The following is a 57,671-nucleotide window of genomic DNA, read 5'->3' as shown; positions in this document are numbered from 1 at the left end:
GCTTTTTGATAACACCTCAACGTGTTCCTCCGTATGGTTCCCTTCTCAATTAGATCGTCTTACCCGTCAGATTCCAGGTCAAATATATTCCTCAGATGAATTAATTCAAAAACATACGCTGATCCCTTACTTTACCCCTTTTATCCCTCCTAAGAGAGCTGAAAGATTAGAGGAGACTATGAAATTCAGCACTTGCTCGCCTGCAAATATGATACTTGGTCGTGCTGCGTTCTCAGTTAAACCTAAACAAAAGTTGATGTATTGTACTGGATGTGTCAGGGAAGATAGGTCCAAATACGGCGAGGCATACTGGCATCGTGGCCACCAACTAGAAGGGGTCTATCTTTGTCCCATGCATGGAGAACCGCTTTGGAAATCATATATTTCTCATCAAATGCAGAAGAATCGGTTTCAATATATTACGTTGGAGAAGGCACTCGTTGATATCGGCGAGTTAATTTCTACTGAAATATTGCCCGGTGAATTCTCTCAAAATATTGCTATTCAATCCCTATTATTATTAGAAAAAGAATTTCCCTCAATGGGTCTTCAAAGTATAAACCAATACTATATATCTCGATTACGTAGTGAAGGCTATGTGTGTAAAACAAGTAACAGAATTAGATGGGATAAATTAATCCCTGGTTTTAGTTCTTACTATGGTAATAAATTGTTGGCAAATATTAATGGAGGGATAAGTGAAAGTGATAGTTGGCTACATAAGTTGCTACGGAAGCCAAGAGTATCGTGCCACCCACTTCGTCATATTTTATTACTTGGTTTCATGGGAGATACCATTGAGAGGATGATGGATAGCTTATCTAGAGGGACAATGACAACATTTGAACCTTTCGGACATGGCCCCTGGCCATGTCTTAATAAAGCAGCAAACCACTACAAACAACCAATGATTGGGTCAGTAAAGATCACCAGGGGTTCAAAAACAGGCAAACCGGTTGGTACATTTACCTGTAGTTGCGGTTTTGTTTACTCACGGACTGGACCGGATGATAGGGAGAGTGACCGATACCAGATTGGGAGGGTTAAAGAATTTGGTGTTGTGTGGAAAAACAGACTTGTTGAGCTCTCTGGTAAGCAGCTATCTTTGAGGAAAAAGGCGGAGATATTAGGGTGTGATCCGCAAACTGTATTAAATCACCAGAAGTGAATGGGTTCTAGGGATTTGTTACTAAATTAAAAAGTGACATAAAGAACCGAAAATACAAAAGTAGTAGTGTGGATGCATAGATTAAATTGCAGATGTATTTAATAAGTTATCATGAATGAGCCAAACAGTGGTCTGAAATTTTGTTTCTGAAAAGAGTTGCTCTTTAATATTATTGGCCATTTACACTTTACTCCTTTGTGAAAATTTATATTGCACCATAATCTATTCTCTGAAATAGTAAATAGTGAGATTTTATACTAACAAAGGAGATGAAAATTGAGCGATTTATTGTTTCGACGATAACTGTATAGACTATCATATTGGAGGAATTGAAATTAATATTTATCAGTCAATAGCAGATGGTTTAATAAAAGCTATTGTTGGGATTATTGGACTCGCCATTCTTAGTGCCGTTGCTTCTTCGCTAAAAGTATTTTCTGAAGAAGAAAAGCAGTACTTACCCAGCTTTAATCGGGGATTTAGAAATGTAGTATTATGGTTTTTGTTTACTACAGCGGCGCTTTCTTATTTTCTATTGGGTTTCAGTGTCACTATAGAGGGGACATCCTCAAGAATAACAAAAGTAATAATCTTCCTGTTTATAAACAAAGTTTCACCTTGGATTGCTTTGGTATTAATTATTGGATTAACAGTAACAGTCTGTTGGCAACGCGCAAAGTTTTTTATTAGGTCTCTAATTCATAGAGATAGAGAAGGCGGTAGACAAAGACTCGCATATATCTTGTTTACCATAAGCATGCTTTATGCTGTCTTAATTTCAGGGTATGCGATGCTTCTTATTCAGATAGTAATGGCAGAAATAAACAAGAATTTTTCTTTCGGGTTGCATGAATCCAGAGAGGTCATATTTCATCTATATAAAGTCAATAAACCAATATATCATGTAATTTTATTTGTTATCAGTGTAGGATATTCTTTATTGTTACTACTCATGAGGACTTTTTACCGAGCAATTTACTTTGAAAAAGTTTCAATTAATATCACCTTGAAAAGTGGCCTGATGTTAGAGGGAAAGTATATTATTAATCATAATTTGGACAATAGCATATTAATTGCCGACTCATTTAAAAGAAGTGATCGAAGCAAGATGCTTATTCCAAAGGCAAACATTGAAACAATTACATTTAATCGTGTGGACTATTCATTTGGGGAAAAAAGAATAAAATCCAAGCTCGAATATAAAGAAATTGAAATGAAGAACGAATTTGATCAATTAGTAAAACAGTGGCGAAAAGATCAAATTCATAAACACTCTAATTTTTAGGGTGTTTTTTATTTGGATGTATTACCGTGTTTTAGCAAGAAGTTAGAAAATAATCAGACCGATCAAGGTATCGGTGAATCTTAAGAGGTGAAGAAGATCAAACTTCACTAACCAATCCCAATCTCTATGTCTAATGGTAATTTGGTTTAAAGGGTAATTTAATATAAATTTACCATAAAACCAAGCTGAATAAAGACAGCGCAATAAAACAGCTCAATAAAATAGAGACAGTCTAGGACTTTATTTCTGCAGATAGATGCTAAATTTTAGGTCTTTTGGCAGGCATTCTAGTTCCTATGTAGAATTATAATAACGTTGGTTAATATACAAAATATGAGGATTTTTAATATTTTTCCAGAAAATTAGGGAGGAAGGATACTGGAATACATAGCGAATATATTTAAAGCAAACTGGGAATGCAAAATATTTTAATTTTGTTTTATATATAAATTGGAATAGCATAGGTTTACTGATTTTGTTAGGAAGAGTGCTGATAGAATCCTATTAAACAAATTAAGGGTGAGTCCAATATATACTTCGAGAATTGAAATGTTTCCGGCTAAAAATGGTGATACATTTCTGGTTAGTTGCTTTGGGGAGTCAAATGTAAACATTCTTATAGATTTGGCTTATCTACATACGTATAAGAATTATGTAAAACCTGTTCTTTTAGATAAGAATACAACGGGGGAATCCCTTGATTTAATGGTTGTTACACATATCGATCAGGATCATATTGCCGGTGCAATATCCTTTTTAAAAGATAATGGGTCTTGTGAATCTCCCAATATAATTGAAGTAAAGGAAATTTGGCACAATAGTTATCGGCACTTATCTATTAGCCAGCATGAGCATCAACTGAATAAGACGGAGAAAGAAATGATTGAAAAAAAAGTTGGTTACGTTGAAAGAGACTATGATGATTGTAGGACTCCGATAAGTGGAAAACAAGGATCTAGACTTGCCGGATATCTATATTTGAACGGGTATAACTGGAATGGGTCTTATAATGATAATGCCGTTTCATACAATGAAATCCCGGTTTTTATCGGTAACGGATCCGTTAAACTTACTGTACTTTCCCCTACTAATATTGAACTAAATAACTTGGAAAAAGTGTGGAGAAAAGAACTACGTCGAACTTTTCCAAGGATGTCACTGACATCAGACCCATGTTTTGATGATGCCGTAGAATATGTTTCTGAATATCTGGAACCTAAAGGCGTGGGTGTAGGTAGAACGAATGTCTCCGCGACAGGTTCTATAAAGAAATTGTCAATGTCGCCCTTTGCTGAAGACAGGGATGAGATTAATGCTAGTTCAATTACTTTTATCTTAGAACATAGAGATAAAAAAATGCTATTTTTAGGAGATTGTCCACCCTCAATAACGATTCGACAACTTGAGGCTCTTTTTTCTACTACAGAGGTACCACTTTATTTTGATTTAATTAAAGTTTCTCATCATGGGAGTCAATTTAATACGAATATGGATCTCCTCAATATGATTGATTCAAAAAATTACTTAATATCTACTAACGGTTCAGGTCACGGGCATCCCGATATGGAGACCTTATCTAGAATAGTTGATAGAAAATCTACTTTTACAAGAAATTTATTTTTTTCTTATCCAACTCCTTCGGCAATCTCAATGAATAAGGAAGATTTGAAGAAGGAATTTAATTATGAAGTATTTTACCCAAGTACTGAAGAGAGTGTAATAGTACACCTATAACTAGGGGGAGCATCAGTGAATCAAAATGATTTTAAATCAATTGCTAAAGTACGCTGTGGGAGTAGGAATGGAACGGGATTTCTAGTAAATAATACTACGTTGATTACAGCTAGACATGTTATTGATGAGAACTTAGACCCAGACGAGTTAGAACCTGTGTTTATTATGTTTGATAATAATATTGAAATTCAGGTAAGCGTTATTTTTCCAAATGAACCTTATGTAGGGGTGGATTTTTCAGTTTTATTATTACCTGAAGAGGTAGAATATTCTCCTACACTACCATTAAGTATACAAGATATTGAGCTGAATGATCAGTGGCACGCCTTTGGATTCCCGGATACTCAGAAAGACAGGGGACAACGTTTTAAAGGAACCATACAGCAATTTTTTGATGTGAGTTGCACAAAGGATAGTGAGGGTGATTTGGATTTAGCTTGTGAATTTCCTACTATAACGGATCCAAAATTTAATACTCGTGGAGCATCTGGATCACCTATAGTGGTAAACCGTGCCATAGTTGGAATTATGAAGGATAAACCACCTGGTGGAGGAATTATCGGTGCTACTTCGATTAAACGCTGCCTGCCAATACTAAGGTCAATGAATATATCCTTTACCATTCAAGATATAATTTACAGCAAAATGGAGAGTTCAAGTGCCCTTAGTATAGAGGGCGTAACCATCATTGAGAGTCAATATGATTCGGAAAAAGAAATCGTTATGGGATTAATTGAGGACTTTCCACCAGAAACACATCCTATTTTAATGGAGAGTTTAGTTCAATCTATAGAAAGTATTATGAATACAGATGCAGAGAAACTTCGGACATTCTTTCAACGCTATAGACATCCCTTTAATGAATTGAGTACTGTTTCAGGTATAGAGCAATTACTGGAGTTAATAACCATCTTGAGATGTGAATATAAAGAGTTAGGTTTTATCCATAATGATATAAATGCAAATTTGAGTCTAGACGAAAATGAAGAGTTATTTGCATATCTTATCTTCTCAACAAAAAGGCATGCGAAAATGCCTGAACTTGTATTAGACCTTTTTCGAGAAAAGGCAGCAACAGCAACAGGAAAAAAAGAACTTCGTCGTGGCGAAGCCCTATTCCCGTTTCCTTTAATATTGGACAATTGTAGTAAAAACAAGAAAACTAATTTATGCAGGAGATGCCAAAATGGGTTTTCTTTTGAGGATATCTTGATTGATTTTACTAAAGTTAACGAGCAAGGATATTTTCAGGGATTAGAAGAAAACAACTACAAAAGTTTAGACGGAACAAAGGTGCTGTGCGGTGACTGTATTAGAACTTTGTATAATCACGTAACTAACTTAGAAGAATTAGAGTTTCATGTTAGGGAGATGAACAATTTTGATTGAAGAAATTATGAGAATTTTTGAAGAAAATGAATATATAAAACTAGATCAGCTTAAATTTAATTATCTTAATGAAGTGCGTGTTTCGCCTGAGCAGATTTACGGTCTTGTTCAGTATGAAACCGAAGCTGAGTTGAGAGGAAATTGGGAAAAAGCTGCTGATGAATTAGCAGTTAAATTACAGAGTCGTTTAAGTAAAGAACTCCATATGCTTAAATGGGATGTTTATCTGATAGTTATCATCACGCAAAATCAAATTGACACATCATATCGTAAATTGATAGAGAATGACCGGCACTATTTCAGGAAAATTGTTATTACAAAAAGTGATGCTCCATACATAAACAGAATTCCCTTTGTTCTCGATTTAACCAGTGATAAGGAACTACTTATTTTTAATGATAATGAGTTTTTTGAAGAATTCCGTAAGTGTCTGAAACAATCAACATTGAGTAAGTTGCCGGGCGACTTTTTTAATCCTAAGTTAACAACGGATCAATTAACTGATTTTTTTAGTTCAATCAAAAAGGATAAAAAGGATGATTTAAAGTGAAGATAAGATCATTAAAAATATGTGGATTCCGAGGATTTTCTGATGAAACTATATTCCATTTTAATGATGCGAAGGTAATATTACTGTATGGACCCAATGGGCATGGAAAAACCTCAGTTTTTGATGCTATTGAATGGGGACTATCAGGAGAAATTCACAGATTTGATCAAGCTACTGACGAAAGAAAAAGAACCCGATTCATTAGGAACATGCATGCGAATCCGTTAAAAGAGACGTACGTAGAAATTGATCTTATTGCCTCTAATGGGTTGATTTTCAAAGTGAAGAGAACATGTACCGCAAGACCTCAGGATATGACGGATTATGGAAAACATGAATTAGAGCTTCACTTGCCAGTTCCTATTAACGATAGATTAAAGTTTATGGATGCCGATGCGGAGTCTCTGTTAAAAACACTATTGGTAAAACAAGCTTGGACTGAGAAAGTCGAAGTTTCCCGTGGACTACATCTTACTCATATTTTGGGGCAAGAGAAGTTAAATGAATTTCTTCGAGGAATGAAAGACGGAGATAGGTACGATTCTCTTTCGTTGTTGTTTGGAACCGAGCACTTTTTGAAATATAAAGAATTATATAATGAACTAATCAAAGAAATAAACAATCGAGTTCATCAAATAGAGGGTCAAATTACTGAAGGTGCTCGGAAGAAGGCAGAATTAAAAGTGTTCATTGATGAGCTGAGTAAAAAAGTTTTTGATCCAAACCAGAAGCTTTTAAGCGTTGCCCTTAGCGAATATAAGGACAATTTCTCAGTTCCTGAAAACCTTTTTGAAAGAGAGGATTGGAACGCTCTAATACCATTAATTGAGAAAGAAACCGAAACGCTTAAACAGAGAAGGTATGATTTAGAAAATAAAGAACGGCGTATTCAGGATTTAGAAGATATTAAATCAAAGTGGCTAACCGTTTTGGATGAATTAAACATGGAAGTAGGCAGATTGGGGAAATTAAAAAATCACCGTAATGATTACAATATGCATAATTTGGTTTCTAGCCTGACCAATCGCAACAACCAATATGAGGAGTCTCTTGTTTTCATTAAAGATAAAAATATTGAAATTGACAGTACTAAACAGGCAATTGAGGCAATTAAAGGTTCGGTGCACATCTCTGACAACTTCATTAAAGTAGTTACAGAGAGCCTAGAGAATTTAAGGAACAATAAATATGATTTAATCAAAGATGTCCAAATTACACATGAGAATTTTATTTGGGAATCTAAAATATCGGAGCTTTTGAATATTATTAGCGTAAATCAATCTTCTATTGTAGATGTATCTGGTATCCATGCTAGTACGAGTAGCTCAATGAAACTTTTAGAAGAATCCGTTTTAGCGTTACATGGTATAGATAAGAAATATAAAAATTTTCTTAGCAGCTTATCAGATTATCTATCCGTAGAAGAGGAGATAAATAGTTGCCCTGCTTGTGGAACAGAAGGAGTTAATAAGCCACAATTACAACTACGAATTCAATTTGAACAAGCCCAAATTCATAATGAACTGCCTTTATTGGAACAGCAAATTAAAGAAATGAAGGATAAATTTGAGAAAGAGAAAACTAAATTAAATGAATTGAGTTTGGAGATTGAAAAATCCTATTTAGATATCAAGACAATCCTAAAAAGCGCCGAAGAAGAATGTCAGAATAAGAAAGACCATATGTTAAAAATGGAAAAAGAAATACAGAATTTGAGTGCTCAAATAGAATTGAGAAATAAATTTATTCATGAATACAATGAGGGTTTACTGAGACTTGGATTAAATGAAACTATAGAAAATAAAATGGGGGAATTACTGCAACTAGAGCAGCAGTTCGCAGCAAATTTAATGGTATTAACAGCAGAGGAAAAAGCAGATCTCCCTCGAAAAATTAAGATAGCAGAAGATATTATTCTGGAAAATCAAACTTTTGTTGAATCCTTTATAAGTAAACTGTTACTTGCTGGTGCGCCTTCAGAAGCTAAGCAGTGGAGCGTTGAGGAAATAAAGGTTTTTATTCAAGATGCTTTGAAAAATGTACAAAGTGAAAAAGAGATGGTGGTTCATTTAGAATCGGTAATTATTAAGTCGATAACTGCAATAGAAAATGCTAAAGAAGAATTGCTATTAAAGACACGTCAAGAAGAAATGCGGGTGCAACAGAGTCACTTAGAGCATTTAGACCAACTTAAAAAAACAGCCAATGAAGACCAAGAAGCTATCAAAGATCTAATTAACAATGTTAAACCAGCCGTTGATCAATTAAATGAAAAAATGATTTCCGAATTATTAGATACCATTCAGAGAATCTTCTCCCGGATTAATTCTCATCCAGTTTATAACCATATTGATTTTAATAAAGAATACAGGCATAAATCTTACAGATTACTGATTTTAGTCTTAACTGGACTTGAAAATCAAACACAGGCAAATGCAACCTACATATTTAGTTCAGCACAAATTAACTCGATAGCACTATCTTTTTTTATGGCTATGGGCTTACACCAACAGTGGTCCAGTCTACAACTTATGGGTATGGATGATCCAATCCAAAGCATGGATGAGGTTAATGTTTTATCACTGATTGATTTAATTCGTTTATTTATGGAGAAATATGATAAGCAGTTCATTATCTCAACTCATGATTATAGTTTTTATCAAATGATGTTGAAAAAATTTAGAAATCAAGATATTGCGGTAATTGAGTATGAAGGGTATAGCGAAAAAGGTCCGCTTATAAAGCAGCAAGTTAGTGAAAACGCAGAAATAGAGAATGTATTGATTATACCTGCTGCAGACCCAATTTCAAGAGACAAGTTATTAGAACTTAATGATGCATCATTATAACAAGGTTTCATTTTAAGAGGAGGTACTAATGGCGGTAAGTTTAGTTTCTAATGATTTATTGGATCGTTTCAAAGGACTATTAGATGAAACTGAGATTGAATTAAATATTATTTCTCCATTCATTGGAACGCAAACCGCTACTCTATTGGCAGATTGGCTAATATTGAATCCAACCATTAATTGCAATATTATTACCAGATTTTATAGGGAGGATTTTGTAGAGCGTGTTAGCAGCATTTACGGATTAGAACGCTTGCTCCGTGCAAAAGCGAAAATTTATGCTTTAATCGATTTACATTCCAAGCTTTACTCTTTTGATGCCCACTCTGTTATCATAGGTTCAGCTAATTTTACACAAGGTGGCTTTATATCTAACCACGAGGTCTGTGTCATAATGGATGACGAGCCTGAAATATCAGAAAAGGCAAATGAATACTTCTACGATCTGTTAGATCAGATTCTATTGGATGGTAATGGGGTTGTCACCCAAGAATGGATTGATGAGGAAAAAAAGCATGTCCCTCATCTAGCCGCTAATCAACGGAATAGAAAGGTCACCTACTCTAATATTTCTAAAAAAGGTGCAGTTTTAAAGAAAATGGTACATCCGGAATTGTTTGAATCGATCTTTGAGAATTCAAATGATTTTGATGAGGTGACTGGTTATTGGTTAAAGTTTGAAGGTACTGGTGAAGAGCGTATTCCTAATGATTATAATTATAAGCAAATGAAAGGTGAACGTAGACGTACTCTAGATCTCACGTATTTCCCGCGGAAACCAGGCAGCATTCAAAGTGAGGATACGCTTTTCTTAACTATTGTGAGTTACGATGAACAGAATAGGCCGACCCCTATGATTGTTGGATATGCTAAGACAAACGGATTTAAGAAAGAGAACGTAGTAGACGATAGTGACCTTAAAGATTTCCCCTGGAAATATCGGTTTCCGTACTATGTAGAGTTTACAAGCGGCAAGGTAATTAATGCACCTATCAAGTTCGGTATTCGATTAATTGATGTTTATAATAATTTGGGTAAGGCAACATTCCCCTCATTAAGAAAACGTAGAAATGTCAGTCAACGGACTTTGCAAAGTATGCATTTTAGGCGCTCGCACATTAGGATTACTCAAGAGGCGTATGACTACTTAATGAATGAATTAAATGAACTATTTAGTACTTATGGAGAAATCATTTTGTAATTCCTTCTTAGTGTAAATAATAGATCTGATAATAAGATGTAAATAAGTTCTAGATACCAACTTAAATGTGCATATCAGACACCAACTTTAATGTCACTGAACACCTAATCTTAATTGCATTATAGGTGGAAGAGGAGCGGGCAAATCTTCTATATTAGAATTACCATAATATTAAATATATAATGAGGTGCTTATGTTTATAAAAGAATTATCAATAAATTCATACAAGAATATTAATAATTTAAAACTGAACTTTAATAAACCTGTAATTAATTATTTTGATGAGATGAACCTATCTGTTCTTGTAGGTGAAAATGGAACCGGGAAAAGTTCAATACTTCAATTTATGACTCAGGTATTTTGCCCAAGGGCGAGATATCAATACAGGCAAACAGTAGAAAACTCGAAATTTTCCATAGAGTACGAATTAATGGGAGAGCTGATCGAATTTAATAGTAATACGGATTATCCCTTGGAGCATCCCGAAAAATTAATTGTTTCTTCATATGCTGTTTTTGATCAATTTGCAAGTCGATATCCTTCAGCAAGTCCTGGCAACATATATTTTGATGCTCCTCCAGAAACTACTTATATATATTCAGGACCGGCAATTGCTAGAACTTCAACACTTGAGCCGCTTATTTATGCAATTTTACAAGCAATCTATTTGCCTGAAGCGATGGTTAAAAATAAAGGTTCCTACAGGAGATTATTAGATAGAATCGGATTTAAAAAGGTTGCATTCATTGAAATTGCGCAAGAAAATAAAGTTGTTAGATCAGAGTACAATAGGATGCATGGTTTGGCTAAGGAAGATTCAGTACCAGAACTCGATCTGTTAATAGATAGCTTAAAGACAATGAAAATTGATGCTAGAACTTTAAACAAAGACATGAAACTAGACTCATTAAAGGCCAGTTTAAATTATATAGTTACGCCTGAGATGTTAAAATTTCATCTTGAAGATATCCTTCGGAAAATTATATATCAAGTGATGCATATAGGAATTAAAAATATTTGGTTAGAAAGCAATGATGGAAAATATGTACGGTTAACAGATCTAAGTTCAGGAGAACTAACGATGTTATATAGATTTTTACCATTAATCACTAATATTGATGACAACTCCGTTGTATTTATTGATGAGCCTGAAACGCATCTACATCCAGTTTGGATTCAAAAGTTTGTTGAATACTTAGCAGAACTCTTTAGTGAATATAAAACTCATTTTATATTAGCAACACACTCTCCATTAATTGTATCGGATGTTCCAATGGAATGTATTGTGGGTTTGCAGAAAAATAAAAATCATATTTTTCAATATGAACCTAAAGATCGAACCTTAGGTGGCTCGTCTAATGATATTTTGCGGGATGTCTTTGGTTTAGAAAAAAATTCTGGAGAGTTCTCTTTAAATCAAATATTAGCGATAAAAAAATTGCTTGAAAGTAATGATTTTGAAAAAATAGAATCTGCGCGTATTATGTTTGATGATTTAAGTACAACAGCAAAAAAGTTTGAAATATATAAAAAATTCAGGGACATTTTAGGGGGTTAGAATGAATCAAGTAATGCTCTCGAAGGAGTTTAAAACATATGAATTTACCCATTCTTTTATAATTGATGTTCTTACGTGGGCTAAAGACAATCCGGGCACTACTATATATACAGATATTAACAAGTCCACTATGACAATTAATTTTAAAAAAATGATAAACACTAATAGATTTAGAGGTAAACTACAGGCTTATGTGCTCTCATTATGCAATTGCAATGAAATTAAACTAGTTTATGAATATTATTTATTATTTACGCATAACTATTTTAAAATTCTTTCAGGACAAATTGCAGTAACCATTAATTTGACTGAGAAAACAATTAGTGAGATAAAACCTTTTTTTGATTATGTTTATGACAATCTTTTGGACTGTAAATCATTATGGGCTGTCTATAATTCTAATGCAAAGTTTGTAAAAAGAAATGAACTTAGAAAATTATTAAGTAAAAGCTACAAGGTTTGTCCTTATTGTGATCTAGTTGATATGAATGATCCAACTTCAAGCAACATGGATCATTTTCTTCCATTGTCTGAGTTCCCTTTCTTAAGCGTTTTTTGGGGGAACATTGTCTGTGCTTGTTCCATATGTAATGGACATCAGATTAAAAACAATAATTGGGCAATCCCAATTCTACATCCATATATTAACAGTATACATAATAATACTAGATTTGTTTTTAACAAAACAGATAAAAGTATACAAGTAGAGCCAATACATTCTTCATTGTATGACAACTCACCTGAAGTAAACTTTATAAAAGTACTTAAACAAAATATTAGGTATAATAATTTATGGGATTATGTGCAAAACGAAGAGAACGAAATTGTCGAGGAAGTATGTGAACTTTACAATACATTAAAAGGGAAGAATTGGAAGGAGATACACGTAATTCGTTCAGTTGAATGTAGAAGAAAAGAACATTTATCTAACATTGGAAAGATAACTCATTCGAGATTAAGAATGGGTTATTGTGATTATTTTGTATTAAAAGAAGCAGATTTATCGATGGAATTTTTAGAAAGTGAAAATAAAAAGAGACAAATGAGGATTAAAGAACGGCAGCAATTGATCTTTGAAGAGTGTAGACAATAGCTTATTCAGGTTTTGGAGAAATGCTATTTAGTGAATTTACCAAGCATTCATGTATTCCCTAGGATGTTGTTCAAAAGGCGTAAGAATGAATGAATTATAAATAAACGAATTCTTACTCTAAGGTATATAATTTTGTAGTTCTTTTCGTAAGTTCAAGTATATAGGTCTGGAGAATAGCAGGAAAGTTTCAAACACAAACTTAAATGTAACATTCAGACACAAACTTTAATGGCATCGTATGTTTCATACCCTTTTTCTAGATACCAACTATATTGTAAATTTAGCAAGGGAATGAAAACTCGAAATCCCTTGATTTTACTGAGTTTTTCAGATACTAACTATAATGTCACTGAACAATCGTAACATTATAAAAAGTTGCACCCTAACACCCCGTTAGATATGATTATCTAACGGGATGTTTTTTTGTAGCTGCGCCTGAACAAAAGGCGATTCTGAGGTTAGGAGTGATCGACATGGAGGTTTTTGCAGACTATTTAGCGCAAATTGATAACCCGCAGCATCGGGAGCGAATGGAAGAGGTGTTGGCTTGGGTAACTAAGAAATTCACAGATTTAAAACCAAAAATTGCGTGGAATCAGCCTATGTTCACCGATCACGACACCTATATTATTGGCTTTAGCGTATCCAAACAACATATGGCTGTTGCGCCTGAAATCGCAGGGATTAATCATTTCTCTGATGAAATTGTACAGGCAGGCTATGATCACACCAAGCAGTTGTTACGGATCCGGTGGGATAGCCCGGTTGATTTCTCATTACTTGAGAAAATGATCGAGTTCAACATTATGGACAAGGCAGATTGTTCAACTTTTTGGCGAAAATAAAATATAAAAAAAGTAGTTAGCCTCGATGATGAATACATCATCGGGATTTTTTTAATTAGGAGTAAGACATTCTTATATAAAGGGTTACTGGAAATGGGATTAATATGCTCGCTAGTCGTTATTGGGTGCGAAAATATCAGTTCTTTTTGTCGAATCCATAATTCTTTCTTAGCGGATCATTAGCAAACATGCTAATATAATGACTGAAAAGGTTGAAAGCCCTTACTTTTAGCGGTTAGGGGCGATCATCTCATGCTCACATGACAAAGAGGGGAAGAAATTGCATGCGGCGGATACTGTCGATGTTAAAGTTAAATACGCTGCGAAATCAAATGTTGCTCGGTTTCCTCGCCGTCATGCTCATCATTCTGACGTTCGTTGGAGGGATTACGTTCCATTCAGTCTCGACGCTACTCAAGAACAATGCGGAGAAGCATATTCAGCAGACTGCGATTCAAGCTAACGGACGTTTAGAAAGCGTTCTCGAACAGATCAATTCTTTGACGACACTGGTATCTACTAACGATTATATCCAGCAACTCCTTTTACGCGATATAGAGGGTCATCCCGCTACCTTTACGGAACGGCAAGCCCTGCCATCTATTATCAATCTGGTCCAAATCTACACGGACGGCATCAAATCTGTTGAGCTTTATAATAAAGACGGAGTGAGGCTGTATCCTCTTGACGGCAGCACCCTTAGAGATAAGGTACCCGAGGATTGGATTGAAATGGCGACGAGAAAGGATGGCAGTCTCGTTTGGTTCGGTATTGATCCGCTCGATTCTACATCGCTTGTAGCGATTCGACAGATCAGTCTTATTGATCGGCATTTCACAACTGGAGGGTATTTACTCATTCGTTCAGACCGTGACAAGTTTGCGCTTAAAGACTCCCTATCCGGGGAGGGGGACGGGGAAACGGTGTTGCTCCTCGCTCCAGATGGCCAGTTCATCACGTCCAACGATGACACGATTTCACAAAAGACAGCAGCAAAGCTGGTAGAAGAATCCGACGAACAAATTGCTTCCATCGGCAAGCAGTCCTTTATCGTTGTCAAACAGCGGTCTTCCGTGACAGGATGGACGCTGCTCATCTTAACCCCGGTTAACGTCATCACCAAGGGGATATCGGTCTTGCGGACGACCATTGTTGTATCGGCTTTGATGGGTACCTTACTGTTCACCTTGCTTTCGTTTTTCCTATCTATACTTATTACCAGACCTGTGTTCAGGTTGATCAAAGCTATGAGAAGTACCCGTCTAGGCATTCTGAAGCCTATCGAAAACGTATCGTCCACTATGGAAATTCAGGAACTAAATTATTCCTATAACAAAATGGTTGATAATATCAACGAGCTGATCCAGTTGGTTTATGAGAAGGAGTTATCCCGGAGTCATACGGAGTTGAAGGCACTTCAAGCGCAAATTAATCCGCATTTTTTGTTTAATACCCTAGATGTTCTGTACTGGTCGCTGCTGGATAGGGATGAAGATCAACTGGCGGAGTATGTTGTCGCCATGTCTGATTTATTCCGCTATACGATCACCGGCTCGAGTAAAGGGGGATGGGTGAAGTTACAGGATGAGCTGGAGCATGTAAAGCGATATTTGCTTATTATGAAGATGCGATTTGAAGATCGCTTGGAGTGGGAAATTGAGGTTCCTTCTGAATTTTCGAATGTGGAGTTACCCCGACTATTGCTGCAGCCCCTTGTAGAGAATGCCGTATTGCATGGGGTCGAGAGCAAGATTGAACCGGGATGGATAAAGCTAACGGTTGCTGGAGATGAAGAATGGGTCACCATTACGGTGGAAGATGACGGGATGGGAATGGACGAGGAGATGCTGCGCTCTCTTGTGGAAGGGCTGGATAGCGGAAAGGTATCTTCTTCAAAAGATTCCGGCGTCGGAATCGCTAATGTGCATAGAAGGCTTCAACTATTTTTTTCGAGAGAGAATGAGCAGGGTGCGGCTATGACCATCGATAGCCAAAAGGGGCAAGGCACCCGTATAAACATCAAAATTCCTGTTCGAGGAGACAAAATGCCATGAGAAGCCGAACAATTCTTATTGTCGACGATGAACCGAGATCTAGAGAAGGAATGAAGAAAATACTAGAGGTGTGGGCAGCCGGTCATTATGAAATCCTTACGGCAAGCAATGGGATCTCGGCGATGGAAATTCTGGAGGAAATATCGGTCGAGCTCATGATATCGGATATCCGCATGCCTGGAATCAGTGGTCTTTCTTTAGTTAGCCAAATAAGGGATAAAAAAATACAGCGTCAGCCATCTGTTATTCTCATCTCCGGTCATGCCGAGTTCGAGTATGCTCAGCAAGCGATTCAGTTGTCCGTAGTTGAATATTTACTCAAGCCAGCCAGCCGGGAAAAGCTAATCACATCTGTGGAGAATGCCCTGAAGGCAGGGGAAGAGCAGGAACATATCGGCTTCATGCGAAAGATGGCCGATCCACAATTAATGGCCATAAGAGATGAAGATGCCGCATTAAGCGATCCGGTCCGTCAGGCGATTGACTATGTGGAAATGCATATAGAAGAGGCGATCAGCCTGCAGGAAGTAGCCGGACTTGTTCATCTGAACGGGAGCTATTTTAGTTCTCTTTTCAAGGAACAATGCCAGATGAATTTCAGCGAATACGTCGCCCGCAGAAAATTGCAGAAAGCGAAGGAATTACTGCTGAAAACCAATCTGCCTATAGCGGAAATTGCCAGCCTTACAGGTTACCAGACGGTTAAATATTTCAACAAGCTGTTCAAGGAATACGAAAGAATGAGTCCAGGGCAGTATCGATCTTCCATGAGGAATGGTATAGAAGCGAATATCCAATAGCGGCTCGGCAAGGGGGGATATCTACGAAGAGGATCGGATTATCCATTACCCTTTTCTTAACATTGTTGTTGATAACAACAGCTTGCAATGGGGCTAAGGGGAATAGCAGCAAGAGCGACGGCGAGAAAATCACTTTGAAAATGATGCATCTGTGGCCGGATAGCAATAACTCCGCGCAAAACAAAATGGTAAAAGAAATCATCAGAGAATTTGAAGAAGCTAATCCGAATATCACCATCAAGACGGAAGTGCTTGAAAATGAGCAGTATAAAAGCAAACTGAAGGTACTTGCCGCTTCCAACGATCTACCGGATATCGGATTCACCTGGGCAGCAGGCTTTATGGATCCTTATGTTAGGGGAGATAAGTTTGCAGCCGTGGACGATCTTTTACAGAATGAGTTGAAAGGGAAATTTGTAGCTGGTACGACGGAGGGGTACTCCTTTGATGGGAAGACGTATGCCCTTCCTGTCGAACTAAACATAGTCCCGGTCTATTATAATAAAGAAATATTTTCAGAATTCAATCTGCAGCCTCCCCAAACCTTGGATGATCTCAAAGCGATCATTCGAACACTGAATAACAATGGCATAACACCTGTTACTCTTGGCGGTAAGGACGGTTGGCCGGCTTCCTTCTGGTACATGTATCTAGCTGATCGTATTGGGGGACCTAACCTGATGGATAAAGCTGTTGCGGATCAGGACTTCACAGATCCGTCCTTGCTAGAGGCTGCAAGACAAGTGCAAGAGCTGGTAGATCTGAATACATTCATCAAAGGCTACAACGGATTATCCAATGATGAAGCCAAGGTACAGTTCATGAACGGAAAGTCAGCCATGTTCGTTACAGGGACTTGGGAGCTGCCAGATTTCACGACCACTACGAATATAGCCCAAGAATTTAAAGTCAACATCGGTTATTTCAAGTTCCCGACAGTTGAAGGCGGCAAAGGCAATGTGGATGATTGGGTCGGTGGTCCGGGCACTGGATTGTTCGTTTCCAAAAATTCGAAGCATGCTCTGGAGGCCAAAGAATTCGTGAGCTTTTTCGTTCAAAAGTGGGGAGAGCATTCTGTTGTCAATGCAGGTGTAATCCCGGCTACCAAAGTAGATACTGCAGCCATCAAGCTACCGCAAATGTTCATTGATCTATTAAACGAGTTAAATAAGGCTAATAAAGTAACTCTTTATCTGGATACACAAATGAAGCCAGTCGCATCTGCTATACACATGAATCAGATTCAGGCATTGTTCGGTGAAGCCGTCACGCCAGAAGAATTTATCAAGAAACAGGATGATGCGCTAAAAGCGGATAAGTAATGTTCAGAAATATCAACAGATCATGGAGACGTCAAGGGATAGATCCTTTGATGTCTCTTTTTTTGCGCTCTATAGAACTGAATCTAAAAATAGTGGAAGTTTTCCTAAAGAGGGTGTCCTTATGCTTAAGGATTGCAGGATCTATAATTATGTATGCGGTTACAAAAAACCGAAGTAATAATACAAAAGGGGAGGCAAAGATATGAAAAGTATGAAACGTAGTTTAGTGGGGATCTCTACATTGCTTGTGATGTCATCTGCTCTCGCAGCATGTGGTGGGAACTCAAATTCTAACTCATCTAGCCCAAGTCAAACGACTGCACCAGCAGCAAACGCTACCGAAGCTCCATCAAAAGGAACAGGTGAGAAAGTCACTATCAATCTCTGGAGCTTTACGGACGAGATTCCTAACATGACCAAGAAGTATATGGAAACCCATCCTGATGCGAATGTAGAGTTCAAAACTACAGTTATCGCTACCACTGACGGCGCTTATCAGCCTGCTCTTGATCAGGCTCTGTCAGCGGGAGGTAAAGATGCCCCTGACATTTATGCAGCAGAATCAGCATTCGTGCTTAAGTATACCCAAGGCGATGCATCCAGCTATGCAGCCAACTATTCTGATATGGGTCTTGATGACCAAATGGTTAAGGACGCTGGCATCGCGCAATACTCGGTTGATATCGGCAGTTTAGATGGAAAATTAAAAGCCCTCGGCTATCAAGCAACTGGCGGTGCCTTTATCTATCGCCGCTCTATTGCGAAGGATGTTTTTGGAACAGACGATCCAGCCACCATCAAAAATGAAATTGGACCAGGCTGGGATAAATTCTACGATGCAGCCGCGAAGCTGAAAGCTAAAGGATATGGCATCGTTTCTGGCGACGGCGATATCTGGCACCCGATCGAGAACAGTTCTGACAAGGGCTGGATTGTTGATGGCAAGCTTCATATCGATCCAAAGCGTGAAGAGTTCCTGGATCTTTCTAAAAAGCTGAAAGACAATGGTTATCACAATGATACGACAGACTGGACGGAAGCATGGTATGCGGATATGTCCGGTGCCGGCGCTCAACCGATCTTCGGATTCTTCGGTCCTGCTTGGCTCATCAACTATGTGATGAACGGTCAAGTAAAAGACACGAATGGCGACTGGGCTGTATCTGAACCAACAACAGGTTTCTTCTGGGGCGGTACTTGGCTGCTTGCCAACAAAGACGTCACCAAGGACGATGCTAAGAAACAGGCTGTTGCGGACTTTGTGAAGTGGGTTACACTCGATACCTCTGAAACGGGCCTTCAATATTACTGGGCTAACGGTACTATGAAGGAAGGCGAGCAAGGAACGAAGGATAGCGTTGCATCCTCCGTTGTCATGTCCAAATCAAATGGCGAAGTTCCGCTGCTCGGCGGCCAGAACATGTTCGACGTGTTTGTACCGGCCAATGCTAACGCTTCAGGTAAGAACTTGACCCAGTACGACGAAACAATTAACAAGCTCTGGCGTGATCAAGTACGCGAATACACCGCAGGCAACAAGGACCGTGCCAAAGCGATCGAAACCTTTAAGCAACAAGTCAAAGACCAACTTGGCATTGAAAGCGAATAAGAAGGATTCGGAGGGGCGGGGGAGTAATCCCGCCCCTTCATATCAACTAAAGAGGTGAGAGCATGCGCCGCAAAAATGTGAACTATGCGAAATACGGTTATATTTTTACCTTTCCATTTGTTCTTGCATTTCTGATTTTTTCACTGTATCCCATTTTATATACCGCAGTTATTGGATTCACCGATATGAAAGGAATCATACCCAAACCGATCCATATCCTTGATAATCCTTTTCAGAACTTCAAAGATCTTCTCTTTGATAATCCCTCGTTCCGGAAGTCTTTATTCAACACCGGCTTACTCTGGATTACTAACTTCGTTCCCCAGATGCTTCTCGCGCTCTTGCTAACTGCATGGTTCACGAATAAGCGTCTAAACATAAAGGGACAAGGCTTGTTCAAGGTTCTGCTCTATATGCCTAATATCATTACTGCTAGTACGATTGCCGTGTTGTTCAGCACTTTATTCGCCTACCCGATGGGTCCTGTAAACAGTTTGTTTCAAATGTTGGGATGGACAGACGCTCCGGTGTTCTTCCTGCAGGATAAGACGACAGCGCGGGGCATTGTCGCATTCATCCAGTTTTGGATGTGGTACGGCAACACCATGATCGTCCTGATCGCTGGCGTTATGGGTATAAATCCTGCCCTCTTCGAGTCCGCAGCGATTGACGGGGCGAATGGTTTTCAAACCTTCTTCCGAATCACACTGCCGAGTCTGCGTACGATATTGCTGTTCACACTGATTACATCGATGGTGGGCGGTTTGACCATGTTCGATATTCCGCAATTATTTCTTGCAGGCGGTCCGGACGATTCTACGCTTACCACGTCTATGTTTATCTACGGGCAAGCATTCAAGGGCAGCTATATGTACAATCGTGCTGCAGCAGCGAGCATGATCATGTTCTTGATTTCAGCAATATTGGCTGGAATTCTGTTCTACGTGATGCGTGACCGCGATGCATCAAGACTTAAAAAAATACAAAAACAAAAGTACAGAAAAGCTGCTGCAGCAGCCCGTGAGGGAGGCGTAACACATGGCAAATAATCAGAAAAGCGGGACCGTTAACCGAAAGATCAACAAGACGATTATCTATGTGGTTTGCATCTCTTTGGCGGTGCTCAGTATCCTGCCGTTTTGGATCATGTTTGTAAATGCCACGCGCTCTACACCGGAAATCCAAGGCGGTCTTTCACTGCTTCCTTCGAGCCACATGATGAGCAATCTGCGAGTACTGCTCGACAAGAGCTTTGATCCGCTTCAAGGTTTCATGAATTCATTCATTATCGCCAGTTCTGCAACCCTCTGCACGGTCTATTTCTCGTCTTTGGCGGCCTATGGGCTGGTGACTTACAGCTGGAAGCTACGGGGGCCATTCTTTACCTTCATCATGTGCGTGATGATGATTCCTTCCCAGGCAAGCGCCATCGGATTCTATCAGTTCATGTATAAATTACATTGGACCAATAATTTTCTCCCGCTGATTCTACCAGCAATTGCTGCGCCGGCGGTGGTGTTCTTCATGCGCCAATACTTGCTCGCAACTCTGTCAATAGAGATCGTGGAAGCTGCGCGCGTAGATGGGTCAGGTGAATTCTTCACTTTCAACCGGATTATCTTACCGCTGATGATGCCGGCAGTTGCAACACAGGCCATTTTTGCCTTTGTGGCTAACTGGAACAACCTGTTCATGCCGCTGATATTGCTGACACAGAAGGAGAAATATACTATGCCAATCATGGTCAGCTTGCTCCGAGGTGATATCTACAAAACGGAGTTCGGCTCGATCTATATGGGTCTGGCTTTGACGGCTTTACCGCTCTTTGTGGTTTACTTCTTGTTATCCAGATATATTATCGCCGGCGTAGCGCTTGGTGGCGTCAAAGAATAACATTGGCTTCTGGCTTCAAATAAGTAATCTCAATCAGGAGGAGAGTCCTATTATGGCCACAAAAAATGAACCGTTAGTTACCCATCTCTATACAGCCGATCCCTCCGCTCATGTATTTGAGGGCAAGCTGTATATTTACCCATCCCATGATATCGACCATGATGGACCTACGAATGATAATGGTGACCAGTATGCAATGGAAGATTATCATGTGTTTTCCTTGGAAGATCCTACATCTCCCTGTGTAGATCACGGAGAGGCACTTCATCTTCGGGATGTGCCTTGGGCTTCGAAGCAAATGTGGGCGCCCGATGCCGCGTACCGGCAGGGGACGTATTATTTGTTTTTTCCGGCCCGTGACAAGGAGGGGATTTTCCGTATCGGAGTGGCTACGTCAACTTCTCCGTCTGGTCCTTTCCAGGCTGAAGAAAGCTATATCAAAGGGAGCTTCAGCATTGATCCAGCCGTATTCGTGGACGAGGACGAAAGAGGCTACATGTATTTTGGAGGCTTATGGGGCGGACAATTAGAAAAGTGGCAAGACGGTATTTTTCAACAAGATGCGGTAGAAAAGGGCCCAGAGGAACCGGCTTACGGTCCTTGGGTGGGTGAGCTGAGTGAAGACATGCTGACATTCAAATCTGATCCTCAGGAGATCACCATTATTGATGAAGAAGGGAAATTAATCCTTGCGGGTGATGAAGACAGGAGATACTTCGAGGGTCCATGGATGCACAAGTATAAAGGGAAATACTATCTCTCATACTCTACTGGCACAACCCATAAGATCGTCTATGCGGTGAGTGACAAGCCTTGCGGACCCTTTGTCTTCCAAGGAACGATCCTGAATCCAGTCATTGGCTGGACGACCCATCATTCTATTGTGGAATTTAACGAGAAATGGTATTTGTTCTATCATGACGCATCGCTGTCTGGCGGTGTGGACCATAAACGCAGTATGAAATTTACGGAGCTTCATTATGAGGAAGACGGCAGAATCCGGCCGGTAGTGCTCTAATTGAAAGTACAGCATCCCTTATTGATAGGGCTTATTATGAAATTGTACTTAAGGATGTCTTGAAGCAAATACTTCAGAGACATCCTTATTTGTCTTTTCATCTTTAAATTATAGGAAAAAAATTCTAATATTTTGATTGCTTTTTTTATAAAGGAGTTTTATTGTGAAGAGGAATGAATATTCATTCCGCAAGAAGGAGAGGTGTTCTTATTGTCTACAAACAAGGAAGAGGAAATTTATAAAGCGGCTTTAAAATTATTTGCAGAAAGAGGTTATGATGGAACGACTGTTCCAATGATTGCGGAAGCGGCAAAAGTAGGAGCGGGAACAATTTATCGATATTTTGAAAGTAAAGAGTCACTAGTTAATTCATTGTTTCAAAAAGTAGTGATGGAGTTTTCAGAGACCATTAAAACTGATTTTCCAAACTCAAATGAAATTCGTGAGCAATTTCGCCATGTGTTTTATCAAATGGTCGGATTTGCAAAAAGCAATATATACGCGCTGTTATTTATAGATTCACATGCAGAGTCATATTATTTAAATGAGAAGAGCCGGAGCGTGTTTGATGGATTTATGAATTTTTTAGTCGCAATCATAGAAAGTGGCAAAGAGAGAGAGGTGTTCAGCTCGCTTCCTTCAAATGCATTAATCTGTATTGTTTATGGCGCATTTGTTAGCTTCTTCAAAGAAATTCAACATGGAAAAATAATTGAGACACCAGAGCTTATTCAAGGAATAGAACGAAGCTGCTGGAATGCTATCAGAATCGACTGACTCTGCTGATATAAAATAATAGTGTATGGGAGGATTATTCTTTGGAAAATTACTTGTTAAATAATGGAGTTTTGTTACCGAAAGTCGGATTGGGTGTATACCAAATGAAAAATGAACACGAAGATGCAATCATTTGGGCATTGAGAAATGGATATAGGCATATTGATACCGCCGCTTTTTATCATAATGAGGAACTTGTTGCAAGTACAATTAAAAAATCAGGTGTAAATCGAAAGGATATATTTATTACAACAAAGCTGTGGAATTCAGATCATGGTAAAAGAACGAAACAGGCTTTTGAAATGAGTTTGAAAAAACTGGGGACAGATTATATAGATCTTTATTTGATCCATTGGCCATCTCCAAAATATGTTGAGAGCTGGTTGATATTAGAGGAATTGTACAAAGAGGGTAAAATTAGAGCCATTGGTGTGTCTAACTTTGAACAAATGCACCTGAGTGATGTATTGAAGCATGGCTCAATAGTCCCTGCTGTAAATCAAATTCATACGAATCCGTTTTTACAGCAGCCCGATTTGCATAATTATATGGTGAATAAGAATATCCAACATGTAGCGTGGAGTCCTTTTGGACATGGAAATAAAGATTTATTCGATAACCCTATATTAACAAGCATTGCTGAAAGACACGGTAAAACAACGGCTCAAGTTATGTTAAGGTGGAACATTGAGCGCAATGTTGGAGTTATTCCCAAATCGGTTAATCCTGCAAGATTAAAGGCGAATCTGGAAATTTTTGATTTTAGTTTATCTGATGAGGAAATGAAACAAATATCGACATTAGATAAAAATAAAAAGGGATTTGTTAATCCTGACAACAAGCTGTTTTTATGGGCTACTACACTTTTGCGGTAATCTAGCTGGGATTCCAAGAGGGCAATGATTAAATAGAAAAATCCTTGCCTTTTAGATTTATTGAAGTTATTATAGATTCATAAAGTCTTTAATTAAAGAGTCGAGTGTAATATTCCTGATTATGGAGTGTTCTTTTTTTAAATCCATAATGGATAACGTAAGTCTCTAATATCTTTAATATAAATTGAAAGCGAAAGGGAGAATTAGGATGACTCATGATTGTGTAATTATCGGTGGAGGACCGGCAGGTCTAAATGCTGCTCTGGTGCTAGGCAGGGCAAGAAAAAGTGTGGTTGTGATTGATGAAGGTCGCGCACGTAATAGGGTGACTCGAGAAACGCATGGCTTTCTTACTAGAGATTCTATAAGTCCAAGCGAATTCAGGAGAATTGCGAAGGAGCAGATTAGTGCCTATCACTCCGTTACTTTTGCGGAAGATACCGCCATATCGATTACGGGAACCGATGGTGATTTTCATATTAAGACGGTTCAGGGTCAGACCTTTCAAAGTAAAAAGGTGCTCTTCGCCATAGGGATGAAAGACCTCCCGTTGGATATTAAGGGACTCACAGACGTATATGGTAAAAGCGCCTTTATCTGCCCCTATTGTGATGGATGGGAACTAAGAGATCAGCCTCTTGTCGTAATTGTTAAGGGAGCCGATGCAACGCATATGGCCCGAGTATTATCTGGTTGGACGAAAAAGATAACCATATGTACTAATGGATCTGATGACTTGACGGATGCACAACGCGAAGAGCTAAATCAACATAACATTCCTGTCTATGACTCACCGATTCAGTCGATCGAATCTGACAATGGCATGGTGCAGCAAGTTGTGTTGAAGGATGGTATTAGCATAGTATGTACGGGGATATTTTTTAGACCGAAGCTTATGATCGGGTCGGATTTGCCACAAGCCCTTGGTTGTGAATTCACAGAAACAGGAACAGTAATCATCGATAATCTCGGTAAAACGAACGTTCCAGGCGTTTATAGTGCCGGTGATGCAACAACACATCTTCATCAAGCCATTATTGCCGCTTCTATGGGCTCCTTAGCTGGGGTCGGCATTAATAACGAACTAAATGAAGAGGCGTGGCGTAACATATGATGCTATTGTACAAAATCGTCTAATTCATTTATTCCCTTGAGCTGAATCTACATCCAGATTAATATAGAAACTATATTTGTTCTGAGAGGGGTAGTTCAAAATAAAAATCGGATTCCTAATTATTGATATGCAAAACCTTTTCTTACACGATCATATGGAGAGATTAAATGTAAGTGAGGCTTGTGAATATATTAATCATGTGTCTGGGTTACTTCGTGCGAAGGACCAAATCGTTATCCATATACAAGACATGGAAGGGGCGAATACAGATACGGATCCAGAAGCTAGGAATATTATACCGGAAATTACAGTTGCACCCACGGATATCCAGATGGCGAAAGAATTCTCTAATGCTTTTTGGAAAACGGATTTGGAACAACTGCTACGTGAACATGGTGTTGAATTCATCATCGTTGCGGGCTTCGCCGCAGAACATTGCGTAACCTTTACTATTAACGGTGCACAAGAAAGAGGTTTTCAAGCAGCCATTCTACAAAAGGGTGTCCTTAGCACACAGCCAGAGGCAATTACTTCGATTTACCGTGATCGGCATATGATCTCTTACCCGGTGATCGAATTTTTAATGGAGACCATTGCTTGAGATTCTACTAATAGAAGCTAATGATAATAAGTGGAGTTACGTATTAGATAACTAATATGTAGCTCCATTTTTTTATAGAATCGTCCTTCACTAATTGATTCTTCTATATTCATTTGATGGATAGAACCTATGTATCAGTATGCTATGTTAATGTTATGCCAACGGGTAGGATAGTTTAATAATCGATTGGGGGAAAATAACCAAAAATAGACGGGGGTTATTTCTCATGTGGTGGAGAGGTCTAATTTTGATTTTGATAATAGGGGTCACCAACTTTACAGTAATGGATTGTGCTGAAGCTTACGATGAGGAGTCATCAACTAAATATAACGTCGACATTCAACGGGAGTGCTTGGATGAGATCCTTATTTTTGAACTTCGTCTTAAAATTATGAGCGTACTTGAAAAAGAATATGGTAATAACTATCTCATCGGCGGCGCTCATATCATACCAATCAGGAAATCGGATTCTTATCTTCAACAAGAGTTCATACTTGAAGGGAAAGTTATGACACAAGATTCTAACTCGGATATAGTTCAAATTACTTTCAAAGCTAATACAGACGGATATAAAGCGAGTGATTTCCGTGTTATCCGTAGCGAAAATAACAATCATCCATTACGCTAACGGGACACGATAGTTCAATCGCAACAAGAAGGCAGCCGATCAGAGGATCAGCTGCCGTTTTATTGAAGTAAAAGGCAGTATAATTCAGTAATTTCGTGAATAAGACGTTATAAGAAATCGGCGGGAAACTATAAGGAGCAGATAACATGAAACAACTCGGTGATGAATCCTTTGCTGTGGATTGGAATCCTGATATACCACATGAAAAAAATCATAATCGATGTTTTGTTTTCAAATGGTAAAAAATTAACAAAGGTTATGGACTAAGCAATCAAATCAACCGTACCATGGTATAATATTCGCATACAAATAATTACATAAATTAAATCCTTATGAAAAAGGGGAATGCACTATATGGCAAATATCGAGCACTTGCAGACCGTGAATGTTCCGGCTTCAACGGTATATAAAGCACTAACCACTGCAAAAGGACTTTCAGAAATATGGACAAATGAACTAATAGTCTATGATCAGATCGGTTGTATAAACGAGTTCCGATTCGGAGGCAAAGGCTTAACAAAGATGCGAGTTGATGAGCTTGTTACCGATAAAAAGATTTTGTGGCAATGTGTTGATTCAGATCCAGAATGGATAGGTACGACAATTTCTTTTAATTTAGAGGAAAAAAACGGGAAGACTTCAATCATTTTTCGTCAGATGAATTGGGAGAATGTAACCGCATTTTATCGCCTATGTAATTATAACTGGGCTATTTTTTTGTACAGTCTTAAACAGTATTGTGAAGAAGGCGTGGGTCTTCCGTATCATAAACGGAAGTTTTAGAACCATCCCAAACACGGATGGGTGACTAAAGTACATGATCCCGAGAACTGATTTCGGAAGTACTGCGCTTTAATAATATGCTTATATCGAAGGAGGCATTGGAATGAAGCAACTTTATATAAAGCAGAAGGTATTTAGTCTAAGTGGTAAATTTACGGTAAAGAATCAGCAGGAGCAGGATGTCTATTATGTAGAGGGCAGTTTTATGCAAATACCAAAGACGTTCTCCATTATGAATACCACAAGAGATGAAGTCGGACTTATTACGAAGAAGATATTTAGTTTTTTACCGAAGTTTTTTGTTGAGGTCAATGGTCGAGAGGTGTTAACGATTAAGAAAGAGTTTACTTTCTTTAAAGCGCGCTATACGATTCATGCGGCTGACATTGAGGTACATGGTAACTGGTGGGACATGGATTTTCAGGTCTTGCAGTACGGTGTAGTCATAGGTAAAGTGAACAAGGAGTGGTTTACTTGGGGCGATAGCTACAAGGTTCAAATACTAAATGAGGAGATGGAGGCAATCATGATTGCGTTAGTTGTTGCAATTGATTGTGTAAAAGCTGACCAAGCAGCTTCTTCCTCATCAGCGACGATATAATTAGCCTAGTTCTATAAATAGCGGTAGTCTAAGATTTTGATATGTTTGAACAACTGATGAATGAAAACGATTGTATTTCTATATCTAGACTTTAAAATTTTTATGTTTTTAGCCTAAAAGATGCATTGACCTGGAAAAGGTTGGAGCCTATAATCAAAAACAGGGAAAATTCATTTGATATGGAGTGATTTGGAACTTGAGGATTTCTCAAAAGGTCTAATTGTAAACGCATACAATGAAGTTTCTCCATACTTTCTTTGAAGGAGGGATTTGATAAGTTAGAAAGTCTCTTTTTTTCTTATTTTTGCAAACGTTTGCACAAGTGGTTGCACAAGTGGTTGCACCTAAATAATGAGGAGGTTATTTACTTGGGAAGACAACAATCTAGGCGGTTTGTTTCTTGGTTGATTATTTTTTCGCTTATTTTTAGTTTATTTGGTTTATCCGGCGGGGCTTCAGCCAGCAATACTGATTATACAGTCTCCTACACGAACTCCACAGCATCTGCTGTAACACTGCATTGGACCACGAATAACTGGACGGATATTGCCGATACGGTTATGACTAAAAATGGAACCACATTTACGGCCAACCTCAATGTTCAGGAAGGCGCCACACTCATTTATTGTTATCATATTACGGCCCCGACAGATAGTTGGGATAGCAACGGAGGGAAGAACTGGACGGTTGTTGTCCCGGTTGCTGGGAAATACGAAGCTGAGAACGCAGCCTTGTCAGGTGGCGCCAAAATAAATACGAATCACACCGGATATACTGGCACCGGTTTTGTGGATGGATACACAACCATAGGAGCAACAACCACCTTTAGTGTTCAATCCTCCGCGACTGGTACCTATAATGCCACGCTCCACTACGCCAATGGGTCTGGCAGTGCTAAGATCGTTTCCATTTATGTAAATGGTGTAAAGGTAAAGCAGACCACTTTAGCGAATTTGGCAAGCTGGGATGCATGGGGTGACCAACCTGAAACGCTCTCTTTACAGGCAGGCAATAATTCAATCGCCTACAAATATGACTCGGATGATACTGGGAATATCAATATCGACTATCTAACTCTTTCAGCCACAGCAACACCAACTTCTACCGCAGCACCAACATCAACGCCAACAGTGACTCCTACACCAACACCTACCGCAGCACCAACATCAACGCCAACAGTGACTCCTACACCAACACCTATCGCAACACCAACATCAACGCCAACATCAACGCCAACAGTGACTCCTACCGCAACACCTAGCGCATCTCTTACACCAACGCCAACCGTAACACCTACCGCAACACCTACACCAAAACCAACCGTAACACCTGCACCAACGCCAACTTCGGCTGGCTTAACGGTTCATTTTAAGAAACCAGCAAGCTGGAGCTCAACGATCCGAATCCATTACTGGAATCTGAGTCCGACGACGGTTCCAACAAGCGGAGCTTGGCCAGGAATTCTGATGAAATCGGATGGGAATGACTGGTACAGCTATACTATTGCCAACGCCTCTGGCACAAGCCTTATCTTTAATGATGGCAACGGCAAACAGACCGCCGACTTGTCCCGCAGTGTAAAAGAGGGCTGGTATTCTTCGGATAATGTGTGGTATGACGCAAATCCAGAAATTCCGAAGATCCCTGTGATTTCAGTCTCTCCTACGCCTAAGACATATGATTCTGCTCAAACCGTGAAGCTTTCCAGTCTCAGTAGCAGCGATAAAATCTACTATACAACAGACGGGTCGACACCTACGACATCTTCTACCTTATACACGACTCCAATCCAAGTAGTCTCTACTATGACTATCAAGGCTTTTGGTGTGAACTCCTTAGGTCAAGCAGGCAGCGTAGGCACTTTTGCTTATGTTATTGACCTAAATCTCGACCTGCAAGCGCCAACGATTACAGCGAATTTACCTGTTGGAAATTCAAGCTCTGCAGTAACCGTATCTTTTAATATAAAAGATAACAAAGCGGCAACCACCACCGCATATTACACGGATAATGGTACGGAACCAACGGCTAACTCAAAAGTCTACATCTCAGGAAATGCTTTAACGGCTCTGGCAGGACCGTCCATCCTCATTAATAAGACGACAACACTGAAATTCCTAGTCGTCGACGGTGCGGGAAATGAAACGAAACAGAGCTTCGTCTACACGATTGGAAATAAAGGCGATTTCCGCGAAGACACCATTTATTTCGTAATTACTTCACGATTCTATGATGGTGATCCGAGTAACAATGTGCATTCATGGGATGATGCTAAGGCGGGGAATCCGGATTCAGACCCAGCTTGGAGAGGGGATTTTAAGGGATTGATCCAAAAGCTCGACTACATCAAAGCGCTCGGATTCAGTGCGATTTGGATTACACCAGTGGTGCAGAATGCCAGCGGGTATGATTATCATGGCTACCATGCGATTAATTTTTCCAAAGTAGATCCAAGGTACGAATCAGCGGGAGCCTCTTATCAGGAATTAATCAATGCGGCTCATGCCAAAGGGATAAAGGTCATTCAGGATATTGTCGTGAATCATACCGGTAATTTTGGGGAAGAGAATCTGTTACCTATGTTCAAAAAAGATCCAGCCGCAGCCGACACCGTGAATAATATGATCAAAATTACGGATAAACTGCCAGCCAACTACGATACGATGACCCCTGATCAACAATATCAGGCAAGACTCGCCATCATGAAAAATGCGGACACCAACAATAACATGTACCATACCGAAAAAAGTCTTTCCTGGGAATCTTATACCGTGCAGACAGGACAGATTGCAGGAGATGCCGTAGACTTGAACACAGAGAACCCTGTAGTGAATCAGTACCTAATTGACAGCTATAATCAATATATCGACATGGGTGTTGATGCTTTCCGGGTCGATACTGTGAAGCATGTTAGCCGGTATATTTTTAACAAATACTTTGTTCCTGCTTGGAAAACAAGAGGGGGCTCCAACTTCTTTGTCTTTGGGGAAGTAGCTACTCGGTACAGAGATGTGTGGAACAGTGGAATCCCGGCAATATCGACGCCATTCTATACATGGAAAAGCTCGAAAGCCTATCCGGGTGATGGACAAAATGACTACGCTTCCAATAAGCTGTCAGTGGAACAAGAGTGGGCGGATAACTCTACTACAACAGGACAGCCAACCTCGAACAATGCATTTTTACTCGGCAATAATTATCATGCGCCTGATTATTCGATGAAATCCGGTATGGATGTCATTGATTTTCCAATGCATTGGGCGTTCAAGACAGCACAGGAAGCCTTCAGTATGAGGAGCGGTGATCAATTCTATAACGATGCGACCTGGAATGTAACTTATGTTGATTCTCATGACTATGCACCTGACCAAGCACCAGAGAATCAACGGTTTGCAGGAACACAAGATACTTGGGCTGAGAATCTCTCCCTGATGTTCACCTTCCGAGGAATCCCTGCGATCTATTATGGTTCAGAAATTGAATTTAAAAAAGGTTCAGTCATCGATGTAGGTCCAAATGCTCCGCTCAGCTCAACAGGGCGCGCTTACTTCGGAGATCATATCGAGGGTAGCGTTACGGTTCAGGACTACGGTAAATATACAAACGCAACCGGCACACTTGCCGATTCATTGAACTATCCGTTGGCCAAACATATCAGACAGCTTAATTTAATCAGAAGAGCTGTTCCAGCCTTGCAAAAAGGTCAATATTCCACAGAAAATGTATCCGGTGATTTGGCATTTAAAAGAAGATACACCGACAGCACCAGTGGTATTGATAGCTTTGCATTAGTTACGATCTCAGGAAATGCGACATTTACCGGAATTCCGAATGGAACTTACGTGGATGCGGTGACTGGCGATACCAAAACCGTTACTAACGGCACAATCACACTGGTATGCTCCGGAAAAGGAAATGCGAGAGTCTATGTATTGAACGGTAGCGGTGGAATTGGAGTAACAGGAACCTACCTGAAATAGAATAAATCTGTCTTAGTAAAAAAGAGAAGAAGCAGCCTCAGTTCGGTTTTCCCACCGTTCTAAGGTTGCTTCTTCCTATAACATTAATCATTTAATCCTTTTCCATCTAGAATTTGCGGCATCCATTTTTCAACCCTAGAGACTCGAGTTTTGGACTGCTTGGGTTCAGAAAAATGATGAAGATAGGCTCTTTGTCGTCCAGGCGTCAAAGCTTCGAAAGCAGTTTTCAAGGCAGGCATTTCATCGAGTTTATTTTGAAATTCATCAGGAATGATGAAATCCGTGTTCTTTTTAAATTCTACTTCCAAGCCAGCTTTTTCAACTTCGATGGCTTCATAGATATAGTCTTTTATGATATTTTCTTTTTCTAGGATCTCTTGAACATTGGCGAACCGAATCTGGCGTGCTGCTTGAACATTCTCCGTTTGTTGAATCAGAATCCCATGGGTATCCTTTAATAAGACACCTTTATGAAACAGCAGCGCAATATATTCTTTAAATCCATGGATTAAGACTATGTTTTTGTTCTCTAACGTATAACAAGGATGCATCCACTTAAAATCTTCGGTTAATTCACAGTCAAGGACGATATTTCTCAACATCTCGTATTCTTCCTGCCACTGTTTTACTTTCCTTAAAAATCCGTCTACCTTAGGATTCGTTTTGCTATTTGTCATTAAGGAACACCCCTCTTCCTCGTAATTATATTATGTTAAAAAACCTTTCAACTGCTTCTTTCTTAGCTTGTCCCTTTTGTGGCTGATCTAAATGCAGAGATTGCAAGTAGATACTAGTAAGACTAACATAATATTAGATGTCTCTTACGAAATTGGCTAGTAAAACTTAGGATAGGGAGGGTTTTATGAATACAATTACCGTTGATTTAGTTGCGAGATTAATAAATGAACAATTTCCCGCATGGTCCAGTTTAGAGATTAGACCGGTAAAATGCAGTGGGCATGATAATCGAACGTTTCATTTAGGCGAGCATATGAGCGTGAGGTTACCCAGTGCGGCAGCTTACGCTCCACAAGTGGAGAAAGAACAACGATGGTTGCCCATTTTAGCTAAAGAACTCACACTACCGATTTCAACACCATTAGCTAAAGGGGAGCCTAGTGAAACATATCCATGGCCTTGGTCTATCAATAAGTGGGTAGAGGGTGAAACATTAACGTATCAAAATATTAATGATCTTAATCAAGTCGCTAGAGATTTAGGAGCATTTTTAATCGAATTACAATCTATTGAGGCTAGTGGAGGACCTTTAGCAGGAGCGCATAATTTCTATAGAGGTGGATCTTTAGCTGTATATGATGAAGAGTCTAGACACGCACTGGAACAGAATAAAGATATTTTTAATGAAGGTAAGTTGAAAAAAATTTGGGAGACGGCATTAGATTCTAAGCGGAATTCGCAGCCGGTTTGGGTTCATGGTGATATTGCGTCAGCGAATATTTTGGTTGAGAATGGGAGGATTTGCGCCGTTATTGATTTTGGAATCTTGGGGGTAGGCGATCCTGCTTGTGATGCGGCAATGGCTTGGAACTTTTTTGATAAGGATAACAGAAAGGTATTCAAGGATGTATTACAGATGGATGAAGGGACTTGGAACAGAGCAAGAGGATGGGCTTTATGGAAATCATTAATTACATATCATGGAAATCGATCTTCTAACCAAAAGGCAGCAAAGGAATCCTTAACTATTATTAATTCTATAGCAGATGACTTTGAATTGTAGAAATTGCTCTACATAAAACGTAAAAACTAACCCATACTAGCTCATAAGTATGATAATTTATGAACATTTAGCGACTGACAACGATTATCATATTAGAATTATTATAAATAACTTGACAGGCCTTAATTTGGTTAATTATAATAATTACAAATAGTATTCAGATATGTGATGTTTGCAGATTTGAATATTGTGCTCACAAAAAATAAAACTTAAAGGAGATTTAAATAATATGTCACTAATCGGAACAGAAGTCCTACCCTTCAAAGCAAGCGCATTTCAAGATGGGAAATTCATCGATGTATCAGAAGAAAACTTTAAAGGTAAATGGAGTGTAGTTTGCTTCTACCCAGCTGACTTTACATTCGTATGCCCAACTGAACTTGAAGATTTGCAAAACCAATATGAAACCCTGAAACAATTGGGTGTTGAAGTATATTCCGTTTCCACAGATACTCACTTTACACATAAAGCATGGCATGAAAGCTCCGCAGCTATTGGCAAGGTAAAATACATCATGATCGGCGATCCTTCTCATGTGATTTCCCGCAACTTTGATGTATTGATCGAAGCTGACGGTCTTGCTGATCGTGGTACATTCATCATTGATCCAGACGGTATTATCCAAACCGTTGAGATTAATGCTGGTGGTATTGGTCGCGATGCTAGTGCACTTGTTAACAAAATCAAAGCAGCACAATATGTACGCAATCATCCAGGTGAAGTATGCCCAGCGAAATGGTCTGAAGGTGCAGAAACTCTTAAACCAAGTCTGGATCTTGTAGGTAAGATTTAAGGAGCGAAAGCTAATGAAATTAGATCAAGAAATAAAAGTTCAACTTGCGCAATACCTAGAACTCTTGGAAGGCGACGTAGTACTGAAAATCAGTGCAGGCACTGACGAAGCATCGCAAGAGATGGAAGCGCTGGTTGATGAAATTGCCAAAATGTCAGCTAGGATTACGGTAGAAAAAACCGAACTCCCTAGAACCCCAAGCTTTAGCGTAAATCGTGTAGGTGAAGATACGGGCGTAACCTTTGCTGGAACTCCGCTTGGACATGAGTTTACTTCATTAGTATTGGCTCTATTGCAGGTTAGCGGAAGAGCGCCTAAGGTTGAGCAAAGTGTTATTGATCAGATCAAAGGCATTAGTGGCGAATATAAGTTTGAAACTTATGTCAGCCTAAGCTGTCATAATTGCCCTGATGTTGTACAAGCACTGAACCTAATGAGTATCTTTAATCCCGGCATTACCCATACGATGATTGACGGCGGAGTGTTCAAAGAAGAGGTAGAGCGCAAAGAAATTATGTCTGTTCCAAGCGTTTACCTTAACGGTGAATTTTTCGAAAGTGGTCGTATGACGGTTGAAGAAATTCTAGCTAAAATGGGTAGTACTGTGGATGCATCAGAGTTTGACAACAAAGCACCGTACGACGTGCTTGTTGTTGGTGGTGGTCCAGCAGGCGCAAGTGCAGCAATATATGCGGCACGTAAAGGGATTCGCACAGGTATTGTTGCTGAACGTTTAGGCGGACAGGTTAACGACACACTTGGTATTGAGAACTTTATCAGTGTGAATTACATTGAAGGTCCTCAGCTAGTGGCTAAACTCGAAGAGCAAGTGAAAGAGTACGGCATTGATGTGATGAAATTACAACGTGCTACACGTTTAGATAAGAATGAATTAATTGAAGTTGAACTCGAGAATGGTGCTGTTCTAAAGAGTAAGACGGTCATTCTATCGACAGGTGCTCGTTGGCGCAATATGGGTGTGCCTGGTGAAGCTGAATTCAAGAATAAAGGTGTAGCCTACTGCCCACACTGTGATGGTCCTTTATTTGCAGGCAAAGATGTTGCCGTTGTCGGCGGCGGTAATTCAGGAATTGAGGCAGCTATTGACCTTGCGGGTATAGTGAAGCATGTCACGGTTCTGGAATTTGCTCCAGAGCTCAAAGCAGATGCTGTACTGCAAGACCGTCTCTACAGCCTTCCTAATGTTACTGTGCTTAAGAACGTGCAAACGAAAGAAATTACCGGAACTGATAAGGTAAATGGTATTTCTTATATCGATCGCGCAACAGAAGAAACTCACCATATCGAATTGCAAGGTGTATTTGTACAGATCGGTCTGGTTCCGAATACAGATTGGTTAGGTGACATGGTTGAACGTACTCGCGTTGGCGAAATCGTTGTAGATAGCCATGGTGCCACAAACGTACCAGGAGTATTTGCTGCTGGCGATTGCACTAATAGTGCTTATAAACAAATCATCATTTCGATGGGATCTGGTGCAACTGCAGCTTTAGGTGCATTTGATTATCTGATCCGTAACTAATCGATACGGTTAATAAAAGCAAAGATCCAAAGCCCTCACTTTTCACAAAGTGGGGGCTTTTTTATGCGCCAATGAGCAAATAAAATCAAGGGGATTACGAACCAAATGATAATTCGATAGAGAAGATGGAGGAAATCAAAATAATGTTCCAGAAACTAAATGAATTGCGAATAAATTATAACAAAAGAATATTTTAAACGTATATTTAAATTCATGGATGGTATAGTAAGATAGTAGTTGAGTAACAAACTTAGGAGGAATAAATTATGTCGACACCGCACAATGCAGCACAAAATGGTGAAATCGCCAAAACAGTATTAATGCCAGGAGATCCGTTAAGAGCGAAGTATATCGCAGAAACCTATTTGGAAAATCCAACCCAATTTAATACGGTACGGAATATGTTTGGATATACAGGCACTTACAAAGGTAAAGAAGTGTCAGTAATGGGTTCGGGAATGGGAATGCCAAGTATCGGTATTTATTCTTATGAACTATACAAAAATTATGGTGTGGAAAACATCATTCGTATCGGTAGTGCAGGTGCCTACACAGATAAATTGAATTTATTTGATGTGGTACTGGCAGATAGTGCCTGGAGTGAATCTACATACGCCTATGTGCAAAGTGGTGTAGAAGGAGACGTGCAGCTGCCAAGTAAAGAATTGAACGAAGTCATTGAAGAAGCAGCTAAACGTATTAACAAGCCAATTTTAACGGCGAGAATTCATTCAAGCGATGTATTCTACCATGAAGACAACGTGCCCGGCCACAATGAATTTTACAATGAACATGGCTGTGTATGTGTAGAAATGGAGAGCTATGCATTGTTCCATAATGCGAAAGTATTAGGTAAACAAGCGGCATGTATTCTTACTATTTCAGATTCATTAGTGACTCATGCGGTAACCACGGCCGAAGAAAGACAAAATTCTTTCAACAGCATGATGGAAGTTGCATTAGAAGCAGCGATTTCTCTTTAACAATAAAATATAAGAAGCTATGTGCATTCTCATAAAAAACCTATTGAATACAGGATGAAGACCTGATATTTAATAGGTTTTTTTCTCATTTGTAAAGTCATGGAAATCACATGTGCGCGATAAAAAGATTCTTCATTTTTAATCAAAATTTAATGTTAAATTCATAATAATTCTCTCGGATTATACCGATATAAAAAACAAACCAAATGGCTAAAAAGCTTAGAAAAGACATTCAATTTCCATATGGTGGAACTGTTGATTTATATTATGGTGTAATGCCAAAGGGGGAAACTTGTGTTTAAGCGGAGTGGCAATCTTTTATTAGCAATAAGTTTAGTATTTTCTATCGTAAGTTCTCTATTTATGCCTGGAGTAACAGATGCAGCACCCAGCAATAGCAATATCATTGATCAAAGTTCCACATCAGCTGGAGATTTGAACAGTGTTGCATTTGGCAATGGTATTTTTGTTGCGGTGGGCCAAGGAGGAATATCTACTTCAACGAATGGTGTGGATTGGTCTATCTCTAAAAAGGTGGGAAGTCCCAAGCTTAACTCAATCGTGTTCGCTAATGGGCTGTTCTTAGCTATCGATGGCAGTGAAAAGGCAGTATATAAGTCAGCCGATGGTGAAAGCTGGACCAAAACTACGTTATCGATCACTCCGGAAAGACTGAAAGCGGTTAATGGAAAATTCTTTGTATGGCAGTCAGTATATAAAAATGGTACCAATCCACCTTCTTATGATGTAACTCTTCTGCAATCCTCGGATGGCGTTGTCTGGACAGATACAAGAATTACTTCTACCAATACAATATTCGGTATGCAAATGTTAACGGATATTGCTTACGGACAGAACAAATACGTAGTCTCTGCTAACAATGCAGTCTATTACACCTCAACAGATCTGATCAACTGGACAACGGTTACCTTAACCAATCTAGTGATCGACCACTATAATTCGAATTGGCCTTTTGTTACGAATGTAATGTATTTAAAGGATCGTTTTTTTAGTTATATCGTGACTCCTTTTGCTAAAAAAGTATTTACCTCTACAGACGGCGCTAACTGGACCGTTGATGCTTCATGGGATAATAAGCAATTTTATGGGGGGGCTTCTTTAAATGGGAGCTATTTGGTATATGGACAAGGGGTAATTTATAAATCTGCTGCGGCTCCGTTGGACAGCACCCAGTGGACATCTTCGGATACCCATACAACAATGATGGTGAACAATATGGTTTACGGAAATGGCAAATATGTTGCCTCAGGGGGCAGCGGATTGCTGGTTTCTTCTGACCTATCGGCGTGGAGTAATGTCAGCGGCAATCTGAAAAGTATTGCTAAGGATGGTGATGGTAATTATATTGCCGTCTCATCCGGGGAATATGGTTCTATCTACAAATCTAATAGCTCCGCAGTATGGAATGATGTCACTTCCTCAAAGCTGCCGGGAATGAATGCGGTCACGTATGGAGCAGGGAAGTTTATTGCGGTTACAAATAAAGAAAACTACAATCTTAATGCCAAAGTGGTTACCTCGACTAACGGTGATACTTGGACGGTGACAGATAGCGGTGTGCAGGACAATTTAAGCGGTGTCGCTTTTGGCGCAAATCAATACGTTGCTGTTTCTGATTATGGTGGAATTTACTCTTCAGTAAATGGAAACGCATGGACAGAGCGATTTAAGAACGGGGATTATGTGTTTAATACAGTAACCTACTTGAATAATCAATTTGTAGCTCTCGGGATGAATTACAATCCTAGTACCTATGAGCCCGATAATGTTGTTATAGCAAAATCATCAGATGGTGTACAGTGGGGTACGCCCTTAGAGATTGGTTTTCCAAATACCTCTTTAAAGGGAATTGCCTATGATGGTAGAGCTTATATTCTGGTTGGAGAAGATACACTTAGCCAGCAGGCGGTAATTCTAACCACAGAAGATTTGGTAACTTTTACGAAGGTTACAATATCAGCTGATGCATTAAATAATATCAGCTTTGGTAATGGGAGTTTTCTGGCTGTTGGATTAAAAGGTGAGTTATTCACTTCGGCAGATGGATCCACGTGGACTCAGGAAACATCAGATCTTACCTCTAATCTTAATGGCATCATTTATGATGGTAATAATTTTAAGGTCGTGGGAGATCATTTTACCAAAATGACCTTAAACCTAGGACCTACTCTAGCATACAGCCTCACCGCAACAGCGGCGACTTTAACCCCTGTTGTAGGTGTGGATAATGCGATCACTTTGACAGTGAAGAATTCGCTGGGCGATACAGATACAATGTTCACCGGAACTAAAGAAGTAACGGTAGCGGGTTATGGTGCTGCACCAGACGGAACGTACGGAAGTTTTGGGGGGACCGCTTTGGCGGCATCACCTAGCAAAATCAACGTAAGTTTCGTTGAAGGTGTAGCTCAGGTGAACCTGAAGCTGAACAAAGCCGGAGCGCAAGCTGTGGTGTTCAGCCAAGCAGGCGTAGCATCGCCAGCGGCAACAGCGCTGAACATAATTTCAGTTGCAGGCAGCACAGCGACGATGAAGCTGACCACAGGGGTAAGTGCGCCGCAGACGAATGGCGGCAGCTTCGCTCAGCAGCCAGTGATTACGCTGCTGGATCAGTTCGGTAACGTGAATACGAGCGATAACAGTACAGTTGTTAGTGTTTCGAAGAAGGATGCAGGAAGCTGGACGCTGACGGGGAATATGACGCGGACCGCAGTAGCGGGTATCGTCACGTTTACCGATCTGGGAGCTACGAATGCAGCGGGAATTACCGGAGCACAGCTGGCGTTTGATGCTACTAATCTTGCACAAATCACCAGCGTTGCAGTGAATCTTCCACAGCCACAGGGAGCACAAAGCCTCACCGCAACAGCGGCGACTTTAACCCCTGTTGTAGGTGTGGATAATGCGATCACTTTGACAGTGAAGAACTCGCTGGGCGATATAGATACAACATTCACCGGAACCAAAGAAGTGACGGTAGCGGGTTATGGTGCTGCACCAGACGGAACGTACGGAAGTTTTGGGGGGACCGCTTTGGCGGCATCACCGAGCAAAATCAACGTAAGTTTCGTTGAAGGTGTAGCTCAGGTGAACCTGAAGCTGAACAAAGCCGGAGCGCAAGCTGTGTTGTTCAGCCAAGCAGGCGTAGCATCGCCAGCGGCAACAGCGCTGAACATAATTTCAGTTGCAGGCAGCACAGCGACGATGAAGCTGACCACAGGGGTAAGTGCGCCGCAGACGAATGGCGGCAGCTTCGCTCAGCAGCCAGTCATTACGCTGCTGGATCAGTTCGGTAACGTGAATACGAGCGATAACAGTACAGTTGTTAGTGTTTCGAAGAAGGATGCAGGAAGCTGGACGCTGACGGGGAATATGACGCGGACCGCAGTAGCGGGTATCGTCACGTTTACCGATCTGGGAGCTACGAATGCAGCTGGAATTACCGGAGCACAGCTGGCGTTTGATGCGACGAATCTTGCACAGATCACCAGCGTTGCAGTGAATCTTCCACAGCCACAGGGAGCACAAAGCCTCACCGCAACAGCGGCGACTTTAACCCCTGTTGTAGGTGTGGATAATGCGATCACTTTGACAGTGAAGAACTCGCTGGGCGATACAGATACAACATTCACCGGAACCAAAGAAGTGACGGTAGCGGGTTATGGTGCTGCACCGGACGGAACGTACGGAAGTTTTGGGGGGACTGCTTTGGAGGCATCACCTAGTAAAATCAACGTAAGTTTCGTTGAAGGTGTAGCTCAGGTGAACCTGAAGCTGAACAGAGCCGGAGCGCAAGCTGTGGTGTTCAGCCAAGCAGGCGTAGCATCGCCAGCGGCAACAGCGCTGAACATAATTTCAGTTGCAGGCAGCACAGCGACGATGAAGCTGACTACAGGGGTGAGTGCGCCGCAGACGAATGGCGGCAGCTTCGCTCAGCAGCCAGTCATTACGCTGCTGGATCAGTTCGGTAACGTGAATACGAGCGATAACAGTACAGTTGTTAGTGTTTCGAAGAAGGATGCAGGAAGCTGGACACTGACGGGGAATATGACGCGGACCGCAGTAGCGGGTATCGTCACGTTTACCGATCTGGGAGCTACGAATGCAGCGGGAATTACCGGAGCACAGCTGGCGTTTGATGCGACGAATCTTGCACAGATTACTAGTGCAGTTATTGACCTTACCTGGCCTGAACTTGCTGCGCCAAGTATTGAGACTGTGACGGCAGGGAACGGACATATTCGTATTACTTGGAGTCCCGTATATGGTACCGATAGTTACGCTGTATATCAGTCTACAGCTTCAGGTGTTTATGCAGCTGAGGTAGCTACTATAAGTGGCTCTGAGAACAGTTATGATGCTGTCGGGTTAATTAATGGAACTGCTTATTATTTTATTGTTAAGGCTGTTAATCCTGAGGGTATCAGTCCAGCTTCCAATGAAGTAACTAGAACGCCTCAGGTTCCAGCACCAGGTGCGCCAATCCTTCATTCACCTGTGGCAAGTAATGGCCTCATCGGCTTAACATGGGATCCGGTGAAGGGTGCAATAGGATACACTATCTACCAGGGGATTTCTTCTGGAATCTACGAGACGAAAGTAGCTACGGTGAGCGAATCGGTATATAACTATGATGTGACAGGGCTAACCAATGGCGAATCCTATTATTTCGTAGTTAAGGCATCTAATCCGGGAGGGGAGAGTGCAGCTTCTAACGAAGTTAGCACGAAACCAAGAACATCACCATCTGCACCTACGGACTTAATAGCAGTAGCCGGAGATGGCGAGGCTACTGTAACATTTGCAGTTCCTGATTCGAACGGGGGAACCCCAATTACGAATTATGAGGTTACTGCTTCTCCGGGTAATATCGTAACGGTTGGGGCAACAAGTCCAATAACGGTAACAGGTCTAGCGAATGGAACAACTTATTCGTTTTCAGTTAAAGCGATTAATAGCGCTGGTAGTAGTGTAGCCTCTGAAGTTTCGAACTCCGTGACACCGAAGTCATCAACGGAGGTTGAGATTACACCTACACCTACACCACAAACACCAACATCAACATCAACAACGGCTCCAAATGTAACTGCAACACCAACACCATCAAGTAATATCGTTGAGGTATTGGTGAACGGTAAGGTTGAAAATGCCGGAACAGCAACGGTGTCTGAGCAAAATGGACAGACGATTACAACGATTGTTGTGGATCAGGCGAAAATAGAGCAACGTATCGACAAGGAAGGTCAGAATGCAATTATAACTATTCCTGTAACTGCTACCTCAGATGTGATCATTGGAGAGCTAAATGGTCAAATTATCAAGAATATGGAGCAAAAACAGGCACAGTTAATCATTCGTACTCCAAAAGGAACTTATACGTTGTCAGCAGCACAGATTGATATCAGTGCTATTTCAGAACAGTTTGGCACAGGCATTGCTCTAAAAGATATGAAAGTGCAAATTTCAATTTCTGTTCCTACTGCGGATGTACTGAAAAGGATAGAAATGTTGTCAGGAAAGGAAGGGCTAACGCTGGTAGCTCAGCCATTAGATTTCACAGTGAAGGTTACTTACGCTGGGAAAACTATTGAAGTCACTCAGTTTAATACTTATGTAGAAAGAACGATTCCTCTTGCGGATGGCGTAGACCTGAAGAAGATCACAACTGGACTAGTATTTGAAGCGGGAGGCACGTTCCGTCATGTACCGACGCAGATCGTTGTTATTGATGGTAAAGGTTATGCGAGAATACACAGTTTAACGAACAGTACGTATTTCATAGTTCAAGATCCGCAGAGCTTCAAGGATGTCACCACCCATTGGGCTAAGGATATTGTTAATGAAATGGCATCACGTAAGGTTATTAATGGTATCGGCAACGAGTTGTTCAACCCTAGTCAGGAAATTACACGTGCAGAATTTGCAGCTATTATCGTTCGTGGATTGGGATTGAAGTTAGAGAGCGGCACTACAACCTTTACAGATGTAAAGATCTCAGATTGGTATAATGATGCGGTACAGACAGCTTACTCCTATAAACTAATCAATGGTTTTGAAGATGGAGCTTTCCGTCCAACAGACAAAATTACTCGCGAACAGGCGATGAGTATGATTGCTAAAGCTATGATTATTACCGATTTGAAAGCTAAGCTTCCTTCCATAGAAGCGAGTGAGCTGCTGCATTCTTACACGGATGCGATTGAAGCATCGGGATGGGCTAAGAGTGGCATTGCAGATACTCTGCAAGCAGGAATTATCACTGGTAGAAGCGGAAATGTACTCGCGCCAAAAGCCTTTATTACGAGAGCGGAAGTTGCGGCTATCATTCAAAGATTACTACAACAATCAGATTTGATTTAATTCACGGTTATGGTTTCAGAGGATCCTTCATGCAGGTAGAGCTGCGGAGGATCCTCTTTGTATTATTAGCTTAGACAGAGACTTCTGGCTGAGGATGTCCCTCTTCTGCTTTGTTATTGACAAGAAGAAAAATCCAGATCATAATAACATATGAGCACTTGTTCATATGTTATTATGATCTGGAGCTTTTGAATACCGCTGTGCGCGCATACAAATACTATCTTGCTGAAGGTAAATAGGAGGTAAATCATGAATAAGAACAAGAATAATCACAACCCTCAGATTGAACATGTAGACGTGCAACACTCCGATCACGATCACAGCGATCACAATCATTCCCATGCAGGACACGATCATTCCCACGGACCTCACGGTCATCATCATTTTGATCCTAGCGGAAACAAAAAAGGACTAATGATTGCATTAATAATTACGGTAGGAATTATGTTTTTGGAGTTTTTTGGCGGACTGGTCACTAACAGCTTAGCGCTGCTATCGGACAGTGGGCATATGCTAAACGATGCAAGCTCTTTAGCATTAAGCCTAGTGGCGGTCTGGTTTGCAACTAAACCTGCATCTCCCAATAAAACGTATGGATTCCATCGGTTTGAAATTCTAGCGGCACTATTGAACGGGGTGACCTTATTTGTAGTTGCTGGTTTTATTATCGTGGAAGCTTATGGTCGATTCTTTGAGCCGCCTACGGTTGCAAGTGGTTCTATGATGCTGATCGCGTGTATAGGTCTACTAGCCAATGTTGCTAGTGCTTGGTCTCTTATGAGAAAAGGGGATGTAAAGAATAACATTAACCTTCGCAGCGCTTATCTACATGTGCTTGGCGATGCTTTGGGCTCGGTAGGGGCTATTGTTGCGGGTTTAGTTATGATGACTTTTGGCTGGTATATTGCCGACCCAATTATAAGCGTACTAGTTGCTCTATTAATTCTTAGAGGCGCTTGGGGAATCATCAAACATACCGTTCATGTTCTTATGGAAGGTACACCGATTACAGTCAATCCAGCTGAGGTGAAGGCAGTTCTAGAAAATATCGAGGGCGTTATAAATGTTCACGATCTTCATATTTGGACAATTACCTCGGGCCTTGATTCACTAAGCTGTCATCTCTTAATCAAAGATCAGGAAGATGATCAACGTATTTTGCAGCAAGCCATTCAGTTAATAGCGGAAAGCTTCAAAATCCAGCATACTACTATTCAAATTGAGACATCGGTGATATCCCATGAAATGATGAAAGTCTAATTATATTTTATATTTTGAATAGATTAGGGAGGCTATAGTATAATAAAACTATATGGAAAGGAGTGATTGGTGCATGGAAGATCATACGCACGAGCACGAATCATGTAGCACGGGTGAACGGAAAAGTCATCACTCTGAGAAGACTAAAAAGAACCTGGTTAGCCGACTCAATAGAATTGAAGGACAAGTGAGAGGGCTAAAGGGATTAATTGAGAAGGACACCTATTGTGATGATGTGCTGCATCAAATCTCTTCAGTCCAATCTGCTTTGAACGGCGTAGGGAAACTTTTGTTAGAGCATCATATGAAGAGCTGTGTCGTGGAACGAATTCAAGATGGTGAAAATGAAGTGTTAGATGAGTTATTAATTACTATCAATAAATTAATTAAATAAATAAATTGATAATAGAAAGGATTCGTTGGAATCCTTTTTTTATTTAGATTCATATATAGTATAGGGGGGTATACTAGTGTTGTTAGGAGATATACTGAAGGAGGACGACCCATATGAACGTAGAGGTATTTACAACACCGACTTGTGAGGATTGCAGAAATTTTAAAAAGTTCTTAAGTGAGCATCATATTCCATTTTCTGAATTTAATATTGCAGATCATCCTGACCATGCAGATACGTTATTTAATCGAACTGGAAAAAGGCTGGTTCCTACCATTTTCATTAACAATCAGGTATTTTTCGGATTTGTGTTCAATCGTCAAGAAATTGAGAAACAGTTACTTGTCTAGTGTTTAGTTCCGGATAATTTCTTTGAGCATGATAAGTTAGCTCACGATTGGGTATATATAGAGTAGGGGACTATACTAAATTACATCCTGAGAGGAGCTTTTATGATGTCACATCAAAACTATAAAGCGTGTATTGAAGAGTGTTTAAAATGTATGGTGGCTTGTAATCACTGTTACTCATCTTGCCTGGAGGAAGATCATGTAGCAATGATGAAGGAGTGCATTCGCCTGGATCGTGAATGTGCAGATATATGCGGATTCACTGCGCATGCCCTTTCAATGAATAGTAAATATGCCAAGGCCTTATGTTTAGCTTGTGCTGAGGCTTGTGAAGCTTGTGGCAACGAATGCCAAAAACATGACCATGATCATTGCCAGCAATGTGCAGAAGCATGTTTTGCCTGTGCGAAAATTTGCCGTGAAATGGCCGCTTAACTCAGTAGGACTCTCTTCAGAGAGGATTCATGAAGGAGTTTTCTCAGAAACAGGATTCTGTTACTGAGAGGACTCCTTTTTAAGTGTTTGGTGTATAGCTTGTCGCTTGACATAATATAGGGTAGGGGGGTATGCTAATGTCAAGGAGAGGAAGATACAAACAATAGAAATCATCACAAAAGTGGAAGAGGTGTTTATATAATGACTACTGCTGCGGCGGGACAATCACAAACTTCATTACAAATCACAGGGATGACTTGTGCTGCTTGTGCAAACCGCATAGAAAAAGGCTTGAACAAGTTAGAAGGTGTAACAGAAGCCAACGTAAACTTTGCAATGGAAAGGGCTACGGTGACTTATGATCCGAGTATAGTGGACGTAAGTAAAATGGAAGCAAGTATTCAGAAGCTCGGGTATAGCACGGCTAAAGAAGCTGTAGATTTACAGCTTGTAGGTATGACATGCGCTGCTTGTGCATTGAAAATTGAAAAGACTCTGAATAAGCTACCAGGTGTAAGCATAGCCAACGTGAACTTTGCGATGGAAACAGCACATGTCGAATATAATCCCGTTGAAGTTTCTGTATCTGATATGCAGAAGCGGGTGGATAAGCTTGGCTACAAGGCTGTTCCCAAACAAGAGCAAGGTGATCCAGCCAAACAGCGACAACAAGATTTAACCAAGCAAAAAAGCAAGCTTCTAATCTCCGCGATTCTATCCTTTCCATTACTGTGGGCTATGGTGAGCCACTTTTCGTTTACTTCGTGGATTTGGCTGCCTGACCTTTTTATGAATCCATGGTTCCAATTGATTTTGGCAACACCAGTTCAATTTTATATTGGTAAACAATTTTACATCGGTGCTTATAAAGCAATACGTAACGGCAGTGCGAACATGGACGTTCTAGTTTCCCTTGGGACCTCGGCGGCGTTTTTTTACAGCTTGTACCTAACCATAGTTTGGGCTGCAAATGGTGGGAGCGCGCATCATGGACCAGAAATGTATTATGAGACGAGTGCAGTATTAATTACCCTGGTTCTAATGGGAAAATTGTTCGAATCCTTGGCAAAAGGACGGACATCTGAAGCTATTAAATCCTTGATGGGACTGCAAGCCAAGACAGCTTTAGTTGTCCGTGACGGTGAAGAATTAAGCATCCCTGTAGAGGAAGTTATTACTGGTGATATAGTACTTGTTCGTCCAGGGAATAAAGTACCTGTAGATGGTGAAGTGCTGGAAGGGATCTCGTCGGTAGATGAATCCATGCTGACAGGGGAAAGCCTTCCTGTGGAAAAGAAAGCCGGAGATTCCGTCATTGGAGCGACGATTAATAAAAACGGTATGCTTCGAATTAAGGCCACAAAAGTAGGGAAAGAAACCGCTCTTGCGCAGATTATTAAAGTAGTAGAAGAAGCGCAAGGTTCGAAAGCTCCTATTCAACGGGTGGCAGATGTTATCTCCGGTATTTTTGTTCCTATTGTTGTTGGGATTGCCGTTATTGCATTCTTGGTGTGGTACTTCATCGTAACACCGGGTGATTTTGCAGGAGCTCTGGAAAAAGCAATCGCCATACTAGTTATCGCTTGCCCTTGTGCCTTGGGTCTGGCTACGCCAACCTCCATTATGGCTGGTTCCGGACGTGCAGCTGAACTGGGAATCCTGTTCAAAGGCGGAGAGCATTTAGAGCAAACACATAAAATTGACACGATCATCTTAGATAAAACAGGTACAGTAACAAAGGGGAAACCCGAGCTTACCGATATTTTGGTCGAAGGTAATGAGACAGAATTTCTTAGACTGGTGGGTGCAGCTGAGAAGAATTCAGAACATCCACTGGCAGAAGCTATTGTCGCAGGCATCTTGGAAAGAAATATTGAAATGCCAGCGACAGACTCTTTTGAAGCGATACCGGGGTATGGGATTAAGGCTGTCGTGGAAGGCAAGGAGCTGTTAATTGGTACTCGGCGTCTCATGGACAAATACGGCGTAGAGGCAAGTCATGCTTATAACATCATGTCTACTTTAGAAGAATCCGGTAAAACAGCAATGCTTGTGGCTATAAATAAAGGGTACGTGGGTATGGTAGCTGTTGCGGACACCATCAAAGAAACCTCTCAGGCTGCTGTCAGTCGCTTGAAAGGAATGGGCATCCAGGTCATCATGATTACCGGAGATAATGAACGTACGGCAAAGGCCATCGCAGCTCAAGTTGGCATTGATCATGTACGCGCTGAGGTGCTTCCAGAAGGAAAAGCGGAGGAAGTGAAAAAATTACAAGCGCGAGGAAAGATAGTAGCTATGGTTGGCGATGGCATTAATGATGCTCCAGCCCTTGCAACTGCAGATATTGGGATGGCTATCGGTACCGGTACGGATGTGGCTATGGAAGCAGCGGATGTTACTTTAATGCGAGGCGATCTATCCAGTATTCCTGATGCCATCTACATGAGCCGTAAAACGATGACTAATATTAAACAAAATCTATTCTGGGCACTTGGCTACAACTCACTTGGCATCCCAATTGCAGCACTTGGTTTCTTGGCTCCATGGGTAGCGGGTGCGGCAATGGCTCTCAGTTCGGTTTCCGTTGTTCTTAATGCACTACGTCTGCAACGTGTGAAGATCCGTAACTAAATGGTTAGAGGAATGGAGACGGAGATCATGGGAGAGATCACGAAAATTGCAATTGCGCCTCCAATTCAAGTGGGGGGAAGTCTGTTTACGCCAGCGCAGCTTGCTACAATAGGAGCTATTCTAGGGACGAATGCAGGAATTGAAATGACATCTTTTAAACAGCTTTATTTGGAGGTTCCTCTGGAACAGCGTGAAGAGATCGTAGAACAACTTGAGCTTCTAGGCTTGGAAGTATATTCAGCTGGTTTTGTCACGAAAAGCCTGATTGCCTGTAATTTCTGCAGAGGGGCTGAGGAAGCAGGTCTGGCAGTTGCACAGAAATTAAATCAGTCCATAGCAGGGATTGAAACACCTATGCCACTGAAGATTGGTTATGCGGGCTGTGCACTCGGTACTAGTGAGCCTTTGCTGAAAGACATTAGCGTTGTCAAAATGCGTAATACCTATGAGATTTTTGTTGGAGGAGAACCGAAAGGGCTTAAAACTTCGATTGCACAATCCCTTAGGTCAGGGCTAAGTGAAGATCAAATCATTCCAGTAATTTTATCATTGATTAACTACTATAAGGCCAACGCTAAAGGCAAAGAGAAATTCAGGAAATTCATTGACCGGATGACGATAGAATTACTGCAACAAGTTGTTGCTGTGGGGTAAGGTTATAATGTTAAGAGGGGCTTCCTTTACAGGAGCTCCTCTTTTTTGTGTGATCTAAGAATAATGCTACGAAATGCAAAGTTTGTAAAATTAATAAACTATTTAAGTAAATAAAGTGTTAAAATTTATAAAAATAATACCTTTATTATCAAGATAAATAGATGCCATAGGGGATGGCATGGAAGATGCGATGATCATTATATAAACAAAATGAGAGGGAAGTTGACCAAATTATGATCAATCTTAGTTTAGAGCGACAACAGCAAATTAGCTATATTGGGATTACTGAGGCTGATTTAAATGTATTGAAAGGGAAGGAAAAAGAATTCAAGCAAATCGTAAGCTCCCTTGTAGATGAATTGTATAAGCAGATGATAGAGGAGCCTGAGCTACTCCATATCATTGAACAGCACAGTACACTTGATCGATTGAAGGAAACGCAGCAGTGGTATTTTTTATCCATGGCCTCGGGTGTGATTGATGAAGCCTTTATTGAAAGACGCCTGCTTATAGGTAAAATTCACTCGCGTATTGGTCTGACAACGAATTGGTATTTGGGTACTTACATATTATATTTAGATCTCGCTACAGCTTATTTTGAACGGATATTACCGACTGATTGGAAACCCGTCATACATGCATTAACCAAGATGTTTAATCTGGATTCACAGTTGGTTCTTGAAGCCTACGAAGTCGATGAAAAAGCAAAAATAGAAAATTTATTGGAAAAACAAAACCATTTGCTTACAGGTGTTAGTTCTGCGGTTCAAGAATTAGTATCCTTAATGGTTCAACTGAAAGATAGCAGTGAATCCATCGAGGAATTAGCTAGTAAGAATGCTGATTATCAAGAGAAAACACATCAAACTGTGTTATATCTCGACAAAGAGGTAGAGTCTATTCATCAAGTGGGTACAATGATTAGGGAAGTGGCTGATCATACGCATCTTTTGGGCTTAAACGCAGCCATTGAAGCAGCAAGAGCAGGGGAGTACGGAAGAGGTTTCGAAGTCGTCGCGAATGAAGTACGCAAGTTAGCTCGCCGCTCTAAAGATTCAATAGGAACGATTGATGAGAAGCTGAATAATATCAACTCCACACTGTCCAAGGTGAAAAAAGAATCAGAACACAATTCCATGTATTCCAGAGATCAGGTGAAGGGCTCTCAAGAACTGGCCTCCTTCGTGAATCTGATTGAAAAAGTGACCGTCGAGTTAGAAAACTTGAAATAATCAAGAATGTCTTATATTGCGGATCGAGTGTTAAGTACTCATTTCTGGTACAAGGAGTGATGAGTGTGCCTGTAGATCATCATGAACAAGATGCAGAAAATTCATCTAGAAAGATTCTAGCAGGATTAGGGTGACGATTTACCCATGGCAAGATTCCTGAACCATTCTGACAAATATCTGGTCTCCAGTACGATTACAGAGGACATGCTCGAATGGCAACCTGCAAGCCTGATCAAGGGCAATCTCTTCGAGGAGATAATGAAGCTAAAGCAAACAGCCTGAAAAGAACATTCAGGTCCCTGGTAGTCCGAAATTAGTCAGATCCCTATTACAAAATGTATTGTTAAATGAGCTTAGGCTTAATATCTGTCCCGTAGTCGTTGGCTCTGGATTGCGTCTTTTTGACGAGATCACGAATCAAGTCCCACTTCATCTTGTGGACTCAAAAGCTTACAGTAACGGTGTAGTAGGCTTAACGCATCGCATATAATCTTTGAAATGAAACACTCCTTCAGAATATTCTGAGGAGTGTTTTTTTGTTTAACAGTGCGGTTTAGACGTCGGTTTTGGAAACACCGTTTAAGCTGGGAACATAATCGGCAGCTTTATCGATGTTAACCATCTGAGCCGCTTCATTAAAGTTATTGTTATTCTGTGCATTGTTTTTCTTACTTGGTTGATGTTTGCCTGGTTCACCTTTGGGACTGGCGTTATTTTTTGGCATGACATTCACCTCCATATTCTCCCCATAGTATGAGAAGGTAGTTTGAGTTTTATGCCAGATGAGGAGGTTTTGAGGTGCACCACCGCAAAAGATTTGCGGGTTTAACGGCAGTTATTTTCGGTGAAATGACCTGGCTTCTATTGTAGAATTGGATTATATAGGAAAAATAGGCGTTTAATTATAAAAAGGTAGGTGAGAATATTGCTCTCTGACAAGAAACAATCTCTTCTATTTATTATTATGGTGTGGGCAATGGCACTTGGGATGCTGCTACTCCCAGAATCAGCACAAGGTCTGTACGGTTTTACCCCGTTGCTCACAGTATTTCTCATGATGTTCTTGATTGTACGCGATGGTTATCGTGCTGAGGGCTGGAGAAGGTTAGGTTTCAGATTTAGAGGTGGGAAAGAATACATATTGGCTTTGGTTATTCCCTTAATTTCACTAGGAGCGGGTTATGCTGTCTATTGGACAGGATGGGCATCAAGCTTGAATCCTCCAGATTCATGGATCAAGACGGCTATATATTTGGTCGTTTATATTGTTCTGGGTTCGCTATCTGCATTGGGGGAAGAAATAGGATGGAGGGGCTGGCTGCTTCCGCGCTTTCAATGGATGGGAAGAGTTAGTTCCAGTATCACAATGGGTTTTATCTGGGCAATATGGCATTATCCCGCGATTCTTGGCCCACGTGCCTATCATTCTTCAGGGAACCGCTGGCTTGTGTTGACCCTGTTCACTTTATCCGTTGTATTTGCGGGAATTATTATTAATGAACTGCGTCTGACCTCTGGCAGTATATGGCCGGCAGTGCTTTTACATGGAACTAATAATGCTCTAGATAGTGTGTTGCGCAGTATTACTTCGAGTTCATCACCGATGCTAGAGTATGTAGCTGGAGAGAGTGGTTGGGTCCCGGTAATTTTATATGGTGCTGTAGCAGTTTGGATTCTGAATCGAAACCTCAGGATTAAACGGCAGCCGATCAGTTTAGCGCAATAACTCTTGCGTTCGTTTATAAATGAAGGAATATCATGCATAAAAGTATATTATTCCCTATTGAATTCATTTAAGATAGTAGAGGATACATGATCTGAATTACAAATATGTATAATTTTGTTCTTCCGGGGGATTCAAATGAGAATGAAACTCCGTTATTTTTTCATATCAGGGTTACTATGCGTTTTTGCCTTTCTTATCATTCATTTTGTGGGAATCATTCACTCCAATATCTTACTTGAAGTTGGCCTGGAGCAGAATGAACAAGGACAATATTATATCGCAGAGGTCGACGTTTCCAGTGAGGGCTATAAGCAGAATTTACGGGAAGGGGATATTTTAGTAGCGGTTAATGGAACACCGATTGAAAAAGTGGATGGACCGGTGAGATACGGAAATCTCACGCAAGTTCAATCCATTGATCTCCTCCGTATTTCTAAAGAGGGTATCCTGATCGCAGAACATTATGATATCAAGAATAAATTGTCGGTATATCATACGTTCACACAGCTTGTAGTACCTGGAGCAACCTTTGTTTTTTTGATGGTGTTAAGTCTTCTTTTATACCGTAGAAAAAATGGAGAACGCGCAGCTGAACTGCTGATTTTGTTCTTTTTATTGGTGGGAGTGACGTACTTCGCCGGATATGCCTCAAGCAGATCAGATCTCATCGGTAGAATTACTATGAGTGGCTTACTACCTTTAATCCCGCTGGTGTTTATCCACTTTGTCCAAGTACATCTGAAAGGATTTAATGTTCTATTTCTTTCTAATTTTCTTATCAAGACATCCTACGGATTCGTCATTTTACTTGGTATGGTTTCAAGCTTTAGTTTAGTTATTTACTCCTGGGATAGAGCCTTATATTCCTTTATGCGTCTAATTATTATTGGTTTTTTTGTTGTAGGCATCTTATACAGCATATTTAAGCTGCTCTATGTATACATCAATTATCGGAGCACAGCACTTAAATCGATGCTTAAAATTATGCTAACCGGACAAATCCTTGCGTTTACACCATTTATTTTTCTTTCAGCTGTGCCGATAGCTTTTGGGATCGACTTGATTCCTTACGAAATCACTACGATTTTCTTGTTTTTAATGCCAGTTACCTATTTTTATCTGCTCACTGCTAAACAGCTATTTGATATTGATTTCGCTTTTAGTCGATTCAAATATGATCTGTTCATTGCTTTCATTCCGGCGCTAATCATTGTGGTAGTACTGGCGATCATTCAGAGTAGGCCGGAATATGATTGGATCAAATGGGTTCAGATGTTTTTGGTGGTGTATTTATCGATTACGACTTTCTTATTTTTTAAGGAGAAAATAGATCATTATTTCCGGCCTAAGCTGGTCCATGAACTTCATCATTATCAAGGGAGTTTGGAACGATTCTCTAAGCAAATCTCAAAGGTTATGAAGGTATCTGATTTGGAAGCTGCACTCAACAAGGAGATCAATGAGATTTTACCGGTTAATCGGTTGGCTTTTTTTGAGATAGATGAGGATGAGAATTTGCATAGTCTCGAGCCAATCGTGGATGATTCTGGCCAAGACATCTATATACAATTTGTATCACAATACCCTGTTCTTAAAGTAGGGGAGGTCATTCAACTTCAGCAAGGGATCCTACTAGTGATAGGTCGCCATAAAAAGAGTGTTCATCTCCTATGGATCGATCATAAGAAGAATCATATCAAGACGAATAGGGATGAGCTAAATTGGTTAAACACCATCGCAAACTATGCAAGCATCGTCTATGAGAATTTATATCTGATTGAAGGTCTGATTGAAGACCTTGAAGCTGAAATGAAAAAAGAGCAACATGGGTCACCCTGGGTTCTGCGCCTGATTTTTAACTTGTCAGAGAATGAGCGAAGAAAGCTGGCGGCAGATTTACACGATTCTGCCCTTCAAGATCAACTTATTTGGCTTCGTAGGCTAGAAACGCTGATCTCCGATCACGACATTTCAAAAGAAATCTTACCGGAGCTGCTTCAGATCAAAGAGGGGCTGTTGGATGTTATCTATCAGATCCGGGAGACTTGCAATGAACTGCGTCCTCCGCTTCTTAGGGAAGCTGGGATTGTGAAGGCGCTGGAAATTTTATTTGAGTATGCTCAGCTGCAGTCCAATTATTTTATTAGCTTTACATCAAATCCGATAGGCGAGTTAAGTGATGAATTGGTGATAGCTCTTTATCGAATTGTGCAGGAACTTCTGAGAAATGCCGGGAAGCACGCCAAGGCAAATCAGATTGAGATTGAACTGGAACAGAAAGAGCAGCTCTATTTCTGTTACAAGGATGATGGAGTAGGAATGAATATCGGAGATATTAAAGAATCATTTCATCATATGGGCTTGTCCGGTATCAAAGAGCGTGTAGCGAGTTTAGAAGGAAAATGTAAGTTTAACTCGGAGAAGGGTAAAGGGTTGGAGGTTACTATTTATTTACCGACAATGACACTTGTAGAGGAGAAAAATAGAGGAGGCGATGACGATGATACGTATCTTGTTGGTTGACGATCATCCTTCAGTTGGAGAAGGAACCAAAAACATGATTGAGCAGGATGCTGATATGGAGGTAACCTTTGTTTTGTCAGCAATGGAAGCTTTCGATAGGCTGGAGCAGCAAGGATTTGATGTGATATTATGCGATCTTAATATGCCTACCATTAGCGGACTCGAATTCACCAAAAGAGCCGTTCAGCGTGATCCCGAATCTAAAGTAGTGATATATACCGGATATGAAATCAGTGCGCATTATAACCTGTTGATAGAGTCAGGGGTTACAGGATTTATCTCTAAGACAGCTTCCAGAGAACAGTTGTTAAATATCATTCGTTGTGCACTAAGAAATGAGGCTGTCATTCCAGTATCTTTACTAAAGCAGCTGCGCAGAAGTGATATCAAGATATCCAGTAACCGGGATAATCAGTTCATTGAAGAAGTATCTATTAATCAAAAAGAACAAGAGATACTCCAAGAAGTTGCCAGTGGAAAAAGCAACAAAGACATAGCCAGCAAACTTTTAATGTCACAAAGAACTGTGGAGTATAACTTGACGAGAATCTTTGAGAAGCTGAGTGTACACTCCAGATCCGAAGCTATCGTGGAGGGAAAACGGCTGGGACTTGTTAGAACGGAGCAATTTTGAACTGGACAAATACATAGTCTTGTTAAATTTACAATTTCGAAGATATGAAGGAGAGATCACACTATGATCGACATGGACAAAATATATCTGATTACAGATATCCCCGGTTATTCACCGCAAATTAGTCGTCTTTTATCCATGATGAACTATGCGAGACACACAACACTACAAGCCGTTGCCGGTCTAACAGTGGAACAACTGGACTACTTATTGGACTCAGAAAGCAACTCCATTGGAGCGTTATTATCACACTACGCTGCGGTAGAATATGCGTATCAAGTGGCAACGTTTGAGGGAAGAGATTTGTCTGAGGAAGAATTAACCATATGGGGGCCAGCGTTAAGCTTAGGTGACGAAGGGCGAGAAATGATTAAAGGGAATGATCTTAACTATTATTTAGACCGTTTAAATGAAGTAAGAGAAAGAACGTATGCATTGTTCGCAAACGTTGATGATGACTGGTTATATACAGAAGAGGAATTCTGGCATAACAAACAGGCGAACTACTATTTCATGTGGTTTCATGTATTCGAAGATGAAATTAATCACAGAGGCCAAATTAGATTGTTACGAAAAAGAGCGCTAGCTTAAAGAAAGGGGAACATGAATGGAGTTCATAGAGAAGAGTATTAAGCCTTTATTTAACAAGTATCCGTTGTTCTCTAAATTTATCTTAGCAGTGCTAATCTTTGATATCGTTTATTACGCAGGTAAAGAAATTGGGCGAATTGCCTATTATATGACTCACTAATTTCTTATAGATCAGGACAAGACAACCTCAGTTATTGAAGGTTGTCTTTTTTCGCTGCAAATCATGAAAGTCTCCAGTTCATTATCAGTTCACATAAATTTGTTAGGATAGGCAACATCAAAGACAGAGAAAAAGAGCGTGACCCAGGAGAGGAAGAGATCGGAATGAACATATTAGAGGTTAAGAATGTTAAAAAATCGTATACTTTGTATGGTAAGGAAAAGGTTCCAGTACTCCATGATGTGAATTTAAGCTTTGAGACAGGTGAATTTGTTTCCATCCTCGGTGAGTCTGGTTGCGGAAAGTCCACACTAATGAATATCATTGGTGGAATGGACTCTGATTATGAAGGCGATGTCCTTGTTCGCGGGAAGAACCTAAGCAAGATGACCGAAAAGGAAATGGATGACTATCGCAAAAACAACATCGGCTTCGTATTTCAAAACTTTAATCTGATTCCACACTTATCCGTCTTGGAAAATGTTACGGTTGCGATGCAGATGACGAATACAAGCGAAAAGGAACGTAATAAGCGTGCTATAGAGATTTTGACGGAGGTAGGATTAAAGGATCATCTGAAAAAACGTCCGAATCAACTGTCCGGTGGACAGAAGCAACGGGTATCCATTGCACGCGCATTGTCGAACAATCCAGATATTATACTGGCAGATGAACCTACGGGTGCGCTGGATAAGGATACAGGGGATCAAATATTAGTCTTGTTGGACAGCATAGCGAAAAGAGGGATTTTGGTCATTACCGTGACCCACTCGCAGAAAGTAGCTGATTACGGTAGCCGTATCGTTAAGCTTGAAGAGGGATTGGTTAAAGACGATATTCATTTGAAGGAACGTTCCATGGCTACCTACAATGGTGGAGATGGTTCGGCTCGAAACCTCAGCTTAATGGCTTCTTTCAAAATGGCTCTTCAAAATATGAAGCTTAATGCCAAACGTAATGTATTGGTAGCATTGGGTGGTTCGATAGGTATTTTAAGTGTACTTTTGATGCTTTCCTTAGGAAATGGGATCACGAGCTATATTAATAATGAAATAAATTCAAGTATGGACCCTTTGCTGGTGGATATCACTAAGCCAAATCCAGAAGCCAAGGACATGAAGGGCCCAGAAGCGATGATGTTACCCGGCGTTACGTTTACAAAGGCCGATGTTGAAACGATTCGTAACCTTCCAAATGTAGATCATGTAGAGTCCATAACAACCATTACAGGCAAATCTACTACGGTTTTTGGGGAACAAACGAGTAGTCTTACACAATTAACCACCTTAAACGATACGTTTGATAAAGCGACGATTAAAGCAGGGGCTTTACCGAAAGAAAATGAAGTATTATTACCAACGAAAATAGCGAGTCAATTAAGTGGAAATGACCAACCGAATGCTATGGTAGGGAAGTCTATTCATCTGTATATTAATGAAATGGATGCTAAACATAAACCGATCACATTGGAAAAAGAAATCACGGTCTCTGGTGTTTATGAAGCCACTGATCCAAGAGCGCAAATGTCACCAACAGGATATATTCCAACACAGACACTGGAGCAAATGTATATTGATAAAGGGATTACCATTGGCCCGATTCAGGTTAATGCTTTTGCAACGGATATGAAATATGTGAATGATATTAATAAAGCGGCTGTTGATGCGGGCTTCTCGGGCTCCCAAACGGCAAAAATCATGGAGCGTATCACAACTTATGTGGATATGGCTACGATCGTTCTATCTGGTATTGCGGGGATTTCGCTCATCGTATCAGGGATTATGATATTGGTTGTACTTTATATTAGTGTAGTGGAACGGACTAAAGAAATTGGGATCCTTCGTGCGATTGGGGCAAGAAAGAAAGATATCAAGCGAATATTCTTTTCCGAATCCGCATTATTGGGAATA

General features: G+C 40.3%; 47 protein-coding genes (2 of these 47 running past the window's edge). 45 read left to right on the top strand and 2 right to left on the bottom strand.

Annotation, left to right across the window (positions count from 1 at the left end; genetic code table 11):
• From M2444_RS21330 to M2444_RS21210, 25 genes are all read left to right on the top strand, one after another.
• Window positions 1–1,168, top strand: partial view of a TnsD family Tn7-like transposition protein gene (locus M2444_RS21330; RefSeq protein ID WP_280787974.1) — the 3' portion only. 104 nt of this gene lie to the left of the window's left edge; only the last 1,168 of its 1,272 coding nucleotides appear in the window; its start codon lies beyond the left edge, outside the window; the stop codon is at window positions 1,166–1,168.
• A 502-nt stretch (window positions 1,169–1,670) separates the two neighbouring features.
• On the top strand, window positions 1,671–2,453 hold the full coding sequence (locus tag M2444_RS21325) for a hypothetical protein (protein WP_280787973.1): 783 nt from the start codon (window positions 1,671–1,673) through the stop codon (window positions 2,451–2,453).
• A 549-nt stretch (window positions 2,454–3,002) separates the two neighbouring features.
• Window positions 3,003–4,187 carry a ComEC/Rec2 family competence protein gene (locus tag M2444_RS21320; protein ID WP_280787972.1) on the top strand — a complete coding sequence of 395 codons (1,185 nt, stop codon included), beginning with the start codon at window positions 3,003–3,005 and terminating at the stop codon, window positions 4,185–4,187.
• 15 nt (window positions 4,188–4,202) lie between these two features.
• Window positions 4,203–5,576 (top strand): ABC-three component system protein, encoded by a 1,374-nt coding sequence (locus M2444_RS21315; RefSeq protein ID WP_280787971.1) that lies wholly within the window; start codon window positions 4,203–4,205, stop codon window positions 5,574–5,576.
• Window positions 5,569–6,126 carry an ABC-three component system middle component 1 gene (locus tag M2444_RS21310; RefSeq protein WP_280787970.1) on the top strand — a complete coding sequence of 186 codons (558 nt, stop codon included), beginning with the start codon at window positions 5,569–5,571 and terminating at the stop codon, window positions 6,124–6,126. Before M2444_RS21315 ends, M2444_RS21310 begins: the two co-directional genes overlap by 8 nt.
• On the top strand, window positions 6,123–8,975 hold the full coding sequence (locus tag M2444_RS21305) for an AAA family ATPase (protein WP_280787969.1): 2,853 nt from the start codon (window positions 6,123–6,125) through the stop codon (window positions 8,973–8,975). The genes M2444_RS21310 and M2444_RS21305 overlap by 4 nt, the downstream gene beginning before the upstream one ends.
• A 28-nt stretch (window positions 8,976–9,003) precedes the next feature.
• Window positions 9,004–10,176: a phospholipase D family protein gene (locus tag M2444_RS21300; RefSeq protein ID WP_280787968.1), complete on the top strand. Its 1,173-nt coding sequence runs from the start codon at window positions 9,004–9,006 to the stop codon at window positions 10,174–10,176.
• A gap of 193 nt (window positions 10,177–10,369) precedes the next feature.
• The gene (locus tag M2444_RS21295) at window positions 10,370–11,734 is read left to right on the top strand and encodes an AAA family ATPase (protein ID WP_280787967.1); all 1,365 of its coding nucleotides are present in this window, start codon (window positions 10,370–10,372) and stop codon (window positions 11,732–11,734) included.
• A 1-nt stretch (window position 11,735) separates the two neighbouring features.
• On the top strand, window positions 11,736–12,827 hold the full coding sequence (locus M2444_RS21290; protein ID WP_280787966.1) for a hypothetical protein: 1,092 nt from the start codon (window positions 11,736–11,738) through the stop codon (window positions 12,825–12,827).
• Between the two features lie 473 nt (window positions 12,828–13,300).
• Window positions 13,301–13,672 carry an iron chaperone gene (locus M2444_RS21285; protein WP_094871735.1) on the top strand — a complete coding sequence of 124 codons (372 nt, stop codon included), beginning with the start codon at window positions 13,301–13,303 and terminating at the stop codon, window positions 13,670–13,672.
• A gap of 284 nt (window positions 13,673–13,956) precedes the next feature.
• On the top strand, window positions 13,957–15,726 hold the full coding sequence (locus M2444_RS21280; RefSeq protein ID WP_280787965.1) for a sensor histidine kinase: 1,770 nt from the start codon (window positions 13,957–13,959) through the stop codon (window positions 15,724–15,726).
• Window positions 15,723–16,526 (top strand): response regulator transcription factor, encoded by an 804-nt coding sequence (locus M2444_RS21275; RefSeq protein WP_280787964.1) that lies wholly within the window; start codon window positions 15,723–15,725, stop codon window positions 16,524–16,526. The genes M2444_RS21280 and M2444_RS21275 overlap by 4 nt, the downstream gene beginning before the upstream one ends.
• A gap of 62 nt (window positions 16,527–16,588) precedes the next feature.
• The gene (locus M2444_RS21270; RefSeq protein ID WP_280787963.1) at window positions 16,589–17,848 is read left to right on the top strand and encodes an extracellular solute-binding protein; all 1,260 of its coding nucleotides are present in this window, start codon (window positions 16,589–16,591) and stop codon (window positions 17,846–17,848) included.
• Between the two features lie 202 nt (window positions 17,849–18,050).
• A complete protein-coding gene (locus tag M2444_RS21265; RefSeq protein ID WP_094871732.1) occupies window positions 18,051–19,457 on the top strand; it encodes an ABC transporter substrate-binding protein in 1,407 nt (468 codons plus the stop codon).
• A gap of 62 nt (window positions 19,458–19,519) precedes the next feature.
• The gene (locus M2444_RS21260) at window positions 19,520–20,506 is read left to right on the top strand and encodes a carbohydrate ABC transporter permease (protein ID WP_094876669.1); all 987 of its coding nucleotides are present in this window, start codon (window positions 19,520–19,522) and stop codon (window positions 20,504–20,506) included.
• Window positions 20,496–21,350 (top strand): carbohydrate ABC transporter permease, encoded by an 855-nt coding sequence (locus M2444_RS21255; protein ID WP_094871729.1) that lies wholly within the window; start codon window positions 20,496–20,498, stop codon window positions 21,348–21,350. The genes M2444_RS21260 and M2444_RS21255 overlap by 11 nt, the downstream gene beginning before the upstream one ends.
• Window positions 21,351–21,402: 52 nt before the next feature.
• Window positions 21,403–22,368, top strand: a complete 966-nt coding sequence (locus M2444_RS21250) for a glycoside hydrolase family 43 protein (RefSeq protein ID WP_280787962.1) — start codon at window positions 21,403–21,405, stop codon at window positions 22,366–22,368.
• Window positions 22,369–22,578: 210 nt separating this feature from the next.
• Entirely contained in the window at window positions 22,579–23,145 is a 567-nt protein-coding gene (locus tag M2444_RS21245; RefSeq protein ID WP_094871726.1) for a TetR/AcrR family transcriptional regulator, read from the top strand.
• 41 nt (window positions 23,146–23,186) lie between these two features.
• Window positions 23,187–24,020, top strand: a complete 834-nt coding sequence (locus tag M2444_RS21240) for an aldo/keto reductase (RefSeq protein WP_094876667.1) — start codon at window positions 23,187–23,189, stop codon at window positions 24,018–24,020.
• Between the two features lie 208 nt (window positions 24,021–24,228).
• Window positions 24,229–25,134, top strand: a complete 906-nt coding sequence (locus tag M2444_RS21235; protein ID WP_280787961.1) for an NAD(P)/FAD-dependent oxidoreductase — start codon at window positions 24,229–24,231, stop codon at window positions 25,132–25,134.
• Between the two features lie 100 nt (window positions 25,135–25,234).
• The gene (locus M2444_RS21230; protein WP_280788003.1) at window positions 25,235–25,735 is read left to right on the top strand and encodes a cysteine hydrolase family protein; all 501 of its coding nucleotides are present in this window, start codon (window positions 25,235–25,237) and stop codon (window positions 25,733–25,735) included.
• 226 nt (window positions 25,736–25,961) lie between these two features.
• Window positions 25,962–26,363: a hypothetical protein gene (locus M2444_RS21225; RefSeq protein WP_280787960.1), complete on the top strand. Its 402-nt coding sequence runs from the start codon at window positions 25,962–25,964 to the stop codon at window positions 26,361–26,363.
• A gap of 354 nt (window positions 26,364–26,717) precedes the next feature.
• The gene (locus M2444_RS21220; protein WP_094871718.1) at window positions 26,718–27,146 is read left to right on the top strand and encodes an SRPBCC family protein; all 429 of its coding nucleotides are present in this window, start codon (window positions 26,718–26,720) and stop codon (window positions 27,144–27,146) included.
• 103 nt (window positions 27,147–27,249) lie between these two features.
• Complete coding sequence (locus tag M2444_RS21215; RefSeq protein WP_280787959.1) at window positions 27,250–27,747, top strand: LURP-one-related/scramblase family protein; 498 nt, start codon at window positions 27,250–27,252, stop codon at window positions 27,745–27,747.
• Window positions 27,748–28,115: 368 nt separating this feature from the next.
• Complete coding sequence (locus M2444_RS21210; RefSeq protein ID WP_280787958.1) at window positions 28,116–31,727, top strand: alpha-amylase family glycosyl hydrolase; 3,612 nt, start codon at window positions 28,116–28,118, stop codon at window positions 31,725–31,727.
• Window positions 31,728–31,810: 83 nt separating this feature from the next.
• On the opposite strand, the gene M2444_RS21205 is transcribed toward M2444_RS21210, so the two are convergent.
• Complete coding sequence (locus M2444_RS21205) at window positions 31,811–32,404, bottom strand: YdeI/OmpD-associated family protein (protein ID WP_094878848.1); 594 nt, start codon at window positions 32,402–32,404, stop codon at window positions 31,811–31,813.
• Between the two features lie 185 nt (window positions 32,405–32,589).
• Here M2444_RS21205 and M2444_RS21200 point away from each other — a divergent pair, with 185 nt between their 5' ends.
• From M2444_RS21200 to M2444_RS33590, 14 genes are all read left to right on the top strand, one after another.
• Window positions 32,590–33,468 (top strand): aminoglycoside phosphotransferase family protein, encoded by an 879-nt coding sequence (locus M2444_RS21200; protein ID WP_094878847.1) that lies wholly within the window; start codon window positions 32,590–32,592, stop codon window positions 33,466–33,468.
• A gap of 229 nt (window positions 33,469–33,697) precedes the next feature.
• Complete coding sequence (gene ahpC / locus M2444_RS21195) at window positions 33,698–34,261, top strand: alkyl hydroperoxide reductase subunit C (RefSeq protein WP_042192019.1); 564 nt, start codon at window positions 33,698–33,700, stop codon at window positions 34,259–34,261.
• 13 nt (window positions 34,262–34,274) lie between these two features.
• The gene (ahpF, locus tag M2444_RS21190) at window positions 34,275–35,804 is read left to right on the top strand and encodes an alkyl hydroperoxide reductase subunit F (RefSeq protein WP_094878846.1); all 1,530 of its coding nucleotides are present in this window, start codon (window positions 34,275–34,277) and stop codon (window positions 35,802–35,804) included.
• A gap of 266 nt (window positions 35,805–36,070) precedes the next feature.
• The gene (gene deoD, locus M2444_RS21185) at window positions 36,071–36,787 is read left to right on the top strand and encodes a purine-nucleoside phosphorylase (RefSeq protein ID WP_094874689.1); all 717 of its coding nucleotides are present in this window, start codon (window positions 36,071–36,073) and stop codon (window positions 36,785–36,787) included.
• A gap of 294 nt (window positions 36,788–37,081) precedes the next feature.
• The gene (locus M2444_RS21180; protein ID WP_280787957.1) at window positions 37,082–43,168 is read left to right on the top strand and encodes an S-layer homology domain-containing protein; all 6,087 of its coding nucleotides are present in this window, start codon (window positions 37,082–37,084) and stop codon (window positions 43,166–43,168) included.
• 249 nt (window positions 43,169–43,417) lie between these two features.
• Window positions 43,418–44,428 carry a cation diffusion facilitator family transporter gene (locus tag M2444_RS21175; RefSeq protein ID WP_094871084.1) on the top strand — a complete coding sequence of 337 codons (1,011 nt, stop codon included), beginning with the start codon at window positions 43,418–43,420 and terminating at the stop codon, window positions 44,426–44,428.
• A 73-nt stretch (window positions 44,429–44,501) separates the two neighbouring features.
• Window positions 44,502–44,822: a metal-sensitive transcriptional regulator gene (locus tag M2444_RS21170; protein WP_042131123.1), complete on the top strand. Its 321-nt coding sequence runs from the start codon at window positions 44,502–44,504 to the stop codon at window positions 44,820–44,822.
• 113 nt (window positions 44,823–44,935) lie between these two features.
• Window positions 44,936–45,172, top strand: coding sequence for a glutaredoxin family protein (locus M2444_RS21165; protein ID WP_094871082.1), 237 nt, complete (start codon window positions 44,936–44,938; stop codon window positions 45,170–45,172).
• 105 nt (window positions 45,173–45,277) lie between these two features.
• A complete protein-coding gene (locus M2444_RS21160) occupies window positions 45,278–45,607 on the top strand; it encodes a four-helix bundle copper-binding protein (RefSeq protein WP_094871080.1) in 330 nt (109 codons plus the stop codon).
• 201 nt (window positions 45,608–45,808) lie between these two features.
• Window positions 45,809–48,241: a heavy metal translocating P-type ATPase gene (locus M2444_RS21155; protein ID WP_280787956.1), complete on the top strand. Its 2,433-nt coding sequence runs from the start codon at window positions 45,809–45,811 to the stop codon at window positions 48,239–48,241.
• A 27-nt stretch (window positions 48,242–48,268) separates the two neighbouring features.
• Entirely contained in the window at window positions 48,269–48,895 is a 627-nt protein-coding gene (locus tag M2444_RS21150; protein ID WP_280787955.1) for a nitrite reductase, read from the top strand.
• A gap of 233 nt (window positions 48,896–49,128) precedes the next feature.
• Window positions 49,129–50,127: a protoglobin domain-containing protein gene (locus M2444_RS21145; RefSeq protein ID WP_280787954.1), complete on the top strand. Its 999-nt coding sequence runs from the start codon at window positions 49,129–49,131 to the stop codon at window positions 50,125–50,127.
• Window positions 50,128–50,271: 144 nt separating this feature from the next.
• Complete coding sequence (locus tag M2444_RS21140; protein WP_280787953.1) at window positions 50,272–50,409, top strand: hypothetical protein; 138 nt, start codon at window positions 50,272–50,274, stop codon at window positions 50,407–50,409.
• Between the two features lie 7 nt (window positions 50,410–50,416).
• A complete protein-coding gene (locus M2444_RS33590; RefSeq protein ID WP_481857515.1) occupies window positions 50,417–50,617 on the top strand; it encodes a dihydrofolate reductase family protein in 201 nt (66 codons plus the stop codon).
• 63 nt (window positions 50,618–50,680) lie between these two features.
• Here M2444_RS33590 and M2444_RS21135 read toward each other — a convergent pair whose 3' ends face one another.
• Window positions 50,681–50,851 (bottom strand): hypothetical protein, encoded by a 171-nt coding sequence (locus M2444_RS21135; RefSeq protein WP_156113190.1) that lies wholly within the window; start codon window positions 50,849–50,851, stop codon window positions 50,681–50,683.
• Between the two features lie 192 nt (window positions 50,852–51,043).
• On the opposite strand from M2444_RS21135, the gene M2444_RS21130 reads away from it, so the two are divergent.
• The 6 genes from M2444_RS21130 to M2444_RS21105 all read left to right on the top strand — a co-directional run.
• Window positions 51,044–51,853 (top strand): CPBP family glutamic-type intramembrane protease, encoded by an 810-nt coding sequence (locus M2444_RS21130; RefSeq protein ID WP_280787952.1) that lies wholly within the window; start codon window positions 51,044–51,046, stop codon window positions 51,851–51,853.
• A gap of 135 nt (window positions 51,854–51,988) precedes the next feature.
• The gene (locus tag M2444_RS21125) at window positions 51,989–54,376 is read left to right on the top strand and encodes an ATP-binding protein (protein WP_280787951.1); all 2,388 of its coding nucleotides are present in this window, start codon (window positions 51,989–51,991) and stop codon (window positions 54,374–54,376) included.
• Window positions 54,354–55,010 (top strand): response regulator transcription factor, encoded by a 657-nt coding sequence (locus tag M2444_RS21120; RefSeq protein WP_094876917.1) that lies wholly within the window; start codon window positions 54,354–54,356, stop codon window positions 55,008–55,010. Before M2444_RS21125 ends, M2444_RS21120 begins: the two co-directional genes overlap by 23 nt.
• Before the next feature lie 63 nt (window positions 55,011–55,073).
• The gene (locus M2444_RS21115) at window positions 55,074–55,601 is read left to right on the top strand and encodes a DinB family protein (protein WP_280787950.1); all 528 of its coding nucleotides are present in this window, start codon (window positions 55,074–55,076) and stop codon (window positions 55,599–55,601) included.
• Window positions 55,602–55,617: 16 nt separating this feature from the next.
• Complete coding sequence (locus M2444_RS21110; RefSeq protein WP_179283668.1) at window positions 55,618–55,761, top strand: hypothetical protein; 144 nt, start codon at window positions 55,618–55,620, stop codon at window positions 55,759–55,761.
• 164 nt (window positions 55,762–55,925) lie between these two features.
• Window positions 55,926–57,671, top strand: partial view of an ABC transporter ATP-binding protein/permease gene (locus M2444_RS21105; protein WP_280787949.1) — the 5' portion only. 216 nt of this gene lie beyond the right edge of the window; the window shows 1,746 of its 1,962 coding nt (coding positions 1–1,746); it begins with the start codon at window positions 55,926–55,928; the stop codon falls past the right edge of the window.

The sequence above is a fragment of the Paenibacillus sp. PastF-3 genome, from assembly GCF_029893135.1.
GTDB classification, from domain to species: Bacteria; Bacillota; Bacilli; order Paenibacillales; family Paenibacillaceae; genus Paenibacillus_AQ; species Paenibacillus_AQ nitricinens.
This window is presented reverse-complemented; position numbering and strand designations above follow the sequence as displayed.

Excerpts from the sequence above, each read along its gene's own strand:
- M2444_RS21110 (WP_179283668.1), top strand. The coding sequence starts at position 55,618 with ATGGAGTTCATAGAGAAGAGTATTAAGCCTTTATTTAACAAGTATCCG.
- deoD (WP_094874689.1), top strand. The coding sequence starts at position 36,071 with ATGTCGACACCGCACAATGCAGCACAAAATGGTGAAATCGCCAAAACA.
- M2444_RS21235 (WP_280787961.1), top strand. The coding sequence starts at position 24,229 with ATGACTCATGATTGTGTAATTATCGGTGGAGGACCGGCAGGTCTAAAT.
- M2444_RS21260 (WP_094876669.1), top strand. The coding sequence starts at position 19,520 with ATGCGCCGCAAAAATGTGAACTATGCGAAATACGGTTATATTTTTACC.
- M2444_RS21220 (WP_094871718.1), top strand. The coding sequence starts at position 26,718 with ATGGCAAATATCGAGCACTTGCAGACCGTGAATGTTCCGGCTTCAACG.
- M2444_RS21165 (WP_094871082.1), top strand. The coding sequence starts at position 44,936 with ATGAACGTAGAGGTATTTACAACACCGACTTGTGAGGATTGCAGAAAT.
- M2444_RS21140 (WP_280787953.1), top strand. The coding sequence starts at position 50,272 with ATGGCAAGATTCCTGAACCATTCTGACAAATATCTGGTCTCCAGTACG.
- M2444_RS21160 (WP_094871080.1), top strand. The coding sequence starts at position 45,278 with ATGTCACATCAAAACTATAAAGCGTGTATTGAAGAGTGTTTAAAATGT.
- M2444_RS21285 (WP_094871735.1), top strand. The coding sequence starts at position 13,301 with ATGGAGGTTTTTGCAGACTATTTAGCGCAAATTGATAACCCGCAGCAT.
- M2444_RS21115 (WP_280787950.1), top strand. The coding sequence starts at position 55,074 with ATGATCGACATGGACAAAATATATCTGATTACAGATATCCCCGGTTAT.
- M2444_RS21150 (WP_280787955.1), top strand. The coding sequence starts at position 48,269 with ATGGGAGAGATCACGAAAATTGCAATTGCGCCTCCAATTCAAGTGGGG.
- M2444_RS21200 (WP_094878847.1), top strand. The coding sequence starts at position 32,590 with ATGAATACAATTACCGTTGATTTAGTTGCGAGATTAATAAATGAACAA.
- M2444_RS21205 (WP_094878848.1), bottom strand. The coding sequence starts at position 32,404 with ATGACAAATAGCAAAACGAATCCTAAGGTAGACGGATTTTTAAGGAAA.
- M2444_RS21155 (WP_280787956.1), top strand. The coding sequence starts at position 45,809 with ATGACTACTGCTGCGGCGGGACAATCACAAACTTCATTACAAATCACA.
- M2444_RS21280 (WP_280787965.1), top strand. The coding sequence starts at position 13,957 with ATGCGGCGGATACTGTCGATGTTAAAGTTAAATACGCTGCGAAATCAA.
- M2444_RS21255 (WP_094871729.1), top strand. The coding sequence starts at position 20,496 with ATGGCAAATAATCAGAAAAGCGGGACCGTTAACCGAAAGATCAACAAG.
- M2444_RS21250 (WP_280787962.1), top strand. The coding sequence starts at position 21,403 with ATGGCCACAAAAAATGAACCGTTAGTTACCCATCTCTATACAGCCGAT.
- M2444_RS21175 (WP_094871084.1), top strand. The coding sequence starts at position 43,418 with ATGAATAAGAACAAGAATAATCACAACCCTCAGATTGAACATGTAGAC.
- ahpF (WP_094878846.1), top strand. The coding sequence starts at position 34,275 with ATGAAATTAGATCAAGAAATAAAAGTTCAACTTGCGCAATACCTAGAA.
- M2444_RS21135 (WP_156113190.1), bottom strand. The coding sequence starts at position 50,851 with ATGCCAAAAAATAACGCCAGTCCCAAAGGTGAACCAGGCAAACATCAA.
- M2444_RS21295 (WP_280787967.1), top strand. The coding sequence starts at position 10,370 with ATGTTTATAAAAGAATTATCAATAAATTCATACAAGAATATTAATAAT.
- M2444_RS21215 (WP_280787959.1), top strand. The coding sequence starts at position 27,250 with ATGAAGCAACTTTATATAAAGCAGAAGGTATTTAGTCTAAGTGGTAAA.
- M2444_RS21225 (WP_280787960.1), top strand. The coding sequence starts at position 25,962 with ATGTGGTGGAGAGGTCTAATTTTGATTTTGATAATAGGGGTCACCAAC.
- M2444_RS21170 (WP_042131123.1), top strand. The coding sequence starts at position 44,502 with ATGGAAGATCATACGCACGAGCACGAATCATGTAGCACGGGTGAACGG.
- M2444_RS21275 (WP_280787964.1), top strand. The coding sequence starts at position 15,723 with ATGAGAAGCCGAACAATTCTTATTGTCGACGATGAACCGAGATCTAGA.
- M2444_RS21290 (WP_280787966.1), top strand. The coding sequence starts at position 11,736 with ATGAATCAAGTAATGCTCTCGAAGGAGTTTAAAACATATGAATTTACC.
- M2444_RS21120 (WP_094876917.1), top strand. The coding sequence starts at position 54,354 with ATGATACGTATCTTGTTGGTTGACGATCATCCTTCAGTTGGAGAAGGA.
- ahpC (WP_042192019.1), top strand. The coding sequence starts at position 33,698 with ATGTCACTAATCGGAACAGAAGTCCTACCCTTCAAAGCAAGCGCATTT.
- M2444_RS21125 (WP_280787951.1), top strand. The coding sequence starts at position 51,989 with ATGAGAATGAAACTCCGTTATTTTTTCATATCAGGGTTACTATGCGTT.
- M2444_RS21145 (WP_280787954.1), top strand. The coding sequence starts at position 49,129 with ATGATCAATCTTAGTTTAGAGCGACAACAGCAAATTAGCTATATTGGG.
- M2444_RS21265 (WP_094871732.1), top strand. The coding sequence starts at position 18,051 with ATGAAAAGTATGAAACGTAGTTTAGTGGGGATCTCTACATTGCTTGTG.
- M2444_RS21320 (WP_280787972.1), top strand. The coding sequence starts at position 3,003 with ATGTTTCCGGCTAAAAATGGTGATACATTTCTGGTTAGTTGCTTTGGG.
- M2444_RS21300 (WP_280787968.1), top strand. The coding sequence starts at position 9,004 with ATGGCGGTAAGTTTAGTTTCTAATGATTTATTGGATCGTTTCAAAGGA.